We start from the raw sequence: 55,937 nt of genomic DNA, 5'->3' as shown, positions 1-55,937 counted from the left end.
CGCGGCGAGCGCCGCACTCCCCGCCGCCGCCCCGCCGATGATGCCGCCCTTCAGGAATTCACGACGCTTCATGATCCGCTCCTCCCGGCTCGTTGCCGCGAGCATAATCGGCGCGGGGAGGAGCGCCAGAGGCTCGATGCAGCCGCGGCGACGTTGTCTCCGCCGGGGCGCCGCGGACGCACCATCCGGCGGCCCCTACGCCACCCTGAAGCGAACCAGCGTGTAGAACGGCCGGACCGGCCGGCGCTCCAGGAGCGTGACCCCGCCGTGACGGTCGGCCCAGGCCTGCAGGCGCGCGAACGGGAATTCCGGGCGCAGGCCGATCGCGCGCGTATGCCGCGCCGCGAACCGCTCGATCGCGGCGGTCAGGCCGCGCTCGGAATAGAGGTGGCTCATCAGGATGATCTCGCCGCCGGGCCTGACCACCCGCGCGCATTCGTCGAGCACCCGCTCCGGGTTCTCGACCAGCGTGATGACGAACTGGGCGACGGCCGAATCGAAGGCGCGATCGGGAAAAGCGAGCTCGTGCGCATCCATCACCTGCAGCGATTCCACGTGCGGGTAGCGCCCCGTTGCCCGCTTCGTCTCGGCCCTCGCGAGCATGGCCTGGCTCAGATCGATGCCGACGACGCGGGTGCCGGTGCGGGCGTAGGCGCCGAAGGAGAGGCCTGTGCCGACGCCGATCTCCAGCGTCCGGCCGCCGACCGCGCAGGCGGCCTCGACCGCCGCCCTGCGGCCGTGATGGAAGATCGGGCCGCAGACCCCGTCATAGACGGGCGCCCACGCGCTGTAGGCGCGCTCGATCGTGTCCCGGTCGAGATCGCGGCTGCAATAGCGGTCGAACGCGAGTGGACCTGACCTGGGCGGCATGGGGGGCTCTCCCGGCAAAAAGGGCTTGGTTCGCCCGGAATAGAGGAAGCCCTGTGAAAGCCCGATGACGGCCACGGGCGCGTGTTCGGACATGGGGATCGGCCGGCCTTTGCCCGGGGTGGGGGACCTGCGACCATTCCGTCACGAAACCGTGCTTGATTGGCGGGCGGGTTCGGAACAATCACACCGTGCGGGCGGGTCGCGCCGTGCCCGGTGAACGTCCGCCCCGCAGTCAGGTCGTCGTCGCGCATGGATTCGTCAGTCGCCGTCCGCCATCACGTCCCGGGACGAACCCGGCTCGACCTCGCCTGCTGGCCCGCGGCGGGCGATCTCGCCGCGATCCTCTCCGGGCTCGCCGGCCGCGGCTGGACGGTGGCGTCGGCCAACCGCCACACGAAGAGCATCCTGCTCAAGCACGGCGGCGACGTGCCGCCCGAGGCCGTCGCCGAGCACGTCGCCGGCCTGTTGCGGCAGCCGCCGCGCGCCGGCGGCCGCGAAGCAGGGGCCGGCGGCGGGCCGATCCCGGGCGGGGGCGAGGCGGAGCTTCGGCAGATCGCCGCCGCCAGCCGGGCGGACGTGCTCGCGCGCCTCGGAAGCAGCCAGGACGGCCTCGCGGCGGATGAGGCGAGCCGGCTCCTCGGCGTTCATGGCCCGAACGCCGTCCCCGCCCGGCCGGGACGGTCGCAGCGCGCGATGCTCGCCGAGCAGCTCACGACGTTGCCGGTCGCGCTTCTCGCCGGATCGGCGGTGCTGTCGCTGGCGACCGGAGGACTGGTGGACGCCGTCGTGACGATCGGCGTCGTGGTCGTGAACGCCGCAATCGGCTTCTCCTCCGAGAATGCGACGGAGCGCCTGATCCGGCGGCTGTCGCAGCCCGTCGACCATCTGGCCGCGGTGGTGCGGGACGGGGCGCAACTGACGATCCCGGCCCGCGATGTCGTGCCCGGCGACGTCGTCCTTCTCGCGCCGAGCGCAGTGGTGCCGGCCGATGCCAGGCTCATCGAAGCGAGCGACCTCACGATCGACGAGTCCATCCTGACCGGCGAGAGCCTTCCGGCCGAGAAGAGCGCCGGGGGCATCAGGCGCCCGTTCTCGAGCGTCGCCGAACGGGCGAACATCGTCCATGCCGGCACTGTCGTGACGGGAGGCGGCGGGCGCGCCGTCGTGTTCCGCACCGGCGCCGGCACCGAGATGGCGCGGACCCGCGACCTGATCGGCTCGACCCGCCGGCAGCGCCCCGTCATCGAGGACAAGCTCGCCGCGCTCGCGACCCGGCTGGCCATCGGTTGCGTGGCGATCTCGGGCGTGGTGTTCGCGATCGGCTACATGCGCGGGGAGCCGCTCGTCGGGCTGGCGAAGAGCGCCGTCGCGCTCGCCGTCTCGGCGATCCCGGAGGGCCTGCCGGCCGTAGCGACGACGGCGCTCGCGCTCGGCGCCCGCTCGATGGAGGGCGAAGGGGCATTCGTGCGCTCGCTGCCGGCGATCGAGGCGCTCGGCTCGATCGACACGATCTGCCTCGACAAGACCGGGACGCTGACGGAGAACCGGATGGCGGTGGTCGCCGTCCATCTCGGGGCGGAACCGCGTGCGATTCTGGAAGGGTCGCCCCGGACCGCATCCGACGATCCGGACCTGCGTGCCTTGGGCGAATCGATCGCGCTCTGCAACGAGGCCCGGCTCGGCGCCGGCACCGGGTCGGCGACCGAGCTCGCGCTGCTCGGCTTCGCCGCGTCCGTCGGCATCGATCCCGACGCGCTCCAGGCGCGCTACCCGATCGCGGCCATCCGCAACCGGAACCAGACGCGGCACTTCATGGCGACCGAGCACCGGAGCGACGACGCGAGCTGGGTGATCGTCAAGGGTGCGCCCGAGGAGGTGCTCGCGGTCGCGTCCGACGAAGCTTTCGCCGGCGCCGTCGCCCCGCTCTCGCAGGAGCGCCGGGCTGCGATCGTGGAAGCCAACCAGGCGCTCGCCGGCAAGGGGCTCCGCGTCCTCGGGGTGGCGCGCCGGGTCGGCAGCCTGGAGGAGGGCGAGATCGGCGGGATGACCTGGCTTGGCCTGGTGGCGCTCGCCGATCCGGTCCGGCTGGAGGCGCGCGAGGCGGTCGAGCTCCTGCACCGCGCCGGCGTGCGGACGATCATGATCACCGGCGACCAGGCGGCGACCGCTCTCAACGTCGCCGAGACCCTGTTCCTGTCGCGGACCGGCATCATTCCCGTCGTGGAGGGCTGGCGGATCGCCGATCTCTCCGAGGCGGAGCTGGGGGAGCTCGCGCTCAAGACCTCCGTCTTCGCGCGCGTCGGGCCGGCCGAGAAGCTGCGCATCGTGAAGGCGCTGGAGAGCGCCGGCCGGCGCGTCGCCATGATCGGCGACGGCGTCAACGACGGCCCGGCGCTGAGGGCCGCCTCGGTCGGGGTGGCGATGGGCAAGAACGGCACCGACGTCGCGCGCGAGGTGGCCGACATCGTGATCGCCGACGACGATCTGCGCGAGCTCGCGCGGGCCATCGCGCGCGGCCGCGCGACGAACGACAACGTGAAGAGCTCGCTCGGCTATTTCCTGTCCACCAACCTCTCCGAGGTGCTGGTGATGCTGTTCGAATCGCTGCACGGCCGCGGCGAGCTCGAGACGCCGATGGAGCTCTTCTGGCTGAACCTCGTCACCGACATCCTGCCGGCGCTCGGGCTCGCGCTCGCCGAGCCGCGCGGCGACGTGATGGCGCGCCCGCCGCAGCCCGCCGATGCGCCGCTCTTCGAGCGCGACGAGATCGCCCGCCTCGGCCTCGACGGCGGCGGCATCGCCGCGGCAGCGCTCCTCGCGCATTTCCTGACGCTGTCGCGCGCGGGCCTCGGGCCGCGGACCCGGAGCATGACCTTCGCGACGCTCGCGCTCGCGCAGATCGCGCATGCCTGGGCGCTGCGCGACCGCTCGCCGGGCGCCGGCGAGGCGCTCGCGATTTCGGAGCGGCGGCTGGAGGGCTTCCTCGCCGCGGCGGCGGCGCTCCTTGCGCTCCCCTTCCTCGCGCCGCCCTTGCGCCGGCTCCTCGGGATCGCGCCGCTTTCCACGGCCGACGTGCTCACGGCCGGCGCGTTCGCCGGAGGGTCGCTGGCACTTGCCGAAGGGCGTCGCGTGGTCAGCGCCGCGGGCGCAAGGCGCGGCTCGCCGCGATCGTCGCCGCCTGCCCGAACAGGGTGAGCGCCGGGCCGGCTACGCGCCCGCGCGCGAGCTGGACGAAGCCGCCGGCGACGAGGCCGGCGAAGGCGAGGCTCCACAGGTCGCCGCGGCCGCCGGTGAGCCGCATGACCGTCGCCTCGGCGCGGTCGAGCCCCGCCAGCGTCTCCGCAATCGGATCGAGCGGCGCGGCCGGGCCCGGCTCCGACAGGAGCAGCAGGTCCCGGTCCGCCAGCGCGCGGACGATCGCCTCGAAGCAGCCGCCGTGGCGGATGAGGAGGCTGCAGGTCGACGGCCGGATCTCGACCGCCTCGACCGTCTCGATGCCGGAAACCGCGTCGGCGAAGCGCGCGAGCGCCGCCTCGCCCTGCAGCGGCGGCTCGATGGCGATGCGGATCCGGCCCGGGATGCGGTGGCGGATGCGGCCGCGCAACGGCTCGGGCGCCCCGTCAGTCACCGTCGGCCCCTTCCGCCGAGGCTTCGGTGCCGGCCGACGCTCCGGCCGCGGCCCCGGTCGCGGCGCCGGCCGACGCGCCCGCCGCGGCCCCGGCGTCTTCTGCGCCGATCTCGTGCATGACCTCGGCGACGAGGTCCTCGACCTCCTCGCCGACGCGGGCGGCCGCCACGCGTGCGGCGGCATAGCCCTCGAGGCCGGCGCGAACGGCGGACTTGGCGTAGGGCCGCGCCGTCCGCCACAGAGCGGGGCCTACGACGGCCGCTCCCGCGCCGACCGCGATCCCGAGGAAGAACCCGCCCCGTACGATTTCCCGCAGCGCCATCCCGCCAAGCCCTCCCGCTCTCGAACACCCTTCTAGATGCGCAAGATTGCGCCCGGAGGACAAGAGCGCCGGTGCCGCGGGCGGGAAGGACCGGGCGGCATTGCGACGGGATTTGCGGCCGCAGCCTTTCCGGCGCAATTCCGTTAGAGTGGCGGTGCGCCGCCTCGTCCAGGGATCCCGACCTCCGACATGTCCTTCCGCTCCATCTACCGGCACGGCTTCGTGCGCGTCGCCGCCTGCACGATCGCCGCGCGTCTCGCCGATCCGGCCGCGAATGCCTCCTCGATCCTCGCCGCCGCGCGCGCGAGCCACGAACGCTCCGCCGCGCTCGTCGTGCTGCCCGAGCTGTCGCTCTCGGCCTATTCGATCGACGACCTGCTGCTCCAGGACACGCTTCTCGACGCCGCGGAAGCGGGGATCGCCGCGATCCGCGACGGCTCCCGCGACCTGCTTCCCGTGATCCTCTTCGGCGCGCCGCTCCGCCATCGCGGCCGCGTCTACAATTGCGCGCTCGCCGTCCATCGGGGCCGGCTGCTCGGCGTCGTGCCCAAGGTCCATTTGCCGAACTACCGCGAGTTCTACGAGCGCCGCCATTTCGGCTCGGGCGATGACACCGACGGCGGCACAATCGTCGTGGCCGGCGAGGAGGCGCCGTTCGGCCCCGACATCCTGTTCGAGGCCGAGGACGTGCCGGGCTTCGTCCTCCACGCCGAGATCTGCGAGGATTTCTGGGTGCCCGTGCCGCCGTCGGCGGAGGCCGCGCTCGCCGGCGCGACCGTGCTCGCCAACCTTTCCGCCTCCAACATCACGATCGGCAAGGCCGAGACGCGCCGGCTGCTCTGCCGCTCGGCCTCGGCGCGCTGCCTCGCGGCCTACGTCTACTCGGCGGCGGGGGCTGGCGAATCGACCACCGACCTCGCCTGGGACGGCCAGGCCGACATCTACGAGAACGGGGAATTGCTCGCCTGCACCGAACGCTTTCCCTCGAGCGACGAGATCGCCATCGCCGACGTCGACCTCGACCTCCTCCGCCAGGAGCGGGCGCGGATGGGCACCTTCGACGACAACCGGCGCCGCATGCTCGGCGGCGCCGATCCGTTCCGCCGCGTCCTCTTCCGCCTCGACCCTCCGGACGGCGATTTCGGGCTCGCGCGCACGGTTGAGCGCCACCCCTTCGTGCCGGCCGACCCCGAGCGGCTCGCGCTCGATTGCTACGAGGCCTACAACATCCAGGTCGCCGGCCTCGTGCAGCGCCTGGAGGCGGCGCACATCAGGCGGATCGTGATCGGCGTCTCGGGCGGGCTCGATTCGACGCAGGCGCTGATCGTCGCGGCCAAGGCCTTCGACCGGCTCGGCCGCGACCGCAAGGACATCCTCGCCTTCACCATGCCGGGCTTCGCCACCAGCGACCGCACCAAGGGGAACGCGCACCGGCTGATGGCGGCGCTCGGCGCCTCCGCGCACGAGCTCGACATCCGCCCGGCGGCGCGGCAGATGCTCGCCGATCTCGACCATCCCTTCGCCCGCGGCGAGCCGGTCCACGACTTGACGTTCGAGAACGTGCAGGCCGGGCTCCGGACCGACTATCTGTTCCGCCTCGCCAACCAGCGCGAGGGGATCGTGCTCGGCACCGGCGACCTCTCCGAACTCGCGCTCGGCTGGAGCACCTACGGGGTCGGGGACCACATGTCCCATTACAACGTCAATGCCGGCGTCCCGAAGACCCTCATCCAGCACCTCATCCGATGGGTGATCGCCTCCGGCCAGTTCGACGAGGACGTCGGGCAAACGCTCGAATCCATCCTCGGCACCGAGATCTCGCCCGAGCTCGTGCCGGTCGCGGAGGGGGAGACGCCGCAGAGCACGGAGGCCAAGATCGGCCCCTACGACCTCCAGGACTTCAACCTCTTCTACACGCTCCGCTACGGCTTCCGGCCCTCGAAGATCGCGTTCCTGGCGCTCCATGCCTGGGGCGACGCGGCGGCGGGCGCCTGGCCGCCGGGCTATCCGGAGGAGCGGCGCAGGGGCTACGACCTACCCGCCATCAAGCATTGGCTGCGCGTCTTCCTGCAGCGCTTCTTCGGCTTCAGCCAGTTCAAGCGTTCGGCCATGCCGAACGGCCCGAAGGTCGCGGCCGGCGGCTCGCTGTCGCCGCGCGGCGACTGGCGGGCGCCCTCCGACGGCAATGCGCGGATCTGGATTGAGGAGCTGGAGCGGAACGTGCCCGAGGCGTGAGGCAGTGAAGGATCAGAGCAGGGAATCGACCATGAGCTTGGTCCCGACCACCGCCAGCAGGGCCAGGATGAAGCGGTCGAAGAAGGTTCGCGAGAAGCGGCGTGCCAGCCAGGCGCCGACGGGCATGAAGCCGAGGAGCGGGACGATGGCGGCCGCACTGGCGAGGAAGCGGTCCTGCGTCATGATACCGAGATAGCCGAGCGTCGGCAGCTGGACGACCGTGACGACGAAGAAGTAGCTGGAGATGGTCGCGATGAAGACCGGGCGCTCGAGCCGCATCGCGTTCAGGAAGGTCACGGCGGTCGGCGCGGACATGCCGGCGGCGCCCTGGAGCATTCCGGACGCCATGCCGAGCGGCAGCGACAGCCGCAGGCCCGCCGCGTAGCTGACGATCCAGTCCGGCTTGAGCAGACGGAAGCCGATATAGGCGAACACCGCCAAGGCCATGATGAGGGACAGCAGGTCCTGGTCGAGGCTCGCGAGCGCATAGGATCCGAACAGCATGCCGAGGGAGCCCGCCACCGTGAACGTGGCGAAGAACGCCCAGGGCAGGCGATGCGCGCGGTAGACCCAGGCCTGCCCGAGATTGGTGAGGATGCCGGGCACGACCATCACCGCAACGGCGAAGGGCACGTCGACGAGCATCGCCAGCGCGGGCACCGCGACCAGCGGGGCGCCAGCCCCGGTCGCCCCCTTCAGGAGACCGCCGAGCGCCAAACAGATGAAAGCAAAAAGCACCCGCCATTCCCCCGGTCGTTCTTCTTCCAGCGGCAGCGTTCTAGCCGCAGTCCCGGGTCCGAGGAAGGGCGTCCTTGCCGGCTGGCGCGGCCTCGCCGCCCTTTCTGTCGTCGCCGGACGCGATCCGGCGATCCAGGGGGATGGGGGCAGCTGCACCGGATGCCGGGGCCGGGCCCGGGCGCGACGAAAGCGAGCCCGGCTCGCGCCGGGCTCGCGGTCTTCGTTCGGAGTCGCTAGCGGACCGGGTTCGCCGGCTCGGCCGCGTCCGACGGGTTGGTGGCGTCCTTCACCACCGGATCCGGCTGCGGCGTCTCGCTCGTGCTGACCGGCAGGATCGGCAGCGTCACCTCGGGCTGCTCGCCGGTGAGCGTGTGGAGGAAGGCGGTGATCGCCTTGACCTGCTCGCCGTCGAGCTCGGCGCCAAGCTGGCTCGTCGCCATGATCGCGACCGCCTGCTCCAGATCCCACACCTTGCCGCTATGGAAATAGGGCGCCGTCAGCGCGACGTTGCGCAGCGGAACGGCGCGGAAGACGTACTCGTCGGACGCGGTCTGGGTGACGGCGAATCGGCCCTTGTCGTTGCGCGGCAGAATGTCGGCGCCGGGACGCTCCACGACGCCGAACGGGTAATATTCCTGGCCGCCCACGTTGATGCCGTTGTGGCAGCCGGCGCAGCCGGTGTCCATGAAGAGGCGGAGCCCCTCCTTCTCCTGGTCGGTGAGCACGACCTGGTTGCCTTCCAGGAACTGGTCGAAGCGGGATCCCGGGGTGATGAGCGTCGCCTCGTAGGCCTCGATCGCCTTCGCCAGATTGTCGAAGGTGACCGAGTCGGTCTCGCCGGGGAAGGCGGCGGTGAAGCGGTCGACGTATTCGGGGATGCTCTTCAGGGTGGCGATCACGACCTCCGGCTCGGCCGCCATCTCGACGCCCGCCTGAATCGGCCCGACCGCCTGGCTGCGGAGATCCTCGGCGCGCCCGTCCCAGAACTGCGCGACGTTGAAGATGGCGTTCAGCACGGTGGGCGAGTTGCGCGGTCCCTTCTGCCAGCCGTGGCCGATCGAGGTCTCGAGGTTGTCGTCGCCGCCCATCGCCAGATTGTGGCAGGAATTGCAGCTGAGGATCCCGCTCGCCGAAAGGCGGGGATCGAAGAACAGCATCCGCCCGAGCGTCACCTTCTCGCGCGTGACCGGATTGCCCTTCACCTCGGGAACCATGGACGGAATCGGCTGGAACAGCGCCGTTGCCGCTTCGTGAAGGTCATCATCGGGTTGCTGAGCGAAAGCGCTGCTGCCGAAGACGATCATCGACAGTGCAGCGCCACAGAGAAGAAGGCGTTTCATTGACGGGCTCCTCACGTGGTCGGCTTCAGCAATCCGAAGCCGAGTATCAAACATTCTCGTCCGGCCGGAACGAACAGACAGGAGGTCTGTTCTTTCCGGCGGGGGCTCCCCGACCTTCTTATTGTTCAATCGGTCGAAATGGAGTGCGCGATTTCGGCAAAGCACCTCCCTGTTTCAACGATGCAAGTCTAGCCCGGCGCAACCTTTGATGTCACGCATCCGGCCAACGAAAACCGGCCGAAATTCGTCATCTTGCCAATGCGCCGCACCTAAACTTTCGGTGGTGCTCCCCTGGTCGAAGTCCCGGTGCCGGCCGGCACGCGCGCCGGGTTGCGCTTGTGATGTTATATGATTACAAGATGGACCCAGGAGGACCGGCGATGAAGGAAAGCGCGCTCAGCGCAAACGACGAGCGGATCCTCGGTGCGCTCGGCGCGGCCGAGCGACCGCTCTCGGCATACGACATCCTCGACCGCGCGCGGTCGGGGACGCTGAAGGCGCCGGTCCAGGTCTACCGCTCGCTCGCCAAGCTGCAGCGCGAGGGCCTGGTCCACCGCATCGAGGCCCTCAACGCCTTTGTCCGCTGCTGCCGGTCCCACCACGGCGGGCGGCCGGGCTTCGTCGTCTGCCGCGACTGCAAGTCCGTTCGCGAGTTCGAGGACGAGCGGCTCGCCGCAATCGCCGAATCGGCTGCGGGGGAGGGTTTCGCGATCGAGGCGGTTTCGGTCGAGGTGTTCGGCCGCTGCGCGGCCTGCCGGCACGCGGGGCTGGCCTCGTGAGCCGGGCAGCGGAGCTCGCCGATGCCGAGCCGGCCAGCGTGGCGGTTGCGGAGCACGATCTCGTCCATCGGCACGAGGCGGTCGCGCTCGGCCATGCGCGTGGCGCCTCCGCCCGCGTCGCGCTCGGGCTCCTCGGCCTGGGGCTGCGCGAGCGGCTCGCGCTCGCCGGCGCACTTGCCGCGCTCGTCTGGCTCGCCGTCGGCCTGGTTGCATTCTGATCCGGCCATGGCTCCCATCCTTCGCTTCCGGAACCTGACGCTCGGCTACGACCGGCACGCGGCCGTCCATCATCTCGACGGTGCGGTGGAGGCCGGCTCGCTGACCGCGATCATCGGCCCGAACGGGTCGGGAAAGTCGACGCTGATGAAGGGGATCGCCGGCCTGCTCGCGCCACTTGGCGGCGAGATCCTGCGCGCCGGCGCCGATCCCGCCGACGTCGCCTACCTGCCGCAACAGACCGAGATCGACCGCTCGTTCCCAGCGACCGTGGCGGAACTGGTGTCGCTCGGCCTCTGGCACCGGCGCGGCCTCTTCGGCCGCGTCGACGCGGCCGGCCGGCACCGCATCGATCACGCCATCGCCGCGGTCGGGCTCTCCGGCCTGGAGCGCCGCGGCGTCGACACGCTTTCAGGCGGCCAGATGCAGCGGACGCTCTTCGCGCGGGTCCTGCTGCAGGAGGCCCGGCTCATCCTGCTCGACGAGCCGTTCAATGCGATCGACACGCGCACCGTCGCCGACCTCGTCGGGATCGTCCGCCGCTGGCACGGCGAAGGCCGCACCGTGATCGCCGTCCTCCACGACCTCGACCTCGTGCGCGAGGCGTTCCCGCAGGCGCTGCTGCTCGCCCGCGAGAAGATCGCCTGGGGCCCGGCGGCAGAGGTGCTGCGGCCCGAGAACCTCCTGAAGGCGCGGCGTCTGACGGAGCGCTGGGACGACCACGCACCCTGGTGCGAAGCCGAGACCCGGGCCGCCTGATGCTCCACGACCTGCTGATCGGCCCGTTCGCCGAGTTCGAGTTCATGCGCCGCGCGCTGGTCGGCACGCTCGTGCTCAGCCTCTCGGCATGCCCCGTCGGCGTGTTCCTCATGCTCCGCCGGATGAGCCTCTCCGGCGACGCCATCGCGCATTCGATCCTGCCGGGCGCGGCGGTCGGCTTCCTCGTCTCGGGGCTGGAGCTGCTGCCGATGACCTTCGGCGGGCTCGTTGCGGGGCTCGCCGTGGCGCTCCTTTCGGGCGCCGTGTCGCGTTCCACCATCCAGAAGGAGGATGCGAGCCTCGCCGCCTTCTACCTGATCTCGCTCGCGCTGGGCGTCCTCCTCGTGTCGCTCAAGGGCTCGAGCGTCGATCTCCTCCACGTCCTCTTCGGCAGCGTGCTCGCGCTCGACGACCAGGCGCTCATCCTGATCGGGAGCATCGCGACGGCGACCGTCCTCGCGCTCGCGGTCGCCTGGCGCGGGCTCGTCGCGGAATGCCTGGACCCGATCTTCCTGCGCAGCGTCAGCGGCGTCGGGCCCTGGATCCACGTCCTCTTCCTGGTCCTCGTCGTCCTCAATCTCGTCGGCGGCTTCGAGGCGCTCGGCACGCTGCTCTCGGTCGGGCTGATGATGCTGCCGGCGGCCGCTGCGCGGTTCTGGACGCGGCGGCTGGAGACGATGTGCGCGCTCGCGGTCGGCTTCGGGGCGCTCGCGAGCGTCACCGGCCTGCTCGTCTCCTATCATGCGAGCGTCGCCTCCGGCCCGGCCATCGTGCTGACGGCGGGGATCCTCTACGTGCTTTCGCTCGCCTTCGGCCGCCGCGGGCTGATCGCCGGGCGCCTCTCCACACGACATCGGACAGCCTGAGGAGAATAGAGATGAGACGTGCACTCTCGATGACGCTCGCACTCGGCACCGCGCTCCTGCTGGCCAGCGCCGCGGCGGTTCCGGCGGCCGAGCCTGTGAAGGTGGTCGCGAGCTTCTCGATCCTCGCGGATTTCGTCGCGAAGGTCGGCGGCGACCGGGTCGAGGTCGCGGCCCTCGTCGGCCCGGACAGCGATGCCCATGTCTACGAGCCGAGCCCGGCCGATGCGCGCCGGGTGGCTGCGGCCGACCTGGTCGTGGTGAACGGGCTCGGCTTCGAAGGCTGGCTCGAGCGGCTCGTCAAGGCGAGCGGTTACAAGGGCGAGGTGGCGGTCGCCTCGTCCGGCGTGGCGACCATCCCTGCCGATGGCGGCGACGATCATGGCGATGACAACCATGCGCATGCGCACGGCGAGGACGATCACGGCCATGCAGAAGGGCACGGGCACGCAGAAGCGCACGGCCACCATCACGGCCCGAGCGACCCGCATGCCTGGCAGTCGGCCGCGAACGCCGTCACCTATGCCGGCAACATCGCCGAGGCGCTCTGCCGGGCCGACCAGGGCTCGTGCGAGCTCTTCCGCGCCAACGCGGCCGCCTACCAGGACGAGCTGCGCGCGCTGCATGCCTCGATCGCGGCGGAGTTCGGGGCGCTGCCGCCGGAGCGCCGCAAGGTCATCACCACTCACGACGCCTTCCGCTATTTCGGGCGCGCCTACGGCATCGAATTCATCGCGCCGCAGGGGGTCAGCACCGAGTCGGAGGCGTCGGCGGCCGACGTCGCGAGGCTCATCCAGCAGGTCCGCGCGGAGGGCGTGACGGCGCTCTTCGTGGAGAACGTCTCCGACCCGCGCCTGCTCGAGCAGATCGCGCGCGAGACCGGCACGCGGCCGGGCGGCGCGCTCTATTCCGACGCGCTCTCCGGGCCGGACGGGCCCGCGCCGACCTATGTCGACATGATGCGCCACAATGCGCGCTCGCTGGCGAGCGCGATGCAGGGCAGCTGAGCAGGTCTCAGCGCACCCCGGCGTGGAGCGCGGCGGGGGCGGCGCGCTCGCCGTGGCCGTAATAGAGCGCCACGACGTGCTCGGCTTCGGCGAAGAACAGCCAGCGCTCGGCAAGGATGCCAGCGAGGTGGACCAGCGCCGCGGCCGCGAACCACGGCCAGCCGCCCGCCGCCAGGCCGAGCGCGACGAGCAGGGCCGGGGCCAGCCCGCCGAGCACGACGGCGATCGCCCGGAGCTTCGCGGCGTGTTTCCGCCCGACCCGGAACACCATCTCGCGCGTGAGGTAATTGCCCGTGCTGTGCGGCGGCTCCAGCAGCCGGACGCGGCCGAACCGGCCGAGCCGGGTGGCGGTCTCCGGCGTCGAGCCGGCCGCCCCGAGTGGGCGCCGGTCGGAGCGGCGCCACCACAGCGCCTTGGCCGCCCAGGCGAGCACGAGGAGCGCGAGCGCGGCCCAGCCGAGCCCGCCGGCATTTCCCTCCGCGAAGGCGCGGAAGGAGGCCGCCAGCAGCGCGCCGCCGGCGGCCGAGAACAACAGGTAGCAGGCGGGCGTGAGCCCGGTGTGCCAGCGCGGCACGGCGCGCAGCGACGCGTAGATCATCGCGGTCGCGTAGACGGTCACGGCGGAAAGCGCCGCCACGACGAGGCCGAGGAGCGGCAGCGGCCGGTCGAGCAGCACGGCCGTAGCCATCTGCACCGCGAAGAGGCCGAGCGTGGCGATCGAGAGCACGCCCTCGCGCGAGAGCCAGGACGTTCGCCATTGCGTCAGCGCCCGCCAGGCGCGCTCGGGGCGGCCGAGGTGGAAGGTCGAGGACACAAGGCCGGCCGCGGCGAGGCCGAGCGCGGTGAGCGCGGCTGCGCCGAGCACGGCAGGAGACCCGGACACGGCGCCGAGCGCCAGGAACGCGGCGAGGCCGAAGCCCGCGCCGGAGAGCGTCGTGAAGACGATGATGGAGGCAGCCGGATGCATCGGATCACCCGAGCCTGTCGAGCGCGCGGTCGAGCCAGCCGACGAAGCCGGTCGCCTTCGGCGGGGGAGGGGCGGTCCCGGCCGCGCTCTCGCCGCCGTTCGCCGCGCCGCGGTGCCGACGCGGCGGCAGGTACTTGTTGACCGGCGCGGTGCCCTGCTCGGGCATGAGGTCGACGCCGCCGCGCTCCGCCACCATGCGCGACACTGCCGAGGCCGGGTCGGCGAGGTCGCCGAAATGGCGGGCATTGGTCGGGCAGGTGCGCACGCAGGCGGGGACCCGGTCCACCTCCTCGAGGTTCTCGTTGTAGATGCGGTCGACGCAGAGCGTGCACTTCTTCATGACGCCTTCGGCGAGGTCGAGCTCGCGCGCGCCGTAGGGGCAGGCCCAGGCGCACAGCCCGCAGCCGATGCACCAGTCCTCGTTCACGAGCACGATGCCGTCCTCGGCGCGCTTGTAGGAGGCGCCGGTCGGGCAGACGGTGACGCAGGGCGCGTCCGCGCAGTGCAGGCAGGATTTCGGGAAGTGCACCACCATCGGGCTCGCGCCCGGGGCCCCGTGTGCGCCCCCGCCGCAGCCGTTCGGCTCCGGCACCACCTCGAAGGTGTGGATGCGGTTCAGGAACGTCCCGGATGGCTCGGCGCCGTAGGGGTCCTGGTCGGACAGCGCGGCGCCGTAGCCGCCGGTGTTCCACTCCTTGCAGTTCACCACGCAGGCATGGCAGCCGACGCAGACGTCGAGGTCGATGACGAGGCCGAGCTTTCTCGGCGTGTCGTTCGGAAGCGCCGTCATCTCACCATTCCTGTCCGTAGCGGAGTTGCGCGGGCGAGGCGGGCTGGCCGGCCACGCGCCGCTGCACGGCGAAGCGCGGCTCGGTCGCGGCCGGCTCCGCCTCGGCCGTCTCGATGTTCACGCGGAGGTCGAACCACGCCGCCTGGCCGGTGATCGGGTCGGCGTTCGCCCAGCGCAGGCCGTCGCCCTGCTCCGGCAGGAGCTCGCGGATCAGATGGTTCACGAGAAACCCCTTCTCCGCCTCCGGCGCGTCCGGCGAAAGGCCCCAGGCGCCGGAGCGCTTGCCGATCGCGTTCCAGGTCCAGACCGTCTTGCCGTTGGTCGCGTCCATGCGCGCGATCTGCACCTTGATGCGGGCGTGATGGGAGGAGAGCCAGACCCAATCGCCGGTGGCGAGGCCGAGCTCGTCGCACAGCGCGCCCGGCACGTAGAGGGCGTTGCGGGCGTGGATCTGCCGGAGCCAGGCGTTCTGGGAGCCCCAGGAATGGTACATGGCCATCGGGCGCTGCGTGATGGCGTGGAACGGGAACCCGGTTTCGCCGCGCTGGTCGAGCCGGTCGCCCTCGAATGGCGGGTACCAGGTCGGCAGCGGGTCGAAACAGCGCTCGATCACGGGCCGGATGTGGTCCGGCGGCTGCGGCGAGCTCTTGCCGCGGGCGGCGAGCCGGAACTTGGCGAGCGGCTCCAGATAGAGCTGGAAGACGACCGGCTGCGGGCTGTCATAGAGCCCCATGCCGACCGCCCAGTCCTGGTAGGCGGCGTTGGCGTGCTTGAAGTAGAGCGCCTCGTCCGGGATGTGCGCCGTCCAGAAGCCGCCGTTCTCGACGTAGCGGTCGAGCTGCGACGGGTTGGGGCTGCCCCGCCCGGCGTCCGAACCGTTGCCGCGGAACCCGGCGAGCGGACCGATGCCGGGCTTCCGCTCGTGGTTGACGATGTAGTCGGCGTAGTCGCGGTATTTCGCCTTGCCGTCGGCGTCGACGAAGCCCGGCAGCCCGAGCCGCGCGCCGAGATCGATCAGCACCGACTGGAAGCCGCGCACGTCGCGGTCGGGCTGAAGCACCGGCCAGCGGATCGCGTCGGCGGCGACGTCGGCATCGCTGATCGGCCGGTCGAGCAGCGAAATGCAGTCGTGCCGCTCGAGATAGGTCGTGTCCGGCAGGATGAGGTCGGCATAGGCGACCATCTCCGAGGCATAGGCGTCGGAATAGATGATCTTCGGGATGACGTATTCGCCGTCCGGCCGCTTGGCGGTGAGCATCGCCATCGTGCCGGCGGTGTTCATCGACGAGTTCCAGGCCATGTTGGCCATGTAGAGGAAGAGCACGTCAATCTCGTACGGATCGCCCGCCGCGGCGTTGGCGATCACCATCTGCATCAGGCCGTGGGCGGAGAGCGGCGCCTCCCAGGAATAGGCCTTATCGATCCGCTGGGGCGTGACGCCGTCGGCCTCCAAGAGCAGGTGCTCGGGGCCGAGCGGGTAGCCGAGCGGGCTGCCGGCGAGCGGCGTGTTCGGCTTCGCATTGCCGGCCGGCCGCGGATGCGCCTCCGCCGGCTTCGGGTAGGGCGGCTGGAAGCGGAAGCCGCCCGGGCAGTCGATCGAGCCGAGCAGGATCTGCAGGAGGTGCAGCGAACGGCAGGTCTGGAAGCCGTTCGAATGGGCCGAGATGCCGCGCATGGCATGGAATGCCACGGGGCGTCCGATCATCGTCTCGTGGCGCTCGCCCTTCCAGTCGGTCCAGGGCCGGGCGAGCACGATCTCCTCCTCGAAGGCGGTGCGGGCGAGCTCCTCGGCGATGCGGCGGATCGTTGCGGCCGGCACGCCGGTCGGCTCCGCCGCGCGCTCCGGCGCGTAATCGGGCGCCGCGTACTTGGCGGAAAGGAGCGCGAAGACCGGCACTGCGCGCCGTCCGTCCGGCAGCGCGACCTCGCCCTCGAGCCGCACCTTCGCGCCCGCCGACTTGTGCGGCGCGAGGCCGCCGGCCGCCTCGTCGAAGACGAGCGGAACGCCTTCGGCGTCGCGGGCGAACAGGCCGTCCTCAGTGCCGTCCGGATCCTGGATCACGAGCCAGGCGGCGTTCGTGTAGCGGGCGAGATAGTCGCGGTCGATCCGGCCGGTGCGCAGGAGCTCGTGCACGATGGCGAGCACGAACAGGCCGTCGGTGCCCGGCGTGATGCCGATCCACTCGTCGGCGATCGCGTTGTAGCCGGTGCGGACCGGGTTCACGCCGACGATCTTCGCGCCGTGCGCGCGCAGCTTCGACAGGCCGATCTTGATCGGGTTGGAATCGTGGTCCTCGGCGACGCCGAAGATCATCAGGTATCTTGCGCGCTCCCAGTCCGGCTCGCCGAATTCCCAGAACGAGCCGCCGAAGGTGTAGATGCCCGCGGTCGCCATGTTGACGGAGCAGAAGCCGCCATGGGCGGCGAAGTTCGGCGTGCCGAACTGCTGCGCCCACCAGCCGGTCAGCGCCTGGCTCTGGTCCCGGCCGGTGAAGAAGGCGAGCTTCTTCGGGTCGCGCTCGCGGATCGGGCGAAGCCAGTCGGTGGCGAGCGCCAACGCCTCGTCCCATTCGATCTCGCGGAACTCGCCCGCGCCGCGCTCGCCGACCCGCATGAGCGGCTTGCTCAGGCGGGCGGGGGAGTAGTGCTGCATGATGCCGGCCGAGCCCTTGGCGCACAGCACGCCTCGGTTCACCGGATGGTCCCGGTTGCCCTCGATGTAGCGGATCCTGCCGTCGCGCAGATGCACGTTGATCCCGCACCGGCAGGCGCACATGTAGCAGGTGGTCTGGCGGACCTCGTCGGAAACCTTAGGCGAGAGATCGATCTGCGGCTGACCCAAGGTCCGTGCTCCCTTACGCTTTCGCTCGGCTGCGGCCGGGCGCGGCCGCGATCGCGGACAGCGCCGGGCCTCCGCGGACGTCTTTTGTATCTTATAGAAGTCATACAAAGGCAGGGCCGGAGCGGCAAGCGCGCTGGCCGCAGGAAGCGACGCGAGTGGCTATTTCAGGTCGACGCCGTAGTGGAAGGCGTCGGTCAGACAGCGGGAGACGCGCCATTCGATCGGCGCCTCGTCGAGCCCGTAGGCAATGCGGTCGATAAGGAGGAGCGGCGTGCCGGCCGGGCAGCCGAGCTGCTCGGCGTCGGCCGCGGTCGCAGCCACCGCCTTCAGCCGCTCCACCGCATGCGCGACGGTCAACCCGAACCGCGCCGAATAGAGCGCGTAGACGTTGTTCGGCACCGTCTCGACGCGGTCGAGCGCGGGGAAGCGGCCGGCGGGGAGGACGATCTCCTCGGCGATCACCGGCTGCCCGTCGAGGAAGCGGGTGCGGCGCAGGTCCCAGACCAGGCCGCGCGGCGGCAGGCCGAGCTTCGCGCGGGCGGCAGCGCTCGCCTTGGTCTTCACCAGCGCGGTGACGGTGCTGTCGGGCAGCCGGCGCCGGCCGTCATCGGCGGTCAGCTTGAAGAACTTGAACAGGAGGCGCCCTTCCTCGGGCTCGGCCACGAAGGTGCCGCGGCCCTGCCGGCGCATGACGAGGTTGTCTGCGGCGAGCGAATCGAGCGCCTTGCGTACGGTGCCCTGGCTCACCCCCATCTCGACCGCGAGCTGCTGTTCGCTCGGCAGCATCTGGCCGGGCTGCCAGCGCCCGTCGATCAGCCGCGACACCATGGCCTCGCGCACCTGGCGGTAGAGCGGGCGGAGTTCGAATGCCGTTTCGGAAATTTCCGCCTCCATGGGCCGACGCGCATCATCAACTTAGCACGCCCCCGGTTGACATCGGAAGCGGTCCGTATCTTATGTCTTATATAAGATACACCCCACCACCGCGAGAGGGAGCACCGAATGAGCATTCCGCAATTGCTCGTACACGAGCATGACGACAATGTCGGCGTCGTCGTCGTCGAGGGCCTGAAGGCCGGAACCGACATGCTGTGCGTCGTCACCGCCGACAATTCCTCGTTCAACCTGACGGCCAAGTCCGACGTGCCGATCGGCCACAAGATCGCGCTGAAGGACCTGAAGTCCGGCGACACCGCGATCAAGTACGGCGAGGACATCGGCCGCTTCGTCGCCGATGTGGAGAAGGGCGCCCACGTCCACGTCCACAACCTCAAGACCAAGCGCTGGTAAGCGCAGCCGGTCGGCGAAGCCCCCACACCCGCAATTTCGCCCGCGCGGCTCGGTAACAGAGCGCCGGGACCAGACACGGAGGCCAGCATGGCTCTCAACGGCAATCAGAAGATCATGGCCTACCGGCGCGAGAACGGCCGCGTCGGCGTCCGCAACCACGTCGTCATCCTGCCCGTCGACGACATCTCGAACGCCGCCTGCGAAAGCGTCGCGAACAACATCAAGGGCACGATGGCGCTGCCGCATGCCTATGGCCGGCTGCAGTTCGGCGAGGATCTCGACCTGCATTTCCGGACGATGATCGGCACCGGCTCGAACCCGAACGTCGCCGCCTGCATCGTGATCGGCATCGAGCCCGGCTGGACCAACCGCATCGTCGAGGGCATCGCCAAGACCGGCAAGCCGGTGGCGGGCTTCTGGATCGAGCAGAACGGCGACCTGAAGACGATCATGGACGCCTCGCGCAAGGCGAAGGAGTTCGTCCACTGGGCGACCGAGCAGCAGCGCGAGGAGTGCGACGTCTCCGAGCTCTGGGTCTCCACCAAGTGCGGCGAGAGCGACACCACGACCGGCCTCGGCTCGTGCCCGACGGTCGGCAACATGTACGACAAGCTGATCCCGGCCGGCATCTACGGCTGCTTCGGCGAGACGTCGGAGATCACTGGCGCCGAGCACATCTGCAAGGAGCGCGCGGCGACGCCGGAGGTCGGCGAGCGCTGGTACAAGATGTGGAAGGCCTACCAGGACGAGGTCATCGAGGCGAACAAGGTGGACGACCTCTCCGAGAGCCAGCCGACCAAGGGCAACATCGAGGGCGGCCTGTCCACCATCGAGGAGAAGGCCCTCGGCAATCTGGAGAAGATCGGCCGCGAGTGCCGCTACATCGACATCCTGGAGCCGGCCGAGGCGCCGAAGGCCGGGCCGGGCCTCTACTTCATGGACAGCTCGTCGGCGGCGGCCGAATGCGTGACGCTGATGGCGGCCGGCGGCTACGTCATCCACACCTTCCCGACCGGGCAGGGCAACGTCATCGGCAACCCGATCGTGCCGGTGATCAAGATCACCGCCAATCCGCGCACGGTGCGGACCATGTCGGAGCACGTCGACGTCGACGTCTCGGGCATCCTACGCCGCGAGATGACCATCGACCAGGCCGGCGACGCGCTGATCGACATGGTCGTGCGCACGGCCAACGGCCGCAACACGGCGGCGGAGGCCCTCGGCCACCGCGAGTTCGTCATGACGAAGCTCTACCGCAGCGCCTGACCGGCCCTGCGCAGTCACGGGCCGGCGCCTCGTCGCGCCGGCCCCTCCGGTTTCTGCGCCGGGTCTCGCGGCGAACGCCCGCCCGGCGAGGACATCTGCCATGACCTTGTCTCCGCCGGCCGGCTGGCCGGACCGCCTTCGCGACGAGCTCGGCCGCATCGGTCCGGGCTTCGCGGTGGCGCTGACGGTCGCGGCCGCCGCCTCCTTCGTGTCGGAGACCTATGGCGGCCCGGTCATGCTGCTGGCGCTGCTCCTCGGCATGGCCCTCAACTTCCTGTCGGAGGCGGGCCGCTGCCCAGCCGGCATCCAGTTCACGTCGAAGCGGGTGCTGCGCATCGGCATCGCGCTGCTCGGGCTGAGGATCGCGGCGAGCGACGTCGTCGCGCTCGGGCTGCAGACGGTCGAGCTCGTCGTCGCGGGCGTGGTGCTGACGATCCTGTCCGGGGTGGCCCTGGCGCGATTCGTCGGCCGCGGCGCGCGCTTCGGGACGCTGATCGGCGGCGCCACCGCGATCTGCGGCGCCTCGGCCGCCCTCGCCATCGCCTCCGTGCTGCCGCGCCGCCCGGAATCCGACCGCGAGACGATCTTCGTCGTGGTCGCGGTGACGACGCTCTCCACCATCGCGATGGTCATCTACCCGGCGCTCTTCCACGCCCTCGGCTTCGACCGCTACCAGATCGGCATCCTCGTCGGCGCGACCATCCACGACGTCGCGCAGGTGGTCGGCGCGGGCTACGCCGTGTCCGATCTCACCGGCGACACCGGGACGGTGGTGAAGCTCTTCCGGGTCGCGCTGCTGCTGCCGGTGGTCTTCATCGTCTCGATGCTGTTCGCCCGGTCCCGCACCGGCGGCGAGACCCGGCAGCTGCCGATCCCGGTCTTCGCGATCGTCTTCGCCGCGCTCGTCGTCGTGAACTCGTTCGGCATCGTGCCGGAGGCGATCCGCGAGCCGCTCGTCGGGCTCTCGCGCTGGTGCCTCATCGCCGCGGTCGCCGCGATCGGCCTCTCCACGTCGCTGAAGGAGATCGCGAAGGTGGGATTTCCGCCCGTCTTCGTTGCCGTCGGCACCACGATCGTGCTTCTTGTCTTCACGCTGGCCGCGGTCGTGATGATCGCGCACTGACCGGCCCCTGCTTCATGCAGGCAACCCAGGGACATCCGTCCAGGACCGACAAGGGAGAGAAACGGGATGCGATTTTTCGGAAGCACCAGGACGATCGTCGCGGCGGCTGCCGTGGCTTTGGCGAGCGTCGGCACCGCCGCGGCCTTCCCGGACAAGCCGGTCGACTACATCATACCGTTCGGCCCGGGCGGCGAGTCGGACATCGCCGCGCGCCTGCAGCAGCCCTTCTTCAAGCAGAAGTTCGGCCAGGACCTCGTCGTCTCCTACAAGGAAGGCGGCGGCGGCGCGGTCGGCTGGGCGCAGCTCAACAGCCTGAACAGCGACGGCCACACCATCATGGGCATCAACCTGCCGCATGTGGTGATCCAGCCGGCCGAGAAGGACGTCGGCTACAAGATGGAGGACCTCGTCCCCGTCTACTGGTTCCAGTACACCCCGGACGCGATCGTGGTGACGGCCGGCAGTCAGTTCAAGACGCTCGAGGACATGATCGCCTACGCCAAGGAGAACCCGGGCCGCGTGACGTTCTCCGGCTCCGGCAAGGGCACCGCGAACCACCTCGCGCAGGTGCGCTTCGACGAGCTCGCCGGCATCAAGACCACCTACGTGCCGTTCGGCGGCACGGGGCCGGCCACCACCGCCATGCTCGGCGAGCAGGTCGTCGCCTCCTGGGGCTACACCACCGTCGGCGCGGCCCAGGGCGAGCAGGTCCGCATGCTCGCCGTCGCGATGGAGGAGCGTCACCCGCTGTTCCCGGACGTGCCGACCTTCAAGGAGCTCGGCTTCGACATGGTCGGCGGCGCGCTCCGCGGCATCGCGGTGCCGAGCGGCGTCTCGGAGGAGCACCGCAAGGCGTGGTCGGACATGATCGGCGAGGTCAACAAGGACGAGGCCTTCCGCAAGCAGATGCTCGACGGCGGCTTCGCGCTCATCGACATCCCCTACGAGGAGATGGACGCCTACATGAACGAGCAGAAGGAGGCCTATCTGGCCGCCGCCCGTGAAGCGGGCATCCTGAAGTAGACGAGACGGGTCGCGAACCATGAGGGGGCGGTCGTGACCGGTCTCGAACATCTGATCGCCGCGCTGACGCCGCTGAACCTGCTCTTCGCATTGTTCGGCGTCGTCGCCGGCACCGTCATCGGCTCGATCCCGGGGCTGACCGCCACGATGGCGGTCGCCGTCCTGGTGCCGCTGACCTTCACGATGGAGCCGGCCTCCGCCCTCATCCTGATGGGGGCGATCTATACCGGCGCCATCTACGGCGGGGCCTATTCGGCCATCCTCCTCAACACGCCGGGCACGCCCTCGGCGATCGCCACCACCTTCGACGGCTACCCGATGGCGCAACGCGGCGACGGCGATCTCGCGATCACCGTCGCCTGCCTGGCGAGTGTGGTCGGCGGCCTGGTCGGGGCGCTCTTCCTGCTCACGCTCGCGCCGCCGCTCTCGCGCGTGGCGCTCGCCTTCGGGCCGGTGGAGTATTTCTGGCTGGCGATCTTCGGCCTCTCGCTCATCGCCGCGCTTTCGGAGGGCAGCGTCTGGAAGGGGATCGCGGGCGGTGCGCTCGGGCTGCTCCTGTCCTGCGTCGGCGTTGCGGCGGTCTCCTCCGACGTCCGCCTGACCTTCGGCAGCCAGACGCTCGTCGGCGGCATCCAGATCGTCGCCGCGCTGATCGGCCTCTACTGCATTCCTGTCCTCATCGACCTCGCCGCCACGCCCGACCGGCACCTGAAGCTCGACGAGAACCAGGCGCCGCGAGGATTCCGCCTGCGCGAGGCCATCGCCATCACGATGCGGCAGAAGTTCAACGTGCTGCGCTCCTCCGTGATCGGCACTGTGGTCGGGATCCTGCCCGGCGCGGGCGGCTCCATCGCGTCGCTCGTCGCCTATTCGGAAGCGCGGCGCACGGCGCGGCGCGACCAGCATTACGGCCGCGGCGAGCCGGGCGGCATCATCGCCTCGGAATCCTCCAACAACGCCACCGTCGGCGGCGGCTTCATCCCGACGCTGGTCCTCGGCATTCCCGGCACGCCGCCGGACGCGGTGATCCTGGGCGCGCTGCTCGTGCAGGGCATCCGCACCGGGCCTAAGCTCTTCGAGGCGCAGGGCGCGATCGCCTACACCTTCATCTGGGGCCTGGTGCTCGCCACCATCCTGATGCTGCCGACGGGCCTGCTGCTGGGCCGCTACGCCTACCGCACCATCATCACCATCCCGAAGGCGGTGCTCGTCCCGACCGTCGCCTTCATGACCATCATTGGCACCTACGCGATCCGCAACAGCGGCTCGGACGTCATCATCATGGTGCTGCTCGGCATTGCCGGCTGGATCGTCTCGCGCTTCGGCTTCGCGGTCTCCCCGATCGTGCTCGGCCTCATCCTCGGCCCGATCGCCGAGCAGGGCTTCGTCCAGGCCTGGACGATCGGCACGGCGATCGGCGACCTGCCGGGCATGTTCTTCGGCCGGCCGATCAGCCTCGCCATCATCGCCTTCACGCTGCTGACGCTGTTCTACCCCGCCGCCAAGGCGTGGTGGGAGGCGCGGCGGAGCGGCGCGCCGGCGGTGGCGGTGCTGAAGCCCGCGCGCGGGCCCGCGAACTGGTCGACTGCGGCCGCGGCGCTGTTCCTCGCCGGGGTCGGCGTCGCCGCGCTCCTCGATTCTCGGGGCTACGGCGACCCGGATTCCGCAGCCTTCCCGGTGACCGTCGCGATCGTGCTCATCGGCGCCAGCCTCGTCGTGGCGGTGCGGGCGGCGCTCGGCATCGGCTCGGCGCCGGAAGCGCTCACCGGATCCATGCCGCGGCGGATCGCGCTGCCCATCATCATGATCGGCGCGGCGCTCCTCATGATGGCGTTCGGCTTCGTCCCCGCGATGCTCGTCATGTTCATGGCGCTCCTCGTCGTCGCCATGCATGATCCGTGGACGCCGAAGCGGGTCGTGCTTTTCGCCGGATCCGGCCTCCTCATCGTCATCGGCTTCTACGCCCTCTTCCGACACCTTCTGATGGTGCCGCTGCCGGCCACCAAGCTTTTCTGACCCCTGGAGAAATCATTGCCCGATATCGTCGTCTCCGAATTCATGGAGGAGGGCGCCGTCGCCGACCTCGCGGCGCGCTTCGACACACTCTACGACCCGGCGCTCGTCGATGACCCGGCGGCGCTCGCGGAGGCCGTGCGGCAGGCCCGCGCCCTCGTCGTGCGCAACCGGACGCAGGTGCGGGGCGCGGTGCTCGAGGCGGGCGCGCGGCTCGAATGCGTCGGCCGGCTCGGCGTCGGGCTCGACAACATCGACATGGCGGCGTGCGAGGCGCGCGGCATCGCCGTCTACCCGGCGTCCGGCGCGAACGACCTCTCCGTCGCCGAATACGTGGTCACCGCGGCGCTCGTGCTCCTGCGCGGCGCCTGGTTCGCGACGCCCGACATGATCGCCGGCGGCTGGCCGCGCGCGCGGCTGATCGACGGCCGCGAGACGAGCGGCAAGGTGCTCGGGCTCGTCGGCTACGGCTCGATCGCGCGCGAGACGGCGAGCCGCGCGGCCGCGCTCGGCATGAGCGTGATCGCCTACGACCCGCTCCTCCCCGAGGCCGATCCGGCGTGGCGGAACGCCGGCCGGCGCGACCTCGACGCCCTCCTTCGGGAGGCGGACGTGGTCAGCCTCCACGTGCCCCTGACGGAGGGTACACGGCGGATGATCGACGGCGCCGCGCTCGCCCGGATGAAGCCCGATGCGATTCTGATCAATGCGGCCCGCGGCGGGGTCGTCGACGAGGCCGCCATCGCCTCGGCGCTGAAGGCGGGCAGGCTCGGCGGCGCCGCGCTCGACGTCTTCGAGGGCGAGCCGCTCAAGGCCGACGCCGCCGCCCGCTTCGCGGACGTCCCGAACCTCATCCTCACGCCGCACATCGCCGGGCTGACGGCCGAGTCGAACGTCCGCGTGTCGAGTCTCACCGCCGCCAACGTGCTGCGCCATCTGGAACGCCGCTCATGACCGGCACGACCATCTCGCTCGACGACGCGCGCGCGCTCGTCGCCGACGCCCTGCAGCGTTCTCGGACGGCGCCCGGCAATGCGATGGCCGTCGCGAAGGCCCTCGTCCGGGCCGAGGCGAGCGGCCAGTCCGGCCACGGTCTCCGCCGTGTCGCAAGCTATGCCGCGCAGTCGAAGTCCGGCAAGGTGGACGGCTTCGCCGAGCCGCGCGCCGCGCGCACCGCGCCGGGCGTGCTCATGATCGACGCCGCGAACGGCTTCGCCTATCCGGCGCTCGACCGGGCGGTCGCCGAGCTCCCGGCGATCGCGCGCGAGCAGGGCATCGCGCTCGCCGGCATCCACCGCTCGCACCATTCGGGCGTGATGGGGCTCGTCGCGGAGGACTTCGCCGAGGCGGGGCTCGTCGCCCTCGTCTTCGCCAACACGCCCTCGGCCATGGCGCCCTTCGGCGGCAGGACCGCGCTCTTCGGCACCAACCCGATCGCCTTCGCCGCGCCCTGCGCAGGGCGGCCGCCGGTCGTCATCGACCTGTCGCTCTCCAAGGTGGCGCGCGGCAAGGTGATGGCCGCGAAGCAGAAGGGCGAGCCGATCCCGGAGGGCTGGTGCCTCGACAGCGAGGGCCGCCCGACGACCGATCCCGCCGCCGGACTCGCCGGCACGATGGTCCCGCTCGGCGACGCCAAGGGCACCGCGCTCGCGCTGATGATCGAGATGCTCGCCGCCGGCCTCGTCGGCGCCAACTATGCCTACGAGGCGACCTCCTTCTTCGACGCCGAGGGCGCGCCGCCGGGCGTCGGCCAGACGATCATCGCGATCGATCCGGCGCGTGTCGGGGGCGAGACGGCCGCCGCCCGTTTCGGCGAGATCGCCGCCCGCATCGAGGCCGACGGCGCCCGCGTGCCCGGGGCGAGGGGGCGGCGTCTGCGCGAGCACGCCGGAGCCGCGGGCCTGCGCATCGACGACTCGGTGCTGCAGGAGATCCGCTCGATCGGCTGACGGAGCGGCTGCCGGCCGATGCCGGCAACGGTCCTGCCGGCCGAAAGAATTCTTTCGCCTCGATTTTGATCTTGCCCGCATCGCCCTGTCGGAATAAAACTGTGCAATCGTTCGCATAGATGCTGGCCGCAAGAGCCGCACGCGAACGCGACGGAGAAGGGAGGGCGCGCGCATGACCCGAACGGGGTCCGAGGACATTGCTGCGATCGAGGCCGAGAACGCCAGCAAGCTCTTCCTGGACGGCGCGGTCGTCGCCTTCAGGCGGCTCAACATCGGCGTTAAGGCGCAGGAGATCCTGTGCGTCGTGGGCCCGAGCGGCTGCGGCAAGACAACCTTTCTGCGCTGCATCGCCGGCCTGACCGACGTCTCGGAAGGCAAGCTGCTCGTCCACGGCAAACCGGTCGCAGGCCCGCCGGACGGCGTCGCCATGGTGTTCCAGCATTTCGGGCTGCTGCCCTGGAAGACCGTCTACCACAATGCCGCCTTCGGGCTCGAAATGGCGGGCGTGGCGCAGTCCACCGTCCGCGAGCGCGTGCGGCACTATCTGCACCTCGCCGGCCTGCACGGCTTCGAGGACCATTATCCCTACCAGCTCTCCGGCGGCATGCAGCAGCGCGTCGGCCTCGTCCGCGCACTCGCCATGAACCCGTCCGTGCTCCTGATGGACGAGCCCTTCGCCGCGCTCGACGCGCAGACGCGCGAGGTCCTGCAGGAGGAGCTCCTCAGCCTCATGCAGCGGCCGGAGGAGCGCAAGACCATGGTCTTCATCACCCACTCGATCGACGAGGCGATCCTCCTCGGCGACCGCATCGCGGTGATGTCGGCCCGGCCCGGGCGCATCAAGGAGATCATCGACGTCCCGTTCCCGACGCCGCGCGACGTCAACGCCATCCGCGCCGATCCCCGCTTCGCCGAGATCCGTGCGCACATCTGGAACGAGCTGCGCCCGCAGCGCAGCACTCGCAGCGATATGGAGGCGGCCGCCTGATGTCCACGATCCCGACAGCCGCCGTCGCCCCGCCGGACGTCGCCGATTACGGCGACGACCAGATCCGGGCCCGCAAGGCGGCCGCCGACCGCCGCCGCCGCGACGGCATCCGGGCGCTGGTGATCCGGCTCACCTCGCTCGCCGTCTTCCTGAGCCTTTGGCAGATCGCCGGCTCGCAGATCGATCCGATCCTCTTCACCACCCCGGTGAAGGTCTTCCATGCGGCCGTCCGCATGATCGGCAGCGGCGAGCTCTGGCACTATCTCTGGCCGAGCCTGGTCGTCCTGTTCTACGGGCTGGCGAGCGCCTGCATCGCCGGCATCGGCATCGGGCTGCTCCTCGCCCGGTACCGGACGGCGGACCTCGCCTTCGACATGTACATCACCTTCCTCTATTCGACGCCGATGGTGGCGCTCGTGCCGCTGATCGTGCTGTGGGCCGGCTACGACACCACGGCGAAGACGGTGATCCTGTTCCTGTTCGCGTTCTTCCCGATGGTGATCAACACCTATCAGGGCGTGAAAAACGTCGATCCGAAGCTGCTCGAGGTGGGCAAGGCGTTCCGCTGCTCGGAAGGGCAGATGTGGCGCCACATCATCATCCCGGCCTCGCTGCCCTTCATCGTCACGGGGCTGCGGCTCGCCGTGGGCCGCGGCCTGATCGGCATGGTGATCGCCGATCTCTACACCGCGATCTCCGGCATCGGCTACCTCATCCAGCGCGCGGCGACGACCTACAAGGTCGACACGATGTTCGTGCCGATCGTCGCGCTGGGCATCCTCGGGGTGACGCTCACCGCGCTCCTGCGGGTGCTGGAGAAGCGGGTCGCCCCCTGGACCGCCGCCCGCGAACGGGACTGAGCTTTTCGACAGCCCGGCTGAAGCCGGGCGTCATGGGAGGGAAGGGAAATGTCGATCTCTAGGTATGGACTGAAGGTTCTGCTGGCTTCCGGCATCGCCTTGGGCGCCGCCGCGGGCGCGGCTGAGGCTCAGCAGAAGCAGTGCAGCGAGATGCGGCCGCTGAAGATCGGCGTGGCCGTCGTGCCGCCGAACGTCGTCCACACGACGCCTTACGTGGCGCGCGACCTCGGCCTCTTCGAGAAGCACTGTATTGCCCCTGAGATCATCGCCTTCGAGGGCGGTGCCTCGGCCGCGCTCTCCGCCGCGCTCCAGCAGGGCCAGATCATCGCCAACGTCACCGACATCATGGTCGGCAACGGCATGAAGGCGCATCAGCTCTGGGGCTTCGCGCCGCGCCTGCCGCAGTCCTATACGGTGAGTGCGGACGTGCAGACTCCGGCCGACCTGAAGGGCAGGCGGCTTTCGGCGGCCGGAGGCGGGGTCGGCGGCTTCAACTGGCGGATGGGCCGCACCATGCTCGCCGATGCCGGCCTGACCGTCGACGACGCTGTCTGGGTGTCGCAGGGCCTCGCCGGCCGGCTGCCGGGCCTTCTCACCGGGCAGCTCGACGGCGTCTCGCTCCATCCGGAGGACGTCTACATCGCCCAGAAGGAGAAGCCGGACGTTCGCGTCCTCGCCGTGCTGGCGGAAAAGATGCCGAACTACGTCTTCAACATGTACGGTGCGGCCGACAGCTTCGTCGCGCGCGACCGCGAGCTCCTGATCGACGCGATGGCCGCCATGATCGAGGCCAACCGCGCGATGTACCAGGAGCGCGAGAAGGTCGTGCCGATCATCGCCAAGGAAACCGAGAAGCCCGAGGATGCGGTCAACTACGCGCTCGACGTGCTGACCCAGAACTGCGTCTGGGCGGTGAACACCGGGTTCGACCGCGCGCGCACGGAATGGTCTGCGAATTTCGGCGTCGAGATCGGCGACATCCCGGCCGAGTCCAAGCCGAGCTACGAGCAGATCGTCGACGAATCGGTCGCCAAGGAAGCGGTCGAGCGCGCCGGCGGCGAGACCGAAATCAACGGCTGCAAGCTCTGATCCGATGAACGTCGCACCCCCTCGCGCGGGCTCCTCCCTTTCCTGGGAGGAGCTTCGCACCCGCCTGGACCACGGTCCGTCCTTCAACGGCATGCGCGGCACGCCCTATTACCGGGAAGCCGTCTACGAGCACTTCTCCAGGGAGGAATACCAGCGCCGCCACAATGCGCTCCGCGCCAAGATGCAGGAGCTGAACCTCGACGTGGCGATCTGCCCTGGCGGCCCGAGCCACTGGAGCTTCGGCGGCGGCATGATCTGGCTGTCCGGCCATTGGGAATGGCACGCGCTCGCCAATTACGTCGTGTTCCCGCGCGAGGGCGAGCCGACGCTCGTCTATTCGATGGGCGGCACGCATTGCGAGGCGGTGCGGCGCGAGACGGCCGGCGCCCTCAGCGACGTGCGGCCGAGCCGCAACGGCCAGTTCGGCGTGGTGATGGCCGAGCGCATCCGCGAGCTCGGCTACGAGAAGGGCCGGATCGGGCTCCTCGAGATCGACCCGCGCCACGGTGACTACCTGCCCGTCAACCAGTACGAGGCGCTGAGGAAGGCGCTGCCGGAGGCGGAGCTCGTCTTCACCAAGGGCATCATGCACGAGCTGCTCTCGGTGCACAGCGCCGAGGAACTCGACTGCGTCCGCCATGCCGGCCGGCTCTGCACCAACGCCATGCAGGCCATCGTCGACCGCCTCAAGCCGGGCGTGACCGAGTACCAGCTCCGGGCCGCCGCCGGCGCGGCGATCCTGGAAGGCAACGGCGACATCGACTTCCTGATCATCGGCTCGACGCCGATGTCGGACCCGGCCCAGGTGTTCGGCAATCCGCGGCCCTCGTCGCGGGTGCTCCAGGAGGGCGACATGGTCCTCATGGAGCTCGCCGCCGGCTATCGCGGCTACAGCGCCCAGATCGGGCAGCCGATCTGCCTCGGCGAGCCCCCGGCCCGCCTGCGGCAGTTCTGGGACGAGATCGCGAAGCCCGGCTACGAGCGGATGATCGCGGCGATCGACCCGGGCAAGCCGGTCGACGAGCTCAGGATCGCCGGCCAGTTCTTCCGCGAGAAGGGCGTCCAGTCGCGGCCGATCCACGTCCACGGCATCGATTTCGTGTCCGACGGGCCGCACGTCTTTCAGGACCATATCGACGTCGAGCCGTTCGAGGAGGTGATGAAGCCGGGAATGGTGCTCATGCCCGAGCCGAACCCGATCAGCGCAGACGGCATGTTCGGCATGTTCGTGGGCCACACCTTCATCGTCACCGAGACGGGCAAGGAGTGCGTCGACGACTGGCCGCTGGAGCTGACGGTCGTCAAGCCCTGAGCTGACGGCGGCCGCAGCCGCCGTTCGAGCCCGCGGAGCGTGGCGGCGCTGGTCCGGAAGGACCCGCGCGGCGCGCTCAGGCGCAGGCGGAGCAATCCGGGCGGCGCGAGCGCCGCTCCCGCCGACCCGAAATCGTCACCAGAGATGACAGACCCCACCATGACCGACCCCCTCGCCAACCTCCGACCCGGCCCGCTCGACATCCACACGCACATCACCCCGGCAAGCTTCCTGTCCCGGCTCGCCTCGAGCCCGCGTGCGGGCTTCGGGCTGGAGGAGCGCGACGGCAAGAGGTTCCTCGTCTTCGGCGGGAAGACGATGCGCGCGCCGGTGCTGCCCGGCATGGATTCCATGGAGATCCGGTTCCGGACCATGGAGGAGCAGGGCGTCGCGGCCCAGCTCGTGGCGCCCTGGGTGGCGCTCTCCGCTTATCACCTGCCGGAAGCCGACGGCATCTGGTTCGCCGAGGAGCTCAACCGCGCCATCGCGGATTCCGTCCGCGAGCATTCCGACCGCCTGGTCGGCATCGGCACCGTCCCGCTGCAGTCGCCGGAGAAGGCGGCCGAGATGCTGCGCTGGGTGGTGCGCGACCTCGGCCTACTCGGCGTGCAGATCAAGCCGTCGGTGAGCGACAGCGTGTTCCTCGACGATCCTTCGCTCGAGCCGTTCTGGGCGGAAGCCGAAGCGCTCGGCGCCTTCGTCTCGATCCATCCCTCGCTGGGCGGGTCGGGCGGCGAGTTCGAGCGCTACTACCTCAACAACCTGATCCACAATCCGCTCGAGACGACGGTCGGCGCGGCGCACCTGATCTTCGGCGGCGTGATGGAGCGCCATCCGAACCTCAAGATCCTGCTCGTCCATGGTGGCGGCTTCCTGCAGTACGACATCGGGCGGCTTCGTCGCGGCCGGCTGGTGCGGCCGGAGACGCAGGTCGCGATGAAGGGCAGCGTGGAGGAGTCCGCCGCCCGCTTCTTCTACGACACGGTCACCCATTCCGCCTCGCTGCTGCGCTACCTGGTCGGCGAGGCGGGGGCGCGGCGCGTCATGCTCGGCAGCGACTTCCCGTTCGACATGGCGGACCCGATGCCGGTCGACACCGTGAAGGAGGCGCAGCTTTCGCCCGATGACGAGGCGATGGTGCTGCGGCAATCGGCGCACCGGCTGTTCATGGATGCGGTTGTATCCAGGTCGGCGACGACGTACTGACCAGCTAAGCTGGGCCAGCGGACTCGACAATCGCGGGCTGCCCCTGCCAAAGGTACCGCAGACGCCTACGGCACGGCAGGTCCGGAACGCTGGATCCTCAACAGTGCCAGATCACAGGGAGACGACCGCACCATGACAGGGACGGACGCAAATCCGACCACCAACAAGAAACTCCTTGCATGGGTTCAGGAGGTCGCCGCCAGGTGCAAGCCGGACCGCATCCATTGGTGCGACGGCTCGCGGGAAGAGTACGACCGCCTCTGCGACGAGATGGTCGCCGCCGGCACCTTCATCCGCCTCGATCCCGAGAAGCGCCCGAATTCCTTCCTGTGCCGGTCCGATCCCGACGACGTCGCGCGCGTCGAGGACCGCACCTTCATCTGTTCCGAGAATCGGGACGATGCCGGTCCGACCAACAATTGGGTCCATCCGGCGGAAATGCGCGCCAAGCTCGATGCGCTCTTCGAGGGCTGCATGCGCGGGCGCACGCTCTACGTCGTCCCCTTCAGCATGGGCCCGCTCGGGTCCCCGATCTCGCATATCGGCGTGCAGCTCAGCGACTCGCCCTATGTCGTCGTCAGCATGCGCATCATGACGCGGATGGGCAGCGCCGTGCTCGAGCAGCTCGGCGACGGCGATTTCGTGCCGTGCCTGCATTCCGTCGGCGCGCCGCTCGAGCCCGGCCAGGAGGACGTCGTCTGGCCGTGCAACGACGAGCACAAGTACATCGTCCATTACCAGGACGACCAGTCGATCGCCTCGTTCGGCTCCGGCTATGGCGGCAATGCGCTGCTCGGCAAGAAGTGCTTCTCGCTGCGCATCGCCTCGATGCTCGGCCGCGCGGAGGGCTGGCTCGCCGAGCACATGCTGATCGTCGGCGTCGAGAGCCCGGAGGGCGAGAAGACCTACGTCGCGGCGGCGTTCCCCTCGGCCTGCGGGAAGACCAACTTCTCCATGCTCATCCCGCCGCCGGGCTTCGAGGGCTGGAAGGTGCGCACGGTCGGCGACGACATCGCCTGGATCAAGCCGCAGCCGGACGGCACGCTGCGGGCGATCAACCCGGAGAGCGGCTTCTTCGGCGTGGCGCCCGGCACCAACGTCAGGTCGAACCCGAACGCGATGGAGATGCTCACTCACGACGTCATCTTCACCAATGTCGCGCTCACCGAAGACGGCGACGTCTGGTGGGAAGGGATGACGGAGGAGAAGCCGGCCCATCTGATCGACTGGCGCGGCGAGGACTGGACGCCGGAATCCGGCCGCCCGGCCGCCCATCCGAACTCCCGCTTCACGGCCGCAGCCGCACAGTGCCCGACCATCGACCCGGACTGGGACAGCCCGGAGGGGGTGCCGATCTCGGCCTTCATCTTCGGCGGCCGCCTGTCGCACAGCTTCCCGCTCGTCTACCAGGCGTTCGACTGGAAAAACGGCGTCTATGCGGCGGCCACCATGGGCTCGGAGGCCACCGCCGCCGCCGTCGGCCAGGCCGCGATCCGGCGCGACCCGTTCGCGATGCTGCCCTTCTGCGGCTACAACATGGCCGACTATTGGAGCTACTGGCTCTCGCTGGAGGAGAAGCTCCCGAAGACGGTGCCGATCTTCCGCGTCAACTGGTTCCGCCGGGACGAGAACGGCAGCTTCATCTGGCCGGGTTTCGGCGAGAACATGCGCGTCCTGAAGTGGATCGTGGACCGCGTGCGCGGCCGCGCGACGAACCCGGTCGTCACGCCGATCGGCTACGTGCCGCGCTACGAGGACTTCGACTGGAAGGGCCTGGACTTCCCGAAGGAGGATTTCCTGCGGCTCACTTTCGTCGACCGCGAGGCGTTCCAGGAGGAGGCGCGCGACCAGGCGGAGTTCTTCCAGATCTTCGGCGATCGCCTGCCGAACGAGATGGAGCGCCAGCGCCTGGCGCTGCTGGAACGGCTGGAGCCCGCCCCGCAGACCACCGCCCGCGTCGGCTGAAGGCGGAGCGCCGCCGCCCGTTTCCGGGAGGTTCCGATCGGGCGCCGCGCCCGGGCCTCGGCGCTTGCTCCTTCCACTGTCGTCCTGCCCGGGCTCGAGCGCTTGCCCCTTCCACTGTCGTCCTGCCCGGGCTCGGCGCTTGCGTCGTCCACTGTCGTCCTGCCCGGGCTTGACCCGGGCATCCAGCGGGCACCGGCCGCGACGGCGGCGCTGTTGCTGGATCGCCGGATCAAGTCCAGCGATGACGACAGAGAATGGAGCGGGGGCGGCGATCCGCATGCATTCCCGGGCTCGGGCACTTGTGCCTTCCACTGTCGTCCTGCCCGGGCTTGACCCGGGCATCCAGGAGGCACTGGCCGCGACGGCGGCGCTGCCTTGGATCGCCGGATCAAGTCCGGCGATGACGACAGAGGAGGGAGCGGGGGCGGCGATCCGCATGCCTGCCGGGGCTCTGCGCTTGCGCCTTCCATTGTCGTCCTGCCCGGGCTTGACCCGGGCATCCAGCACAGCCCCCGCCCCACGGTACGCGCCCCATGGATCGCCGGATCAAGTCCGGCGATGACGACAGAGAATGGAGCGGGGGCGGCGATCCGCATGCATGCCCGGCATCCCCATGCATGCCGCCATCCGCGTGCATGTCCCGCGATGACGGCGGGGGTGGAGCACGGCCGCGGCCCTCGGCCGGCGGGACGACAGGGAAGGGGGCGAAGCCTCTGCGGAAGCGTTGCGAGGCGCTAGTCCGCCCCGGGCTCGTCGGTGAGCGCGGCGATGCAGTCCTCGCTGTCGTTGGCGGGGCTGTTGACGGTCCGGCCGACGGGGTAGGCTTCGAGCAGGTCCGCAGGCGCCGGGCGGAGCAGCGCCTTGAGGGCCGCGGGGTCGGAGGCGGGGTCGAGCCAGCGGTCGTAGTCCTCCGGCATCAGGATTACGGGCATGCGGTCGTGCAGCGGGCCGACCGTCTCGTTGGCGGGGCCGACGATGATCGCGGCCGAGACGATCTCCCGGCCGTCGAGCCGCGCGAACTCCCACAGCCCGGCGAAGGCGAAGGGCTCCAGGTCGCGGCGCGTGATGCGGTAGGGCTGCTTGCCGGAGGCGCGCTGCTGCCATTCGAAGAAGCCCGTCGCCGGCACGAGGCAGCGCCGCCGGGCGAAGGCCTCGCGGAACATCGGCATCTTCTCCACCGTTTCGGCGCGCGCGTTGATGAAGGGCTTCTTCGGCCATTCCTTCATCCAGAACGGGATCAGTCCCCAGCGCGCCATCACCACCTCGCGCACGCCGTCGCGCCCGAGTCGCACGATCGGGACGTCTTGCGTCGGCGCCACGTTGTATTGCGGCGGGAAGTTCGACTCCGGCAGCCGCTCGGCGTGGAACAGGTCCTGCATCGCATGCCGGGCGATCAGGTTGTCGTAGCGGCCGCACATGTTCCGGCACCTCCATTCACTGCGGCGCCCTTATAGCGCAGGCGCGCCCCGATCGGTGTTTGACCGGCGGCGGCGCTCTTTCTATGACAGCGCGACACGTCCAACCGCCCCGGCAATGTCCCACAACACCTTCGGCCACCTGTTCCGCGTCACCACCTGGGGCGAAAGCCACGGGCCGGCAATCGGCTGCGTCATCGACGGCTGCCCGCCGATGATCCCGATCTCGGCGGCGGAGATCCAGGCCGAGCTCGACCGCCGCCGGCCGGGCCAGTCGCGCTTCACCACGCAGCGCCGCGAGCCGGACGAGGTGCGCATCCTCTCCGGCGTGTTCGAAGACGATCAGACCGGCGGGCTCGTGACGACCGGCACGCCGATCGCGCTCCAGATCGAGAATGTCGACCAGCGCTCCAAGGACTATTCCGGGATCCGCGACCGCTATCGCCCGGGCCATGCCGACTACACCTACGACGCCAAGTACGGCGTGCGCGACTATCGCGGCGGCGGGCGCTCCTCGGCGCGCGAGACGGCGATGCGGGTCGCCGCCGGCGCCGTCGCCCGCAAGCTCCTCCCCGGCGTCACGATCCGCGGGGCGCTCGTCTCGATCGGCGAGGTCGACATCGACCGCGCCGCCTGGGACTGGGACGCCGTCCGCCGGAACCCGTTCTTCTGCCCCGACCCGCAGACCGCGGAGCGCTGGGCGACCTATCTCGACGACATTCGCAAGGCCGGCTCGTCCGTCGGTGCGCTGGTCGAGGTGGTGGCCGAGGGCGTGCCGGCCGGGCTCGGCGCGCCGGTCTACGGCAAGCTCGACCAGGACATCGCCGCGGCCATGATGTCCATCAACGCCGTGAAGGGCGTGGAGATCGGCGCAGGCTTCGAGGCCGCGCGCCTGCGCGGGGAGGAGAACGCCGACCCGATGCGCGCCGGAGCCGACGGCCTGCCGAAATTCCTCTCCAACAAGGCGGGCGGCATTCTCGGCGGCATCTCCAGCGGACAGGACATCGTCGTCCGCTTCGCCGTGAAGCCGACCTCCTCCCTGCTCGTGCCCGTGCAGGGCGTGACGCGGCAGGGCGAGAACGTCGACGTCGTCACCAAGGGCCGGCACGACCCCTGCGTCGGCATTCGCGCCGTACCCGTCGGCGAGGCCATGCTCGCCATCGTGCTCGCCGACCATTACCTGCGCCACCGCGCGCAGATCGGATCCGAAAGCAGAATTTCAACATGACCGATGCCATCGACCGGGTCGCCGCCGCGATCGAAGCCTTCAAGCGCGGGGAGATCGTCGTCGTGACCGACGACGACGACCGCGAGAACGAGGGCGACCTCTTCGTCGCCGCGCAGCACTGCACGGCGGAGAAGATGGCCTTCATCGTCCGCCACACGAGCGGCATCGTCTGCGCGCCGCTCACCCGCGATGTCGCGCGCCGCTTCCGCCTCGACCCGATGGTCGCGTCGAACGACGCGCCGCTCGGCACCGCCTTCACCGTCTCCGTCGACTACCGGCACGGCCTGACCACCGGCATTTCGGCGGACGAGCGGACGGCGACGGTGCGCGGCCTCGCCAACGACAATAGCGGCCCGGGCGATTTCGTCCGGCCCGGGCACGTCTTCCCGCTGATCGCGCGCGACGGCGGCGTGCTCATGCGCTCCGGCCACACCGAGGCCTGCGTCGACCTCTGCCGCCTCTCCGGGCTGACGCCGGTCGGCGTGCTGGCCGAGCTGGTCAACGACGACGGCACGGTGATGCGCGGCGCGCAGGTCGCGCGCTTCGCCGAGGAGCACAGGCTCAGCTCGGTGTCGGTCGCCGACCTCATCACCTACCGCCAACGCTCCGAGCGCCTGATCGAGCGGCTCGACAGCTTCGTCATGGAGACGCGGCACGGGCCGGCGACGATCGTGACCTTCCGCACGCCGTTCGACCCGATGCACCATCTCGCGGTCGTCTTCGGCGAGATCGGCGACGGCCGCGGCGTGCCCGTCCGGCTGCAGCTCGAGGACGTGGCGGAGCACGTTTTCGGCGCCGGCCACCGGCTCGACCGGATCGTGGAGCGGCTCGCCGACGAGGGCCGGGGCGTCATCGTGTACCTGCGCGAGGGAGCCGTCGGCGTCGCCCGCTCCGGCGTCAGGGCGCGCGATGCCCTGCAGGAGGATGAGGGCCACGGCTCGGCGCAGGCGCGCCAGCTCGAATGGCGCGAGATCGGCCTCGGCGCTCAGATCCTGAAGGATCTCGGCGTGCGCTCGATCCGCCTCATCGCCTCGCGCGAGCGCCGCTATGTCGGCGTCAGCGGCTTCGGCATCGAGATCGAGGAGACGGAGATCCTGGAGATCTGACCCGCTTCGGAGACGCGCAGCGCGATCCGGCGGGGACGGTTCAGAGCCGCCCGGCTACGCCGAGGGTCCGCTTGGGCAGGCGGCCGGGCCGCGTGCGCCGCAGGGCCTTGCGGAAGCGCTCGCCGCCCCGGGCCTCCAGGAAGCCGACGCAGCGGTCGACGAAGGGCACGCCCTTCCGGCTCGCCAGCATGAAGCGGGCGGCGTTCCGGCTCGTGGCGACCAGCATGATGAGCGCGATCCCGATCAGCGGCGCGCCGAGCGGAATCGGCGTCACGCTGAAGGCGAGCCCCACGACGATGAGCGCGGCGGCTGCCAGGTAGATCAGGAGACGGCGCATCATTCGGTTCGTCTCCTGAGCTGGACGATCTTCGAGAGGAACGCGTTCCCCGTGCCCTCCACGTCGAACCCTGCGTCGGCGAAGACCGCTTCGAGGCGGTCGCCGAGATAACCGGCGAAATAGGGCTCGTGGAACAGGCGGGGGAACAGTTCGAGAAGCCCGTCATAGCGCGGCTCGTCGCCGGTCTGCAACGAGTCGACGACGACGAGCAGGCCGCCCGGCTTCATGACCCTTGCCATCTCGCCGGCGACCGCGCGTCGGATCTTCGGCGGCAGCTCGTGGAAGAGGTAGATCGAGGTGGCCAGGTCGAGCGCGCCGTCGGCGAGCGGCAGCGCCTCCGCCTTGGCGACGACGGGATAGGCCTGCGGCGTGCGCCCGAGGCGCCGGCGCGCCTCCGCGAGATAGGGCTCCGAGAGGTCGATCGCGAGCGCCGGCAGGCGCGGGAAGGTGCGCCTCAGCTGCGTGAGGAAGGTGCCCGGACCGCAGGCGATGTCGGCAAAGGCGACCCGGCGCTGGTCGCGGCCGGCGAGCTCCGCCGCGATCGGCACGAGCGCCTGCCGGCGCATGGCGTTGGCCGCGCCGGAGAACAGCACCTCGACCTGCATGTCGTAGAGCCGGGCCGATTCCTCGGTCATCCAGCCGCCGGTCTGGAAGTGGAAGTTCTGCATGTAGTAGCGCGGGCGGCGCGATGCGGCTGCGCCGACCTCGTCCAGCACCTCCTGGTGCCGGTCGGCGTTGCGGCGGCGCGCCACCTCCGGCACGTCCCTGAAGAAGGCACGGCTGCGCTCCAGCAGCGCCGGGAGATCGCCGTCGCCGTCCTCCGGCGGCGGATAACGGCCGGCCTCGACATTGGCGAGATCGCGCGCGAGGAGGGCTGCGACGTCGCCAAGCAGCGTGCCCATGCCGGGGACCGGGCGCGAGGGCGGCGCGATCGGCCGGCGGGGAGCCGCCCCTTCCGCCTCAACCCGACGCACCAGCCGGCGCATCGCCGCGCCGTGGCCCGCATACCAGGCGACGCGTGCGCTCTGGCGCGCGGCGAAGGCGATGCGGTTTGCCCAGAGCTCGAAAGCGGTCGCGGCCATCATTGTCTCTCATCGGGAAGATGGGGCGCCCCGGCGGCGCGCCAAGAGGATCAGGGGATCGCGGCGGCGCTATGGCCGCGAAAAGAGGCCGACCACCTCGACCTCGGCCGAGTAGACGAACTGGTCGACGGGCACGACCTGATCGAGGGCGAAGCCGCCGCCGATCAGGATGCGCGCATCGCGCGCGAAGCTTGCCGGGTTGCAGGAGACGGCTGCGATGCGGCCGAGCCTTGCCTTGGCGAGCCTCGCGGCCTGGTCCTTCGCGCCGGCGCGGGGCGGATCGAAGACCGCGGCGTCGAAGCGGGAGAGCTCGCCTTCCGAATAGGGAAAGGCGAAGAGGTCGCGACGTTCGGTCTTGACCGGGCGGAGCCCGGCCGCCTGCCGCGTCGCCGCCGCGAGCGCTTCGAGCGCGGGCCCGAACGAATCGACCGCCGTGACTTGGGCGAAGGACGCGAGCGCCAGGCTGAACGTGCCGAAGCCGGCGAAGAGGTCGATTACCGCCTTCGCACCCGCGAGGTGGCCGACGACCAGATCGCTCATCGCCCGCTCGGCCTCCGTCGAGGCCTGGACGAAGGCACCGGGCGGCGGCGTGACGGCGACGCCCGCGACCCGCAGAACCGGCTCGACGATCGTGACCACCGGCTCGCCGGCGATGGCGAACCGCGCTACTCCGGCCTCCTGCGCGGTCGCGATCATCTCCGCGAGCCGCCTTGGACCGGGCCGGCTGCCCTGATCGAGCGCGAGATCGAGCCCGCTTTCGGTTGCGAGCATCGTGAGCCGGGCGGGCTTCTTCGGGGTCAGGCACGGAGCGACGAGGCGCCGGACCGCCGGCATCCGCGAAACCATGCCAGGTGCGAGCACCGGGCAGGCGGCGAGATCGACCAGCCGGTTCGACTGACGCTCGTTGAACCCGAGCAGCACGCGGTCCGCGAGCTTCATGGCCGTCAGAACCGCCCGACGCCGGCTCGCCACCGTGAAGCCGACCGTCTCCGCAACGTCCGCGTCCACGCTCTCCCGCGCCAGCGCGTCGAGAACGAAGCGGCGCTTCAGCGCGCGCGTCGCGGCGAGCGTCATCGTCTGGAGCTGGCAGCCGCCGCAAATGCCGAAATGCGGGCAGGGCGGCGCGGCGCGCTCGGGGCTCGGCGCCAGCACCTCCAGGAGCCGGCCGCGTTCGCCCGTGCGCTCGATCAGCACGCGCTCCCCCGGCAGCGCGAACGGCACGTAGACCGGGCCGCCCGTGGTCCTTGCGATGCCGTCGCCGCGGTGGCCGAGCGATTCGATGACCACCGCCTCAGCCATTGCGGGCGCCGAGCAGGAACTCGCAATTGCCGTCGCCGCCGGCGACCGGGGAGGGGACGAGGCCGTCGATCCTCCAGCCCGGCTGCGCCGCGACCCAGGCGGCGGCGCGCTGCACCGCCTCTTCGGCGAGCGCGGGATCGCGCACGATACCGCCCTTGCCGATCCCCTCGCGCCCGACCTCGAACTGAGGCTTCACGAGCAGCACGGCGAAGGCGCCGGGGGCGGCGAGCGAAAGCGCCGGCCCGATCGCGGCGGCGAGCGAGATGAAGCTCAGATCCGCTACGAGCGCTCCGATCGTGTCGCCGCCGAGGTCCTGCGCCGTCAGGTCGCGTATGTTGAGCCCCTCGCGGCTCGCCACGCGCGGATCGCCGGCGAGCGCCGGGTCGAGCTGACCGTGGCCGACATCGACGGCATGGACCTTCGCGGCGCCGCGCTCCAGCAGCACCTGGGTGAAGCCGCCGGTCGAGGCTCCGGCATCGAGACAGATCCGCCCGCTTGGGTCGTATCCGAAGGCGTCCAGACCCGCCGACAGCTTCAAAGCGGCTCGGGAGACGTAGCGCGCGGCGGGATCGGCCACGCCGATCGCGGCTTCCTTCCGCACCTTCTGCGCCGGCTTGTCGCCGGGCTGCCCGTCGACCGTGACCGTCCCGCGCAGCACCATGTCGCGCGCGCGCGACCGGCTCGGCGCGAGCCCGGCGGCGACGAGGGCTTCGTCGAGGCGCATCCTGTCGGTCATGAAGGGCCTAGATGGGCAGCGCAAGCGGGCGGCGCAACGCCGCTCAGCACTCAGAAGCAGCCCGCGATCTGCGCCATGAGCATGGACAGGAACAGGTCGTCGCCGTAGGCGGCCCAGCCGGCACCGGCCAGCAGGAAGACGAGGCTCGCCGCCGCGACGACGAGGGCCGTTCCGTGCGTTTCCGAAATCATGGCCTCAGCTTGCCACGAGCCGCTGCAGCTTGGCCAGCCCCGCCTCGTGCGGCTCGCTCGGGCTGATCGTGCCGGCCAGCCCGCCCTTCTCGTTCAGGAGGAAGATCGAGGCGGAATGGTCCATGCTGTAGTCGCCGCCCTCCAGCGGCACCTTCTTGTAATAGACGTGGTGGTCGCGGAGCATGGCGTCGACCGCCTCGGGCTCGCCGGTCAGACCGACCAGCCGTTCGGAGAAGGCGCCGAGATAGTCCTTCAGGGCCTCCGGCGTGTCCCGCTCGGGATCGACGGTCACGAAGACGAAGCGCATGCGGTCGGCGTTCGCGCCGAGCGATTCGATCCAGACCGCCATCTCGGAAAGCGCCGTCGGGCAGATGTCGGGGCAATGCGTGAAGCCGAAGAAGACCGCGCTCGGCTTGTCGCGAAAGATCGCCTCGGTCACCGGCTCGCCGTTCTGGTCGACCAGCCGGAACGGCCCGCCGAGCGGCGCGTCGGCGGCGATGCCGGCCTGCTGCGGTGCCGGGCGCTGGCTCGCATAATAATAGTAGGCGCCGGCCGCGAAGGCGGCGATCGGCACGAGCGCCCAGAGGAGGAGCCTGATGGTGCGCAAGCCGCCGCTCCCGCTCAGTGACCGGGCATCGGCTGGCCGTGGGCGGGCATGTGCCCGCTAGCGCCGGCCATGTGCCCGTCGGGCCCGGAGGCCCCGATCGGCCCGATGCTCGCCGTCAGATCGACGCGGCCCGCGCGCTCGAAGACGAGCGTCAGCGGGACGCTCTCGCCTTGCTTGAGCGGCGCGTTGAGCGACATCAGCATGATGTGGTCGCCGCGCGGCTTCATCGTCAGCGATCCGCCCGGCTCGACGGGGAAGCCGTGCTCGGCGTGGCGCATCTTGGCGATCTCGCCCTCCATCTCCGTCCGGTGCAGCATGACGTCGCTCGATGCCGGCGTTTCGGCCGAGACGAGCCGGTCGGCCTCCGTTCCGTCGTTCTTCACGGTGACGTAGATCGCGCCGGTCTTGCCGCCGGGCGGCGTCGCACGGCCCCATGCGGCCTCGACGGCGAGGTCGCCCGCCTTCACGGGCAGCGGGACGTCCTGCGCACCCGCGAGCGAGACGGCCGCCATGACCGTCAGCGCGACGGCAACGGCGATCGGGAGCCAGAGTCTGAACAGCATTCGTTCCATGGCGCCGACTATGCCGGTGCGCCCGGCATGGCGCGACGGCGCCTTTGGCCGCGCCCTATGCGCCCATTCGTCACGGATCGGCGCCCCGCCGGCGGTCATGCTCCCGGACATCTTCCCGTTCCCCTCACGCCTTTGCCGACCCCTGCCGCGGCATCGCCCTGCCGAGCGCCTCGAAGACCCTGGCGACGATCGCGGCGGCATCGAGGCCCGCCTCGGCATACATCGCCTCGGGCTTGTTCTGTTCGATGAAGCGGTCGGGCAGCACCAGCGTGCGGATCGCGAGCCCTTCGTCGAGCCGGCCCGCCGCGGCGAGCGCATGCAGCACGTAGCTGCCGAAACCGCCGATCGAGCCTTCCTCGACCGTGACGAGCGCCTCGTGCCCGGCCGCGAGCCGGAGCACGAGATCGGTGTCGAGCGGCTTGGCGAAGCGTGCGTCGGCGACCGTCGTCGACAGGCCGTGCGTCTCCAGGATCTCGGCCGCCTTCAGCGCCTCCTGCAGCCGGCCGCCGAGCGTGAGCAGCGCGATCGTCGTGCCCTCGCGCACGATCCGGCCGCGCCCGATCTCCAGCACCTCGCCGCGCTCCGGCATGTCGACGCCGACGCCCTCGCCGCGCGGGTAGCGGAAGGCGATCGGCCCGTCGTCGTAGGCCGCTGCGGTGCGGACCATGTGGCGGAGCTCCGCCTCGTCGGCCGCCGCCATCACAACCATGTTGGGGACGCAGCCGAGATAGGCGATGTCGAAGCTGCCGGCATGGGTTGCGCCGTCGGCGCCGACCAGCCCGGCGCGGTCGATCGCGAAGCGGACCGGCAGGTTCTGGATCGCCACGTCGTGGACGACCTGGTCGTAGCCCCTCTGCAGGAAGGTCGAATAGATCGCGCAGAACGGCTTCAGCCCTTCCGTGGCGAGCCCCGCCGAGAAGGTCACCGCGTGCTGCTCGGCGATGCCGACGTCGAAGAGGCGCCTCGGAAAGGCTTCGCCGAAGAGGTCGAGCCCGGTCCCGTTCGGCATCGCGGCCGTGACCGCCACGATCTTCTCGTCGCGGCCGGCCTCCTGGACGAGGCTCGTCGCGAAGACGTTCGTGTAGGAGGGCGCGTTCGCCTTGGCCTTGGCCTGTTCGCCGGTCACGACGTTGAACTTCGAGACGCCGTGATACTTGTCGTCGGAGGCTTCGGCCGGGGCGTAGCCCTTGCCCTTCTGGGTCACGACATGGACGAGGATCGGCCCCTCGTCGGCGTCGCGCACGTTGCGCAGGACCGGCAGCAGGTGGTCGAGGTTGTGGCCGTCGATCGGGCCGACGTAGTAGAAGCCGAGCTCCTCGAAAAGCGTGCCGCCGGTCCAGAACCCGCGCGCATATTCCTCCGTCTGGCGCGCCTTCTCGCGGATGAAGCGCGGCAGCCGGCTCGTGACCTGCTTCGCCGCCTCGCGGAACGAGAGATAGGTCCGGCCCGAGACGAGCCGCGCAAGATGGGCACGCATCGCCCCGGTCGGCGGCGCGATCGACATGTCGTTGTCGTTGAGGACGACGATCAGGCGGGATTTCAGCGCGCCGGCATTGTTCATCGCCTCGTAGGCCATGCCGGCCGACATCGCCCCGTCGCCGATCACGGCCACGACCTTGCTGGAGCGGCCGGCGAGGTCGCGCGCCACCGCCATGCCGAGCCCGGCCGAGATCGAGGTCGAGGAATGGGCGGCGCCGAACGGGTCGTATTCACTCTCCGCGCGGCGCGTGAATCCGGACAACCCACCCGGCTGCCTGAGGGTCCTGATCCGGTCGCGCCGGCCGGTCAGGATCTTGTGCGGATAGGCCTGGTGGCCGACGTCCCAGATCAGCCGGTCCTGCGGGGTGTCGAAGACGTAGTGCAGCGCGACGGTAAGCTCGACCACGCCGAGCCCGGCGCCGAGATGGCCGCCGGTCACGGATACGGCGTCGATCATCTCCGTCCGGAGTTCGGCGGCGAGCTGCGGGAGCTCGGACTCTGAGAGCATCCTCAGCTCGGCCGGCGTGCGGACGCGGTCGAGCAGAGGCGTACTGGACTTGGACACTGGCGCTCCGTCGGTCGTTCGGGCGGGAGTACACCAGCTAGATAGTGCATTCAAACGGCGCCTGGGAGGGACCGGCCTGCTCCGTGCCGGCTGCGATCCGCTCTCCGTGACCAGCGCCGCGCGCATCAGAACCCCAGATAATCCTGCACGCCCTCAAGGAAGCCGCGGTCGTCGCGGACCAGGCGCATGCCGAGATTGGCGGGCGGGATTCCGACGGAACAGGCGCCGGCCTTCGGGTCGCGGAAGAAGGTGATCATGTAGGCCCGGTGCCGCCCTTCGGCGATGCGGACGCCGCAATTCTCGTGCTTCGTCTCCCGTCCAGCCGCCGGGTCGGACTGGTGGCGGACGAAGCACGTGCTGGTCCATTCCCAGACGTTGCCGGAGAGGTCGAGGAGGCCGTTCTCGTTCGCGCCGAAGGTCCCGACCGGCTGCGGCTCCGGGTCGATCGCCTCCTGCGCACCGGATTCCGCCTCGTAGACCGCGATCCAGCGCCGCGACGGGTTGGCCGGGTCGCTCACCTCCGTATAGGCGTCGTCCTTGTAACGGGATCCGGCGGCGAGCGCCCATTCGCGGTCGGTCGGCAGGCGGTAGCGGTACCCGGTCTGCCCGGAGAGCCAGCCGGCATAGGCGGTCGCGTCGACATAGCTGACGCCCACCACGGGCAGGTCCGGCTTCCCAGGGCGGTCGAGCGGCTTGCAGGCGCGCGCGGCGACGCAGGAATCGTACTCGCCGCGGGTGACCTGCCGCTTCATGATCCTGAACGGCCGCTCGGCCGCGATCTCGGCAAGCGGGCCGTTCTGCGGCGCGCCGCCGAGCAGGAACTCGCCCGGCTCGCGATAGGTGACGGCGGCCTTGCCGATCGTGACCAGGTCCTTGTCGCCGGGCGGGGGCGCGAAGCCCTGGATCATGGTGAGCAGCCCGGCGGAGACCAGTGCTGCGGGCAGGAAGCGGGTGAGGATGCGCATGATCTCGGCTCCCGGAGGCTCGCGGCCCGCACGAGGCGGGCCGCGAGTTCAGATCGTCACTGCACGACGATGGGGGAGGGCGGGCTGATCTGGGCCATCAGGTCGTCGTCCCACTCGCCCTCGACCTTCACGTGGGCGGTCGCGCCGAGTTCCGCAGCCTCGATCAGGTTGTGGTTGACGTAGGCATAGATGCCGGGCTGCAGGAAGGTGTAGAGCGCGGCTCCGGCGCTGCCGCCCCGCACGAACCAGGTCTCCAGGTCCTTCTGCGGCGGGTTGGCGAACTTGCCGGCCTCCCACACCCAGTCGCCGTGGCCGCCGATGAGGTGCGGGCGGGTGTCGCGGTTGGCCTGGCTGTGGATGAAGAGCACCGTCTCGCCGACCTTGGCGGTCATGGCGTTATCGCCGGTGAGCGCGCCCTTGCTGCCGTTGAACACGACGTGGGTCGGCGTCAGCGTGCGCATGACCTCCAGCGTATCGGCGTAGGAATCGCCGAGGTCGGCATAGCTCTTGTAGTTCCCGTTCTCGTCCCTCGGGATGTAGAGGTCGAACTCGCCGATCGTATAGGCCCGGTCGTACTTCAGCAGGTTGCCGTCCGGATCCTTCAGGCCGTCGCGCGGCAGGATCATGATCGTCCCGCTCATGCCGCTCACGACGTGCCAGGGCACCATGCCCGGAGGCGCGCAATGGTAGACGAACACGCCGGGGCGGGTGGCCTTGAAGCGGAGCGTCGCCTGCTCGCCGGGATTGACGAAGGTGAGCTGCGCCCCGCCGAGCGCGCCGGTCGCCGCATGGAAGTCGATGTTGTGCGGCATCAGGTTGGTTTCGGGATTGATCAGCGTGAGCTGCACGTAATCGTCCTGATGCACGACCATGGTCGGGCCCGGCATCGAGCCGTCGAAGGTCATCGCCTGGAAGGTGGTGCCCTCGTCGTCGACGACGATCTCCTTCTCCTCGATCGTCATGCGGAACTCGACGACCTTGGGCGCGCCGGTCGCGACCAGTTCGTGCGCCATCACGGCGGGCGGGGCGACGAGCGTGGCCTGGACATGCTCCAGACCCGTCGCCGAGACCTTTCCGCTCGACGGCAGCACCAGAGCTTCCTCGGCGAGGGCGGGCGCAGCCGCCGCGATCGCGGTCAAGCCGGCGCCGATCAAAGCAGTGCGGCGGGTGATCATTGTCCTGGTCCTTCTCTCTCTCGTCGTTTCACTTCGACGGGAGAAGAAAAGACCCGATCCAGCTCTCGTTCTTTGCGTTAGGACAACTATTGTCCCGCGGCGACCACTTTGTCGCAGGGGCGAAGGGCAGGAGCTTCTTCTGCAGCTCTGCCGTTCCGCCGCCGGCGGCCGCCTCAGGCCTCGTCGAAGGGCTCCACGCCGGCGGCGGCGCCGTCCGGGCCGGTGCGGATCTTCTCCACGCGCTCCTCGGCCTGGCGGAGGAGCGCGTCGCAGCGGGCCCTCAACGCCTCGCCGCGTTCGTAGATCGCGATCGATTCCTCGAGCGCCACGTCGCCGCGCTCCAGGCGGCCCACGATCTTCTCGAGCTCGGCGAGCGCCTGCTCGAAGGACAGGCTCGCGACATCGGGTTCGTTCGCTTCGGCCAATGCGCTGCTCCTCACGCCTGCATCAGCTGGCGCACGTGCGCCGCGACGGAGCCGGCGAGGCCGCGCAGGTCGTAGCCGCCTTCCAGGACCGAGACGATCCGGCCGCCGCAGGCGCGGTCGGCCTCGTCCATCAGCATCCTGGTGCCCCAGGCGAAATCGTCCTCGGTCAGCCGGAGCGATGCGAGGGGATCGCGATGATGGGCGTCGAAGCCGGCGGAGACGAGGATGAGGTCTGGCTTGAACTCCCGGAGGGCAGGCAGGATGCGGCTCTGGAACGCCTCCCTGAACTCCTCGCCGCCGTCGCCGGGCGAGAGCGGCGCGTTGAAGATGTTGCCGCTGCCGGTCTCCGACACGGCGCCGGTGCCGGGATAGAGCGGCATCTGGTGCGTCGACGCGTAGAGCACGCTCGGGTCGGACCAGAAGATGTCCTGCGTGCCGTTGCCGTGATGGACGTCCCAATCGACGATCGCGACGCGCTCCAGCCCGTGCTTGCGCTGCGCGTGGCGCGCCGCGATGGCGATGATGTTGAAGAGGCAGAAGCCCATCGCGCGGTGCCGTTCGGCGTGGTGGCCGGGCGGGCGGACGGCGGCGAAGGCGTTCTGCGCCTCGCCCGCCATCACCGCATCGACGCCGCGCATGGCGGCGCCGATGGCGTGCATCTCCGCCTCCCACGACCGCGGCGAGGCGACGGTGTCGGCATCGATGCGGGTCAGCCCCTCCTCGGGAATCGCGGTGCGGATGTGCTCGACGAAGCTCTCCGGATGCGCGAGCGTGACCACCTCCGGGTCGGCCGCGGCCGCCTCCTCCCGCACGAGCACGTTGAAGGCCTCGTGCTCGAGCGCCGCGGCGACCGCGCGCAGCCGGTCCGGGCGTTCGGGATGGCCGACCGGCGTGAGGTGCTCCAGGAAGATCGGATGGTGCAGGAGAAGGGTCGTCACGTGCTCGTCTGCTCTGGCTGGTGAGGGGCCATGTGACCGGCCGCCGCCGTCCCCGTCAATCCCGGGCTCGTTCCGGCGAGGGCGGCCGGGGTGCGGCGGCGCGGGCCAGCCGGTCGTTGATCGCCTCGCCGAGGCCGTGCCGCGGGATCGGCATCACGGCGATCACCGCCGCGCCGCTGCGGTCGAGCTCGGCGAGCAGGGTGAAGAGGTTGGCCGCGGCCTCCGCAAGGTCGCCGGCCTGGCTCAGATTGCGCACGGCCACCGCGCCAGCGGCGCCCGCGGGGAGCGCCGGGCCGAAGGCGAGCAGGGCTTCGCCGGGCGTCACGCTGCGCGCTTCGAGCCGCACCTGCGCGTCCGGCGCGTAATGGCTCTTCAGCATGCCGGGTGCGGCGATGGCCGCATTCGCCTCGGCGCGTTCGAGCCGCTCGCCGAGCGCCGCCTCGATCTCGTCGGCCGGCAGGCCGCCCGGCCGCAGGAGCCGCGGCCGTGCCCCGTCGAGCGCGACGACGGTCGATTCGAGCCCGATCCGGCACGGGCCGCCGTTGATGACGATCGCCACCGCCTCGCCGAGCTGCTCCACGACGTGCGCAGCGCTCGTCGCCGTGATCCGCCCGGAACGGTTGGCGCTCGGCGCCGCGAGGGGGCGACCGAAGGCGGCGATGACCTCCCGCGCCGGGCCGAGCGGTGCCCGCAGCGCGATCGTTCCGAGCCCGGCCGTGGCGAGCGGATGGACGTTGGAGCCGGCACGCTTCGGCACGACCAGCGTCAGCGGCCCGGGCCAGAAGCGTTCCGCAAGGAGCTGCGCGCGGCTACCGAACGCACCGTGCCGGGCGGCCATGCCGAGGCCGTCGACGTGGCAGATGAGCGGGTTGAAGCGCGGGCGGCCCTTCGCGGCGAAGATCGCAGCCACCGCCAGGCCGTTGGTGGCGTCGGCGGCCAGCCCGTAGACCGTCTCCGTCGGGAGCGCGACGAGGGCGCCGCGCGCGAGCGCCGCCACCACTTCGTCCATGCGTCCGGCGAGCCCACCCGCCTCGATGATCTCCATGGCGCAGCAACTGCACCGGCTGCTGCGCTTTGCCAACCGCAAAGACGGGGGCGGGCGACCATCGGCGATCTGGACAGCCCGACGCGCCCGCTGGATGCTGGGCGGGAAGAGGAGACACGCATGTACAGGGCGCCCGTCGCGGAGATGGCCTTCACGCTGAATAAGGTCGCGGGCCTGTCGGAGGGCCTGCGGGACGGACTCTTCGGCGACACGGACGCCGAAACGGTCGAGGCCGTGCTGGAGGAGGCGGGGCGGTTCGCCGAGGCGGTGCTGGCGCCGGTCGACGTCGCGGGCGATCGTGCCGGCGCCGCTTGGCGGGACGGTGCCGTCACGATGCCGCCCGGCTGGCGGGACGCCTACCGGCGCTGGTGCGAGGGCGGCTGGAGCAGCGTCACCGCCAGCCCGGAACATGGCGGGCAGGGGCTGCCGACCTTCGTCTCCGTCGCGACGCAGGAGATGTGGAATGCGGCGTCCATCGCATACGGCGTCGGCGTGACGCTGACGCTCGGCGCGATCGAGGCGATCGAGGCGCACGCCTCGGACACGCTGAAGGCGCTCTACCTGCCGAAGCTCGCCTCCGGCGAATGGACCGGGACCATGAACCTCACCGAGCCGCAGGCGGGCTCCGATCTCGGTGCGCTGCGATCGAGGGCCGAGCGCGCCGGCGACGGAACGTACCGAATCTTCGGCCAGAAGATCTTCATCACCTACGGCGAGCACGACCTGACCGACAACATCGTGCACCTCGTGCTCGCGCGCCTGCCCGACGCGCCGCCGGGCACGCGCGGGATTTCGCTGTTCCTTGTCCCGAAGTTCATCCCCCTGGCCGACGGGACGCCCGGTGCCCGCAACGACGTCCATTGCGCCGGCATCGAGGAGAAGATGGGGCTGCATGCGTCGCCGACCTGCACGATGATCTATGGCGGCGGCCATGCGGAGGGCGAGCCCGGCGCGGTCGGCTGGCTCGTCGGCGAGGAGAATCGCGGCCTCGCCTGCATGTTCACCATGATGAACAACGCCCGGCTGATGGTCGGGATCGAGGGCGTCGGCGTCGCCGAGCGCGCGCTCCAGAAGGCGACCGCCTATGCGATGGAGCGGCGGCAGGGGCGCGCGCCGGGCGCGTCGGGCGGCGAGATGAGCCCGATCATCGCGCATCCGGACGTCCGCCGCATGCTCCTCTCCATGCGCGGGATGACGGGGGCGAGCCGCGCCATCTGCTATGCCTGCGCGATAGCCATCGACCGGGCGCGCACGGAGGCCGACGCGGAGCGCCGCGCGTTCTGGCAGGAGCGTGCGAACCTCCTCACGCCGGTCGCCAAGGCCTTCTCCACGGATGCGGGCGTCGATGTCGCCTCGCTCGGGCTGCAGGTCCACGGCGGCATGGGCTACATCGAGGAGACCGGCGCGGCGCAGCTCTACCGCGACGCCCGCATCGCGCCGATCTACGAGGGCACGAACGGCATACAGGCGATCGACCTCGTCACCCGGAAGATCCCCCAGGGCGGCGGCGAGGCGGTGCGCGGCTACATCCGCGAGCTGCGGGACGTCGCCGAGGAAGCCCGCGCCTCCAACCGCGCCGAGCTCGGGCGGACGGCTGAGCGGCTCGGCGCCGCGCTCGACGATCTGGAGGCGGCGACCGATCACCTCCTCCAGCTCCAGGCGGACGGGCGGACGGCCGAGGCGCTCGCCGGCGCGACGCCCTATCTCCGCCTGTTCGGGCTCGCCGCCGGTACGGCCTACCTCGCGCGCGGCGCGCTGGCTTCCCTTTCGGGCGAGGGCCGTGCGGAGCGGCTGCGGGTGGCGGTGGCGCGCGCATTCGCGGAGCGGCACGCGCCGGAGACGGCGGCGCTGAGGGCGGCTGTGGTCGACGGCGCCGACGCGCTCCTCGCCGCCACGCCCGATCTCCTCGTCGGCTGAGGCGGAGCGCCGCTCAGAGCGCCCGCGCGTTGCTGAACAGGAAGGGCGACACGCCCCTGGTCGATTCGTCGAGGACGAAGGTGCGCGTGACCGGCGGCTCGGCACGCTGGCTGCAGTTCTCGCGCTCGCAGAGCCGGCAGTTCACGCCGATCGGCGTCGCCTCCGCCGAGAGGTTCAGCCCGGCCGAATAGACGAGCCGCGGGGCGTGCTTGATCTCGCAGCCGAGCCCGATCGCGTAGCGCGGCTGCGGCAGCGGGTAGGGCGTGGCCGGCCGGTTGACGGTGCGCGCCACGCTGAAGTAGCGGCCGCAGTCCGGCAGCTCGATCACCTGGGTGACGATCGTCCCGGGCGTGTCGAAGGTGGCGTGCACGTTCCAGAGCGGGCAGGTGCCGCCGAACTTCGAGAAGGGGAAGGTGCCCGAGGAGAACCGCTTCGACACGTTGCCGGCATGGTCGATGCGCAGCATGAAGAAGGGTATGCCGCGCGCGGTCGGGCGCTGCAGCGTGGTGAGCCGGTGGCAGACCTGCTCGAAGCTCGCCCCGAAGCGCTGGCCGAGCACCCTGATGTCATAGCCGAGGCTCTCCGCGGCGGCGTGGAAGCGGCCGTAGGGCATCATCAGCGCGGCCGCGAAATAGTTGGCGAGGCTGATGCGGCAGAGCCGGCGGGCGGTGTCGTCGAGGTCCGGATGGCGGCCGGCGATCTCCTCGATCGGCGCGTCCACCTCCATGATCGCGAGCTGGAAGGCAACCTGGAACGCCCGGCCGGACGGCTCGAGCAGCTCGGAGAGCATCAGCTGCCGGCGGTGCCGGTCGAAGCGGCGCAGCAGGTCGCGCATCACCTCGATCGGGAGGATGCGGACGATGATGCCGTGCCGCTCGCGAAGCCGGTCGGAGAGCGCGCGGAAGAGGTCCGGCTCGCCCGCGGCGACCTCGTCGCGCATCCGTTCGGCCGCCTCCTCCAGCTCCGGAAAGTAGTTGCGGTTGCTCTCGATGAACTCGCGGACGCGCTCGACCGGGTTCACCGCGACCGGCGCGGGCTCGTCGCGCACGCCGAGCCGCGCGGCGACCGTCGCTTCGCTCCGCCGCGCCTCGACATAGGCGGCGTAGAGCCGCTGCAGCGCGTGCGTCACGCTCGGGCAGAGCTCCGCGAGATCGCGCAACTCGTGCTTCGGCACGTCGAGGGGGCGGAAGAGCGGATCCGTGAAGACCTCGTTCAGCTCGGCGAAGAAGCGGTCCTCGTCCGCCGCCGCCAGGTCGCGGAGGTCGATGTCGTAGGTTTCGGCGAGCCGCAGCAGGATCTGGGCGGTGACGGGCCGCTGGTTGCGCTCGATGAGGTTGATGTAGCTCGGCGACAGGCCGAGCTCGGCCGCCATCTGCGTCTGCGAGATGCCGAGCTGCCGCCGGATGCGGCGCACCTTGGGGCCGACGAAGAGCTTGCGCCCCGGATCGTCCCTGCCGGCCCGCCCATCGACCTTCAACTGTGACTCTTGTGACAAACTGACAGGCTCCTTCTGTAAAGAGCTTACAAGCTGTCTTTGTTAGATTTCCCGTACTCGACCCTGCCGAAGTACAAGAACGTTATCGCATAGGACGCCTATTGTCACGAATGTCGCAGGAGATCGAGATGCAGAACCAGTTCAGGGACCTGGTCCCCGATGCGCCCGCGGGGCGCTTCGACGGAATCGAGCGGCCGTACGGCGCCGAAGAGGTGCTCCGCCTGCGCGGATCGGTCCCGATCGCCCACACGCTCGCCACCCGCGCCGCCAACCGGCTCTGGGATTTCCTGCAGACGCGGGACTACCTGCCCTCGCTCGGCGCGATGACCGGCAACCAGGCCATGCAGATGGTCCGCGCCGGGCTCGAGGCGATCTATCTGTCGGGCTGGCAGGTCGCGGCCGACAGCAACACGGCCGGAGCGATGTATCCGGACCAGAGCCTCTATCCGTGCGATTCCGGCCCGGAGCTCTGCCGCCGCATCAACCGGACGCTGATGCGCGCCGACCAGATCGAGCATTCCGAGGGCGGGGCGCAGCGCGACTGGTTCGTGCCGATCGTGGCGGATGCGGAAGCCGGCTTCGGCGGGCCGCTGAACGCTTTCGAGATCATGCGGGCCTTCATCGAGGCCGGCGCCGCGGCGGTCCATTTCGAGGACCAGCTCGCCTCGGAGAAGAAGTGCGGCCATCTCGGCGGCAAGGTGCTGATTCCGACGGCCGCGCACGAGCGCAACCTGATCGCGGCGCGGCTCGCGGCCGACGTCTGCGGCGTGCCCGCGCTCGTCATGGCGCGCACCGACGCGGAGAGCGCCCGCCTCATCACCTCCGACGTCGACGAGCGCGACCGCGAGTTCATCACCGGCGAGCGCACGGCCGAGGGCTTCTACCGCCTGAAGCCGGGCACCGGCCTCGCCCATTGCATCAAGCGCGGCCTCGCCTTCGCGCGCTACGCCGACATCCTGTGGTGGGAGACCTCGACCCCGAACCTCCAGGAGGCGCGCGAATTCGCCGAGGCGGTCCACGCGAAGTTCCCCGGCAAGATCCTCGCCTACAATTGCTCGCCTTCCTTCAACTGGCGCGGCAATCTCGATGCCGGCACCATCGAGCGCTTCCAGCGCGAGCTTGGCGCGATGGGCTACAAGTTCCAGTTCGTCACGCTCGCCGGCTTCCACAACCTCAATTACGGCATGTTCGAGCTGGCGCGCGGCTACCGGGCGCGCGGCATGAGTGCCTATTCGGAGCTGCAGGACGCCGAGTTCGCGGCGGAGGCGAACGGCTATACCGCGACGCGCCACCAGCGCGAGGTCGGCACCGGCTATTTCGACCTCGTGAACCTCACCATTTCGAACGGCGCGGCCTCGACCACGGCCATGTCGGAATCGACCGAGCATGCCCAGTTCGTGCGGACCCACGCCGAAGCGGCCGAATGACGGAGGATGACATGAACAAGGAACGGTTCTGGGTTATCGGCGGCGAGTTCCAGTCGCTGCAGTTCGACCGGCTCGTCGACGGGACGGAGCGCATCATGGGCCCGTTCGCCGAACGCGGGGACGCCGAGCAGGCCTGGCGTCAGGTGTCCGAGCAGTTCAGGCACCAGGCCGCCGTGCGCTTCACGATCGCGCAGGAGCCGCGCTTCGCCTGAGCGCGTCGCCGGAGGTTCGGAGCGGTGCGGCCTTCGCGGCCGCGCCGTCTTCCGTTCGGGCGGGTGCGAAGGTCCTACTGGCCCTTCCAGGCGGGCTTCCGCTTGTTGAGGAAGGCGTCCATGCCTTCGCGGAAGTCCTCGCTCATGTAGCACATCAGGATCAGGTCCTGGCCTTCGCCGTGCGCGAGCCGCGGGCGCAGCCGGCGCAGCGCCTCCTTGGTCGCCTGCAGCGTGAGCGGCGCGTGGCGGGCGACGAGCTCGGCGAGCTCCTGCGCCCGCGCCATCAGCGCGGCGTGATCGTCGAGCACCTCCGAGAGGAGGCCGATCTGGCGGGCCTCCTCCGCGCCGACGAGGCGCGCGGTGAAGATGATTTCCTTGGTCCGCGCCGGCCCGATCAGGGAGGCGATGCGGCTGAAGTTCTCCATCGACAGGCAGTTGCCGAGCGTGCGCGCGATCGGGAAGCCGAAGCGCGCGTTCCCGTTCGCGATCCGCAGGTCGCAGGAGGCCGCGATGCCGGCGCCGCCGCCGGTGCAGGCGCCGGAGATCGCGGCGATCGTCGGCACCCGGCAGCCCTCCAGCTCGCCGAGCACGCCGTTGATGCGCGCCTCGTAGTCGAGCGCGTCCTGCGACGTCTTGAAGGCCCGGAACTGCGAGATGTCGGTGCCGGCGGCGAACGCGTCCTCGCCCGCGCCGGTGATGATGATCGCCTTGATCGAGCGATCCTCGTTGGCGTTGGCGCAGATCTCCTTGAGCCGCGCATACATAGCGAAGGTCATGGCGTTGCGCGCTTGCGGCCGGTTGAACGTCACCTTCGCGATGCCGTCCCTGACCTCGTAGAGAAGGTCCTCGCCGGCGGCTGCGGCGGTCGCGCCCTGGCTGGTGTCGGTGCTCGTCATTGCTGCGTCTCCCATTCGGCTTGGAGCCGGATCGCGGCGCGATGCCGGCCGGACGGTGTCCGGATCCGCCCGTTCAGGCATTCACTAGAGGGCAAGGCCGCGGCCGCATAGACAGCCGGCCCGCACGTCAGACCACGCCGCCCTCGTGGAGCGCGCGGATTTCGTCCGCGCCGAAGCCGAACTCGGAGAGAATCTCGTCCGAGTGCTGGCCGATCTCCGGCGGCGGCACGGCGAGGCGGCTGCCGGTGCGGCTCAGCGTGATCGGCTGCGCGACGAGCGTGATCTCCCGGTCCATCGACGGCTGCTCGATCGACTGCGCGATGCCGAGATGCTGCACCTGCGGGTCCGCGAAGACCTGGTCGACGGAGTAGATCGGGCCGCACGGGACGCCGGCCTCCGTGAAGAGCGTGATCCAGTCCGCGCTGGTGCGCCCGGCGAGCCGGCGCTCGATCTCGGCGTTCAGCGCGTCGCGGTTCTTCGAGCGCTTGTCGTTGGTCTCGAAGAGCGGATCCGTGAGCAGTTCCTCGGCGCCGAGCGACTTGCAGAACCGCACCCACATCGTGTGGCCCGTCACGGCCAGGTTGATGTGGCCGTCCGAGGTCTTGAAGACGCCCGTCGGGATGGAGGTCGGATGGTTGTTGCCGGCCTGTTTCGGGACGTCCCCGTTCATCAGCCAGCGCGTCGCCTGGAAGTCCAGCATCGCGATCTGCGCCTGCAGCAGCGAGCACTGCACCCATTGCCCCTTGCCGGATTGCTCGCGCTCCAGGAGCGCGACCAGGATGCCGAAGGCGGTGTAGAGGCCGGAGGTGAGGTCGGCGATCGGGATGCCGACCCGCATGGGGCCCTCGCCGGGCTTCCCGGTGATCGACATCAGACCGCCCATGCCCTGCGCGATCTGGTCGAAGCCCGGCCTTGTCGCATAGGGGCCGTCCTGGCCGAAGCCGGAGATGCTGGCATAGACGAGGCGCGGATTGCGAGCCGAGAGTGCCGCGTAGTCGATCCCGAGGCGGGTCTTCACGTCGGGGCGGAAATTCTCGACAACCACGTCCGCCTGGTCGGCGAGACGCAGGAGCACGTCCCGGCCGGCGGGCGCCTTGAGGTCGAGGGTCAGGCTCCGCTTGTTGCGGTGAAGGTTCTGGAAGTCTGGCCCGTGGCGCGCGCCGCCCATCGTGTCGCCGCCCTGCATCGCCTCCGGCATCTCCACCTTGACGACGTTGGCGCCCCAGTCGGCGAGCTGGCGCACGCAGGTCGGGCCGGACCGGACCCGCGTCAGGTCGAGGACCGTGAACCGGGACAGGGCGTCGGAGGCGGGCTGGAACGGCATGGACGTCTCCTCGGGTCTTTGCGCCGGACCTTGGGCGAGGGGAGTGTTTGCTGTCAACAGT

General features: G+C 70.4%; 52 protein-coding genes (1 of these 52 running past the window's edge). 25 read left to right on the top strand and 27 right to left on the bottom strand.

The window, feature by feature from the left end; genetic code table 11:
* Window positions 1-72 carry the beginning of a TRAP transporter substrate-binding protein gene (locus ACUN0C_RS07445; RefSeq protein WP_445465703.1) on the bottom strand. It extends 1,023 nt beyond the left edge of the window, so 72 of the gene's 1,095 nt are visible here — the first part of the coding sequence; the start codon lies at window positions 70-72; its stop codon lies off the left edge, out of view.
* A 123-nt stretch (window positions 73-195) separates the two neighbouring features.
* Complete coding sequence (locus tag ACUN0C_RS07440; RefSeq protein WP_445465702.1) at window positions 196-870, bottom strand: class I SAM-dependent methyltransferase; 675 nt, start codon at window positions 868-870, stop codon at window positions 196-198.
* Between the two features lie 249 nt (window positions 871-1,119).
* Between ACUN0C_RS07440 and ACUN0C_RS07435 the strand changes: the two genes are divergently transcribed.
* The gene (locus ACUN0C_RS07435; protein WP_445465701.1) at window positions 1,120-4,065 is read left to right on the top strand and encodes a cation-translocating P-type ATPase; all 2,946 of its coding nucleotides are present in this window, start codon (window positions 1,120-1,122) and stop codon (window positions 4,063-4,065) included.
* Here the strand turns inward: ACUN0C_RS07435 and ACUN0C_RS07430 are convergent.
* Both ACUN0C_RS07430 and ACUN0C_RS07425 read right to left on the bottom strand, forming a co-directional pair.
* Complete coding sequence (locus ACUN0C_RS07430; RefSeq protein WP_445465700.1) at window positions 4,004-4,498, bottom strand: hypothetical protein; 495 nt, start codon at window positions 4,496-4,498, stop codon at window positions 4,004-4,006. The two genes, ACUN0C_RS07435 and ACUN0C_RS07430, sit on opposite strands and share 62 nt — an antisense overlap.
* Window positions 4,491-4,820: a DUF5132 domain-containing protein gene (locus tag ACUN0C_RS07425; protein ID WP_445465699.1), complete on the bottom strand. Its 330-nt coding sequence runs from the start codon at window positions 4,818-4,820 to the stop codon at window positions 4,491-4,493. Before ACUN0C_RS07425 ends, ACUN0C_RS07430 begins: the two co-directional genes overlap by 8 nt.
* 189 nt (window positions 4,821-5,009) lie before the next feature.
* Between ACUN0C_RS07425 and ACUN0C_RS07420 the strand changes: the two genes are divergently transcribed.
* The gene (locus ACUN0C_RS07420; RefSeq protein WP_445465698.1) at window positions 5,010-7,055 is read left to right on the top strand and encodes an NAD(+) synthase; all 2,046 of its coding nucleotides are present in this window, start codon (window positions 5,010-5,012) and stop codon (window positions 7,053-7,055) included.
* A gap of 12 nt (window positions 7,056-7,067) precedes the next feature.
* Here the strand turns inward: ACUN0C_RS07420 and ACUN0C_RS07415 are convergent, their stop codons facing one another.
* Both ACUN0C_RS07415 and ACUN0C_RS07410 read right to left on the bottom strand, forming a co-directional pair.
* Window positions 7,068-7,793: a sulfite exporter TauE/SafE family protein gene (locus tag ACUN0C_RS07415; RefSeq protein ID WP_445465697.1), complete on the bottom strand. Its 726-nt coding sequence runs from the start codon at window positions 7,791-7,793 to the stop codon at window positions 7,068-7,070.
* 233 nt (window positions 7,794-8,026) lie between these two features.
* Window positions 8,027-9,133, bottom strand: a complete 1,107-nt coding sequence (locus ACUN0C_RS07410; protein ID WP_445465696.1) for a cytochrome-c peroxidase — start codon at window positions 9,131-9,133, stop codon at window positions 8,027-8,029.
* A gap of 380 nt (window positions 9,134-9,513) precedes the next feature.
* Between ACUN0C_RS07410 and ACUN0C_RS07405 the strand changes: the two genes are divergently transcribed.
* From ACUN0C_RS07405 to ACUN0C_RS07385, 5 genes are read left to right on the top strand one after another with little or no spacing between them, the layout of a single operon-like run.
* Complete coding sequence (locus ACUN0C_RS07405; protein ID WP_445465695.1) at window positions 9,514-9,912, top strand: Fur family transcriptional regulator; 399 nt, start codon at window positions 9,514-9,516, stop codon at window positions 9,910-9,912.
* A complete protein-coding gene (locus ACUN0C_RS07400) occupies window positions 9,909-10,130 on the top strand; it encodes a hypothetical protein (protein WP_445465694.1) in 222 nt (73 codons plus the stop codon). The genes ACUN0C_RS07405 and ACUN0C_RS07400 overlap by 4 nt, the downstream gene beginning before the upstream one ends.
* 7 nt (window positions 10,131-10,137) lie before the next feature.
* Window positions 10,138-10,887, top strand: coding sequence for a zinc ABC transporter ATP-binding protein AztA (gene aztA / locus ACUN0C_RS07395; RefSeq protein WP_445465693.1), 750 nt, complete (start codon window positions 10,138-10,140; stop codon window positions 10,885-10,887).
* Complete coding sequence (aztB, locus tag ACUN0C_RS07390) at window positions 10,887-11,753, top strand: zinc ABC transporter permease AztB (protein WP_445465692.1); 867 nt, start codon at window positions 10,887-10,889, stop codon at window positions 11,751-11,753. Before aztA ends, aztB begins: the two co-directional genes overlap by 1 nt.
* A gap of 11 nt (window positions 11,754-11,764) precedes the next feature.
* Window positions 11,765-12,757 carry a metal ABC transporter solute-binding protein, Zn/Mn family gene (locus ACUN0C_RS07385; RefSeq protein ID WP_445465691.1) on the top strand — a complete coding sequence of 331 codons (993 nt, stop codon included), beginning with the start codon at window positions 11,765-11,767 and terminating at the stop codon, window positions 12,755-12,757.
* Window positions 12,758-12,764: 7 nt separating this feature from the next.
* Here ACUN0C_RS07385 and ACUN0C_RS07380 read toward each other — a convergent pair whose 3' ends face one another.
* From ACUN0C_RS07380 to ACUN0C_RS07365, 4 genes are all read right to left on the bottom strand, one after another.
* Window positions 12,765-13,724 carry a dimethyl sulfoxide reductase anchor subunit family protein gene (locus ACUN0C_RS07380; protein WP_445465690.1) on the bottom strand — a complete coding sequence of 320 codons (960 nt, stop codon included), beginning with the start codon at window positions 13,722-13,724 and terminating at the stop codon, window positions 12,765-12,767.
* Between the two features lie 4 nt (window positions 13,725-13,728).
* The gene (locus tag ACUN0C_RS07375; RefSeq protein ID WP_445465689.1) at window positions 13,729-14,514 is read right to left on the bottom strand and encodes a 4Fe-4S dicluster domain-containing protein; all 786 of its coding nucleotides are present in this window, start codon (window positions 14,512-14,514) and stop codon (window positions 13,729-13,731) included.
* A 1-nt stretch (window position 14,515) separates the two neighbouring features.
* On the bottom strand, window positions 14,516-17,356 hold the full coding sequence (locus ACUN0C_RS07370) for a molybdopterin oxidoreductase family protein (protein WP_445465688.1): 2,841 nt from the start codon (window positions 17,354-17,356) through the stop codon (window positions 14,516-14,518).
* Between the two features lie 159 nt (window positions 17,357-17,515).
* Entirely contained in the window at window positions 17,516-18,250 is a 735-nt protein-coding gene (locus tag ACUN0C_RS07365; protein WP_445465687.1) for a GntR family transcriptional regulator, read from the bottom strand.
* Window positions 18,251-18,358: 108 nt separating this feature from the next.
* On the opposite strand from ACUN0C_RS07365, the gene ACUN0C_RS07360 reads away from it, so the two are divergent.
* The 13 genes from ACUN0C_RS07360 (at window position 18,359) to ACUN0C_RS07300 (ending at window position 33,440) form a co-directional block, all read left to right on the top strand.
* Entirely contained in the window at window positions 18,359-18,646 is a 288-nt protein-coding gene (locus ACUN0C_RS07360; RefSeq protein WP_445465686.1) for a UxaA family hydrolase, read from the top strand.
* Window positions 18,647-18,733: 87 nt separating this feature from the next.
* Window positions 18,734-19,912 (top strand): UxaA family hydrolase, encoded by a 1,179-nt coding sequence (locus ACUN0C_RS07355; protein ID WP_445465685.1) that lies wholly within the window; start codon window positions 18,734-18,736, stop codon window positions 19,910-19,912.
* A gap of 100 nt (window positions 19,913-20,012) precedes the next feature.
* Window positions 20,013-21,035 (top strand): YeiH family protein, encoded by a 1,023-nt coding sequence (locus ACUN0C_RS07350; RefSeq protein ID WP_445465684.1) that lies wholly within the window; start codon window positions 20,013-20,015, stop codon window positions 21,033-21,035.
* A 66-nt stretch (window positions 21,036-21,101) separates the two neighbouring features.
* Window positions 21,102-22,058, top strand: coding sequence for a tripartite tricarboxylate transporter substrate binding protein (locus tag ACUN0C_RS07345; protein WP_445465683.1), 957 nt, complete (start codon window positions 21,102-21,104; stop codon window positions 22,056-22,058).
* 33 nt (window positions 22,059-22,091) lie between these two features.
* Window positions 22,092-24,074 carry a tripartite tricarboxylate transporter permease gene (locus ACUN0C_RS07340; RefSeq protein WP_445465682.1) on the top strand — a complete coding sequence of 661 codons (1,983 nt, stop codon included), beginning with the start codon at window positions 22,092-22,094 and terminating at the stop codon, window positions 24,072-24,074.
* A 15-nt stretch (window positions 24,075-24,089) separates the two neighbouring features.
* Complete coding sequence (locus tag ACUN0C_RS07335) at window positions 24,090-25,025, top strand: hydroxyacid dehydrogenase (protein WP_445465681.1); 936 nt, start codon at window positions 24,090-24,092, stop codon at window positions 25,023-25,025.
* A complete protein-coding gene (locus tag ACUN0C_RS07330; RefSeq protein WP_445465680.1) occupies window positions 25,022-26,020 on the top strand; it encodes an Ldh family oxidoreductase in 999 nt (332 codons plus the stop codon). Before ACUN0C_RS07335 ends, ACUN0C_RS07330 begins: the two co-directional genes overlap by 4 nt.
* Before the next feature lie 172 nt (window positions 26,021-26,192).
* Window positions 26,193-27,008: an ABC transporter ATP-binding protein gene (locus tag ACUN0C_RS07325; RefSeq protein WP_445465679.1), complete on the top strand. Its 816-nt coding sequence runs from the start codon at window positions 26,193-26,195 to the stop codon at window positions 27,006-27,008.
* Window positions 27,008-27,868 carry an ABC transporter permease gene (locus ACUN0C_RS07320; protein ID WP_445465678.1) on the top strand — a complete coding sequence of 287 codons (861 nt, stop codon included), beginning with the start codon at window positions 27,008-27,010 and terminating at the stop codon, window positions 27,866-27,868. The genes ACUN0C_RS07325 and ACUN0C_RS07320 overlap by 1 nt, the downstream gene beginning before the upstream one ends.
* Before the next feature lie 48 nt (window positions 27,869-27,916).
* Window positions 27,917-28,957: an ABC transporter substrate-binding protein gene (locus tag ACUN0C_RS07315; RefSeq protein ID WP_445465677.1), complete on the top strand. Its 1,041-nt coding sequence runs from the start codon at window positions 27,917-27,919 to the stop codon at window positions 28,955-28,957.
* Between the two features lie 4 nt (window positions 28,958-28,961).
* Entirely contained in the window at window positions 28,962-30,269 is a 1,308-nt protein-coding gene (locus ACUN0C_RS07310) for a M24 family metallopeptidase (RefSeq protein WP_445465676.1), read from the top strand.
* Between the two features lie 144 nt (window positions 30,270-30,413).
* Entirely contained in the window at window positions 30,414-31,475 is a 1,062-nt protein-coding gene (locus tag ACUN0C_RS07305; protein WP_445465675.1) for an amidohydrolase family protein, read from the top strand.
* A gap of 132 nt (window positions 31,476-31,607) precedes the next feature.
* On the top strand, window positions 31,608-33,440 hold the full coding sequence (locus tag ACUN0C_RS07300) for a phosphoenolpyruvate carboxykinase (GTP) (RefSeq protein WP_445465674.1): 1,833 nt from the start codon (window positions 31,608-31,610) through the stop codon (window positions 33,438-33,440).
* 734 nt (window positions 33,441-34,174) lie between these two features.
* Here the strand turns inward: ACUN0C_RS07300 and ACUN0C_RS07295 are convergent.
* Window positions 34,175-34,858 carry an SOS response-associated peptidase gene (locus tag ACUN0C_RS07295; protein WP_445465673.1) on the bottom strand — a complete coding sequence of 228 codons (684 nt, stop codon included), beginning with the start codon at window positions 34,856-34,858 and terminating at the stop codon, window positions 34,175-34,177.
* Window positions 34,859-34,973: 115 nt separating this feature from the next.
* Here ACUN0C_RS07295 and aroC point away from each other — a divergent pair, with 115 nt between their 5' ends.
* Entirely contained in the window at window positions 34,974-36,083 is a 1,110-nt protein-coding gene (gene aroC / locus ACUN0C_RS07290) for a chorismate synthase (RefSeq protein WP_445465672.1), read from the top strand.
* Entirely contained in the window at window positions 36,080-37,189 is a 1,110-nt protein-coding gene (ribB, locus tag ACUN0C_RS07285; RefSeq protein ID WP_445465671.1) for a 3,4-dihydroxy-2-butanone-4-phosphate synthase, read from the top strand. Before aroC ends, ribB begins: the two co-directional genes overlap by 4 nt.
* A 40-nt stretch (window positions 37,190-37,229) precedes the next feature.
* Here the strand turns inward: ribB and ACUN0C_RS07280 are convergent, their stop codons facing one another.
* The 13 genes from ACUN0C_RS07280 to ACUN0C_RS07220 form a co-directional block, all read right to left on the bottom strand.
* Window positions 37,230-37,529, bottom strand: a complete 300-nt coding sequence (locus ACUN0C_RS07280; protein ID WP_445465670.1) for a hypothetical protein — start codon at window positions 37,527-37,529, stop codon at window positions 37,230-37,232.
* Window positions 37,526-38,608: a class I SAM-dependent methyltransferase gene (locus tag ACUN0C_RS07275; protein ID WP_445465669.1), complete on the bottom strand. Its 1,083-nt coding sequence runs from the start codon at window positions 38,606-38,608 to the stop codon at window positions 37,526-37,528. The genes ACUN0C_RS07280 and ACUN0C_RS07275 overlap by 4 nt, the downstream gene beginning before the upstream one ends.
* Window positions 38,609-38,677: 69 nt before the next feature.
* Window positions 38,678-39,907 (bottom strand): class I SAM-dependent RNA methyltransferase, encoded by a 1,230-nt coding sequence (locus ACUN0C_RS07270; RefSeq protein WP_445465668.1) that lies wholly within the window; start codon window positions 39,905-39,907, stop codon window positions 38,678-38,680.
* Window positions 39,900-40,643 carry a TlyA family RNA methyltransferase gene (locus ACUN0C_RS07265; RefSeq protein WP_445465667.1) on the bottom strand — a complete coding sequence of 248 codons (744 nt, stop codon included), beginning with the start codon at window positions 40,641-40,643 and terminating at the stop codon, window positions 39,900-39,902. The genes ACUN0C_RS07270 and ACUN0C_RS07265 overlap by 8 nt, the downstream gene beginning before the upstream one ends.
* A gap of 50 nt (window positions 40,644-40,693) precedes the next feature.
* Entirely contained in the window at window positions 40,694-40,834 is a 141-nt protein-coding gene (locus ACUN0C_RS07260; protein ID WP_445465666.1) for a hypothetical protein, read from the bottom strand.
* A gap of 4 nt (window positions 40,835-40,838) precedes the next feature.
* Window positions 40,839-41,441, bottom strand: coding sequence for an SCO family protein (locus ACUN0C_RS07255; RefSeq protein ID WP_445465665.1), 603 nt, complete (start codon window positions 41,439-41,441; stop codon window positions 40,839-40,841).
* Between the two features lie 14 nt (window positions 41,442-41,455).
* A complete protein-coding gene (locus ACUN0C_RS07250) occupies window positions 41,456-42,004 on the bottom strand; it encodes a copper chaperone PCu(A)C (RefSeq protein ID WP_445465664.1) in 549 nt (182 codons plus the stop codon).
* Window positions 42,005-42,137: 133 nt separating this feature from the next.
* Window positions 42,138-44,057 (bottom strand): 1-deoxy-D-xylulose-5-phosphate synthase, encoded by a 1,920-nt coding sequence (gene dxs, locus ACUN0C_RS07245; protein ID WP_445465663.1) that lies wholly within the window; start codon window positions 44,055-44,057, stop codon window positions 42,138-42,140.
* Between the two features lie 125 nt (window positions 44,058-44,182).
* The gene (locus tag ACUN0C_RS07240; RefSeq protein ID WP_445465662.1) at window positions 44,183-45,022 is read right to left on the bottom strand and encodes a formylglycine-generating enzyme family protein; all 840 of its coding nucleotides are present in this window, start codon (window positions 45,020-45,022) and stop codon (window positions 44,183-44,185) included.
* A gap of 56 nt (window positions 45,023-45,078) precedes the next feature.
* The gene (gene nirK, locus ACUN0C_RS07235; RefSeq protein WP_445465661.1) at window positions 45,079-46,197 is read right to left on the bottom strand and encodes a copper-containing nitrite reductase; all 1,119 of its coding nucleotides are present in this window, start codon (window positions 46,195-46,197) and stop codon (window positions 45,079-45,081) included.
* A 173-nt stretch (window positions 46,198-46,370) separates the two neighbouring features.
* Entirely contained in the window at window positions 46,371-46,622 is a 252-nt protein-coding gene (locus tag ACUN0C_RS07230; protein WP_445465660.1) for an exodeoxyribonuclease VII small subunit, read from the bottom strand.
* Between the two features lie 11 nt (window positions 46,623-46,633).
* Complete coding sequence (locus ACUN0C_RS07225) at window positions 46,634-47,560, bottom strand: histone deacetylase family protein (protein ID WP_445465659.1); 927 nt, start codon at window positions 47,558-47,560, stop codon at window positions 46,634-46,636.
* Between the two features lie 55 nt (window positions 47,561-47,615).
* Window positions 47,616-48,605 carry an L-threonylcarbamoyladenylate synthase gene (locus tag ACUN0C_RS07220; protein ID WP_445465658.1) on the bottom strand — a complete coding sequence of 330 codons (990 nt, stop codon included), beginning with the start codon at window positions 48,603-48,605 and terminating at the stop codon, window positions 47,616-47,618.
* A 120-nt stretch (window positions 48,606-48,725) separates the two neighbouring features.
* On the opposite strand from ACUN0C_RS07220, the gene ACUN0C_RS07215 reads away from it, so the two are divergent.
* Window positions 48,726-50,522, top strand: a complete 1,797-nt coding sequence (locus tag ACUN0C_RS07215; protein WP_445465657.1) for an acyl-CoA dehydrogenase — start codon at window positions 48,726-48,728, stop codon at window positions 50,520-50,522.
* Between the two features lie 13 nt (window positions 50,523-50,535).
* Here ACUN0C_RS07215 and ACUN0C_RS07210 read toward each other — a convergent pair whose 3' ends face one another.
* The gene (locus ACUN0C_RS07210; protein WP_445465656.1) at window positions 50,536-51,999 is read right to left on the bottom strand and encodes a helix-turn-helix domain-containing protein; all 1,464 of its coding nucleotides are present in this window, start codon (window positions 51,997-51,999) and stop codon (window positions 50,536-50,538) included.
* Between the two features lie 128 nt (window positions 52,000-52,127).
* Between ACUN0C_RS07210 and aceA the strand changes: the two genes are divergently transcribed.
* Both aceA and ACUN0C_RS07200 read left to right on the top strand, forming a co-directional pair.
* Window positions 52,128-53,444, top strand: a complete 1,317-nt coding sequence (gene aceA, locus ACUN0C_RS07205) for an isocitrate lyase (protein WP_445465655.1) — start codon at window positions 52,128-52,130, stop codon at window positions 53,442-53,444.
* An 11-nt stretch (window positions 53,445-53,455) separates the two neighbouring features.
* Window positions 53,456-53,656: a DUF4170 domain-containing protein gene (locus ACUN0C_RS07200; protein ID WP_445465654.1), complete on the top strand. Its 201-nt coding sequence runs from the start codon at window positions 53,456-53,458 to the stop codon at window positions 53,654-53,656.
* 74 nt (window positions 53,657-53,730) lie between these two features.
* Here ACUN0C_RS07200 and ACUN0C_RS07195 read toward each other — a convergent pair whose 3' ends face one another.
* Complete coding sequence (locus tag ACUN0C_RS07195; protein ID WP_445465653.1) at window positions 53,731-54,552, bottom strand: enoyl-CoA hydratase/isomerase family protein; 822 nt, start codon at window positions 54,550-54,552, stop codon at window positions 53,731-53,733.
* Window positions 54,553-54,679: 127 nt separating this feature from the next.
* Window positions 54,680-55,876, bottom strand: a complete 1,197-nt coding sequence (locus tag ACUN0C_RS07190; RefSeq protein WP_445465652.1) for a CaiB/BaiF CoA transferase family protein — start codon at window positions 55,874-55,876, stop codon at window positions 54,680-54,682.
* Window positions 55,877-55,937 lie beyond the last annotated feature (61 nt).

It is taken from the genome of Faunimonas sp. B44 (assembly GCF_052655945.1).
Note: the sequence above shows the minus strand (reverse complement) of the source record. Positions and strands in the feature narration are given on the sequence as shown.

Bases quoted from the DNA above. Each gene is read 5' to 3' on its own strand.
- ACUN0C_RS07305 (WP_445465675.1), top strand. From the start codon at position 30,414: ATGACAGACCCCACCATGACCGACCCCCTCGCCAACCTCCGACCCGGC.
- aroC (WP_445465672.1), top strand. From the start codon at position 34,974: ATGTCCCACAACACCTTCGGCCACCTGTTCCGCGTCACCACCTGGGGC.
- ACUN0C_RS07250 (WP_445465664.1), bottom strand. From the start codon at position 42,004: ATGCTGTTCAGACTCTGGCTCCCGATCGCCGTTGCCGTCGCGCTGACG.
- ACUN0C_RS07440 (WP_445465702.1), bottom strand. From the start codon at position 870: ATGCCGCCCAGGTCAGGTCCACTCGCGTTCGACCGCTATTGCAGCCGC.
- ACUN0C_RS07410 (WP_445465696.1), bottom strand. From the start codon at position 9,133: ATGAAACGCCTTCTTCTCTGTGGCGCTGCACTGTCGATGATCGTCTTC.
- ribB (WP_445465671.1), top strand. From the start codon at position 36,080: ATGACCGATGCCATCGACCGGGTCGCCGCCGCGATCGAAGCCTTCAAG.
- ACUN0C_RS07365 (WP_445465687.1), bottom strand. From the start codon at position 18,250: ATGGAGGCGGAAATTTCCGAAACGGCATTCGAACTCCGCCCGCTCTAC.
- ACUN0C_RS07280 (WP_445465670.1), bottom strand. From the start codon at position 37,529: ATGATGCGCCGTCTCCTGATCTACCTGGCAGCCGCCGCGCTCATCGTC.
- ACUN0C_RS07425 (WP_445465699.1), bottom strand. From the start codon at position 4,820: ATGGCGCTGCGGGAAATCGTACGGGGCGGGTTCTTCCTCGGGATCGCG.
- ACUN0C_RS07420 (WP_445465698.1), top strand. From the start codon at position 5,010: ATGTCCTTCCGCTCCATCTACCGGCACGGCTTCGTGCGCGTCGCCGCC.
- ACUN0C_RS07300 (WP_445465674.1), top strand. From the start codon at position 31,608: ATGACAGGGACGGACGCAAATCCGACCACCAACAAGAAACTCCTTGCA.
- ACUN0C_RS07240 (WP_445465662.1), bottom strand. From the start codon at position 45,022: ATGCGCATCCTCACCCGCTTCCTGCCCGCAGCACTGGTCTCCGCCGGG.
- ACUN0C_RS07360 (WP_445465686.1), top strand. From the start codon at position 18,359: ATGAGCATTCCGCAATTGCTCGTACACGAGCATGACGACAATGTCGGC.
- ACUN0C_RS07190 (WP_445465652.1), bottom strand. From the start codon at position 55,876: ATGCCGTTCCAGCCCGCCTCCGACGCCCTGTCCCGGTTCACGGTCCTC.
- ACUN0C_RS07355 (WP_445465685.1), top strand. From the start codon at position 18,734: ATGGCTCTCAACGGCAATCAGAAGATCATGGCCTACCGGCGCGAGAAC.
- aztA (WP_445465693.1), top strand. From the start codon at position 10,138: ATGGCTCCCATCCTTCGCTTCCGGAACCTGACGCTCGGCTACGACCGG.
- ACUN0C_RS07375 (WP_445465689.1), bottom strand. From the start codon at position 14,514: ATGACGGCGCTTCCGAACGACACGCCGAGAAAGCTCGGCCTCGTCATC.
- ACUN0C_RS07325 (WP_445465679.1), top strand. From the start codon at position 26,193: ATGACCCGAACGGGGTCCGAGGACATTGCTGCGATCGAGGCCGAGAAC.
- ACUN0C_RS07315 (WP_445465677.1), top strand. From the start codon at position 27,917: ATGTCGATCTCTAGGTATGGACTGAAGGTTCTGCTGGCTTCCGGCATC.
- ACUN0C_RS07330 (WP_445465680.1), top strand. From the start codon at position 25,022: ATGACCGGCACGACCATCTCGCTCGACGACGCGCGCGCGCTCGTCGCC.
- ACUN0C_RS07405 (WP_445465695.1), top strand. From the start codon at position 9,514: ATGAAGGAAAGCGCGCTCAGCGCAAACGACGAGCGGATCCTCGGTGCG.
- ACUN0C_RS07295 (WP_445465673.1), bottom strand. From the start codon at position 34,858: ATGTGCGGCCGCTACGACAACCTGATCGCCCGGCATGCGATGCAGGAC.
- ACUN0C_RS07350 (WP_445465684.1), top strand. From the start codon at position 20,013: ATGACCTTGTCTCCGCCGGCCGGCTGGCCGGACCGCCTTCGCGACGAG.
- aztB (WP_445465692.1), top strand. From the start codon at position 10,887: ATGCTCCACGACCTGCTGATCGGCCCGTTCGCCGAGTTCGAGTTCATG.
- ACUN0C_RS07345 (WP_445465683.1), top strand. From the start codon at position 21,102: ATGCGATTTTTCGGAAGCACCAGGACGATCGTCGCGGCGGCTGCCGTG.
- ACUN0C_RS07220 (WP_445465658.1), bottom strand. From the start codon at position 48,605: ATGGAGATCATCGAGGCGGGTGGGCTCGCCGGACGCATGGACGAAGTG.
- ACUN0C_RS07270 (WP_445465668.1), bottom strand. From the start codon at position 39,907: ATGGCTGAGGCGGTGGTCATCGAATCGCTCGGCCACCGCGGCGACGGC.
- ACUN0C_RS07200 (WP_445465654.1), top strand. From the start codon at position 53,456: ATGAACAAGGAACGGTTCTGGGTTATCGGCGGCGAGTTCCAGTCGCTG.
- ACUN0C_RS07215 (WP_445465657.1), top strand. From the start codon at position 48,726: ATGTACAGGGCGCCCGTCGCGGAGATGGCCTTCACGCTGAATAAGGTC.
- ACUN0C_RS07385 (WP_445465691.1), top strand. From the start codon at position 11,765: ATGAGACGTGCACTCTCGATGACGCTCGCACTCGGCACCGCGCTCCTG.
- ACUN0C_RS07260 (WP_445465666.1), bottom strand. From the start codon at position 40,834: ATGATTTCGGAAACGCACGGAACGGCCCTCGTCGTCGCGGCGGCGAGC.
- ACUN0C_RS07320 (WP_445465678.1), top strand. From the start codon at position 27,008: ATGTCCACGATCCCGACAGCCGCCGTCGCCCCGCCGGACGTCGCCGAT.
- ACUN0C_RS07310 (WP_445465676.1), top strand. From the start codon at position 28,962: ATGAACGTCGCACCCCCTCGCGCGGGCTCCTCCCTTTCCTGGGAGGAG.
- ACUN0C_RS07195 (WP_445465653.1), bottom strand. From the start codon at position 54,552: ATGACGAGCACCGACACCAGCCAGGGCGCGACCGCCGCAGCCGCCGGC.
- ACUN0C_RS07435 (WP_445465701.1), top strand. From the start codon at position 1,120: ATGGATTCGTCAGTCGCCGTCCGCCATCACGTCCCGGGACGAACCCGG.
- ACUN0C_RS07380 (WP_445465690.1), bottom strand. From the start codon at position 13,724: ATGCATCCGGCTGCCTCCATCATCGTCTTCACGACGCTCTCCGGCGCG.
- ACUN0C_RS07275 (WP_445465669.1), bottom strand. From the start codon at position 38,608: ATGGCCGCGACCGCTTTCGAGCTCTGGGCAAACCGCATCGCCTTCGCC.
- ACUN0C_RS07265 (WP_445465667.1), bottom strand. From the start codon at position 40,643: ATGACCGACAGGATGCGCCTCGACGAAGCCCTCGTCGCCGCCGGGCTC.
- aceA (WP_445465655.1), top strand. From the start codon at position 52,128: ATGTCGCAGGAGATCGAGATGCAGAACCAGTTCAGGGACCTGGTCCCC.
- nirK (WP_445465661.1), bottom strand. From the start codon at position 46,197: ATGATCACCCGCCGCACTGCTTTGATCGGCGCCGGCTTGACCGCGATC.